The sequence below is a fragment of the Bradyrhizobium sp. Mp19 genome (assembly GCF_029952935.1).
In the GTDB taxonomy this organism is placed as follows: Bacteria; Pseudomonadota; Alphaproteobacteria; order Rhizobiales; family Xanthobacteraceae; genus Bradyrhizobium; species Bradyrhizobium elkanii.
Genome location: NZ_JASAUT010000062.1, coordinates 1 through 45,472, shown reverse-complemented (window position 1 = coordinate 45,472; position 45,472 = coordinate 1). Strand labels below are relative to the sequence as shown.

Sequence of the window (45,472 nt, the reverse complement as noted above, 5' to 3'; positions counted from 1 at the left end):
CATCCTTCCGATCGCGCCATCGCCTTACCAGGGCAAATGCCGCGCTCGCAACTCATAGGGTCACAAGCTCTGAGGTGGCCGCTTCTTCAGCGGCCCTCGAAGGATCGACGGCCACCGGCCGGGCCGTGCATCCTTCGAGGCTCGCTCCGATCGCACCTCCAGCGACAAAGGCGAAGCCTTTGCGCGGGGATGACGGTGATGGAGCGCGAACGTGGCTCGGTGTCAGCGCCGCGCCGCCTTCGGCAGCTTCACCACCTTTTCGCCGCTCGCCTCGTCGGCATAGGGGGCCAGAATATCCAGCAGATCGCGCCCGCGCTGCGGGCTTGGCGCGACCAGCGCGCGGGTCGCCACGGAATCCAGATGGCTGTGCATCAGGCCCATCACCTTGTCGACGTCGCCTTTCGCCAGCGCGGCGATGATCGCGCGGTGCTCGTTGATCGCGCATTCCGACGAATGCGGCCGGCTGTAGAGCGACAGCGTCAGGCAGCAGCGGTACGCGACCTCGCTGACATAGCGCACCAGGATCGGGCTGTTCGTCATGTGAGCGAGCAGGATGTGGAATTCGGTGGCGAGCCGGATCGACACCGCGTCGGTGCCGTCGCGGGCCCGATCCTCGGCGTCGACATGGGCGGTGAGCTCGGCGATCTGCGCCTTGGTCAGCTTGCCCGCGAGCTGCCGCACCACCAGCCGCTCGAGCTCGATGCGAATATCGAAGGCATCGCGCGCCTCCTGCCAGCTCGGCGTCGCCACCACGGCAATGCGGTTGCGACGCAGCTCGACCAGGCCTTCCGCCGCCAATTGCCCGAGCGCATGCCGTGCGATGGTGCGGCTGACGCCGAAGCGCTCGCCGAGCGAATCCTCGGGCAGCTTGGCGCCGGGCTCCAGCGCCTGCTCGATGATCGCGCGCCGCAGCGCGCGGCAGATCACGCTGACCTTGTCTGACGATTCAGCCGTCTTGCTGCTGTCGGCGCGCCCCGCCATTGCCGCGAATCCCTCTCGAAGGTGCTTCGAACGCCTCTTTATCATACCGTCAAAGCAATCTGGCGCTCGAATTGCATGCAGTTTGAGCCGCGGATTGCCAAAAAGGAATCCGGCCTTTGAGGTGCGGAACGCGCGATCCCCTTGATTTTCAACGCGGCTGCCGCTGGCATCCGGCTTGCATGCACTTTGCTCGTGATGCGCATGCAACCACACTCCGAATTCGCCGGCGAGCCGATGGCCGCCGGATCCGCGCCGACCGCGATCGAGCTGTCGGACGCCTCCGTGACCTTCGGCCGCGGCGCCCGCGCCGTGCCGGCACTGTCGACAACCACGCTGCGGATCGCCGACGGCGAGTTCGTCGCGCTGGTCGGCCCGTCCGGCTGCGGCAAGTCCACCATCCTGCGGCTGGTTTCCGGCCTGGCGCGGCCGACCACCGGCGTCGTCATCGTCGGCGGCCGCGAGGTCGCGGCGCGCGCGATGCGGGTCGGCATGGCGTTCCAGAACCCGACCATGCTGCCGTGGATGACGATCGAAAAGAACATCATGCTGCCGCTGAAGATCGTCGAGCCGTTCCGCTCGCAGTTCCGCAAGCTGCGCAAGACCGAATTCCGCGACAAGGCCAACACGCTGCTCGAGCAGGTCGGGCTGAAGGGCTTTGGCGGTCGCTATCCGTGGCAGCTCTCCGGCGGCATGCTCCAGCGCGCCAATCTGTGCCGCGCGCTGATCCACGAGCCGCGCATGCTGCTGCTCGACGAGCCGTTCGGCGCGCTCGACCAGTTCACCCGCGAGGAGCTGTGGGGAATCCTTCAGCAGCTCTGGATCACCCACAGGCCGACCGTGCTGCTGGTCACCCATGATCTGCGCGAGGCTGGCTTCCTCGCCAGCCGCATCTGCGTGATGAGCGCGCGGCCCGGCCGCATCCTCGACGACTCCAGGGTCGACTTCGCCCGTCCGCGTACCGTGGCGATGACCTTCGAGCCGGATTTCGTCGCGCTCAACCAGAAGCTCCGCGCCTTCATCGTCGATGCGCGCACCGCCGCGCGAGAGGGGGCCTGACCATGTCCGTGTCAGATATCAGGCAGAAGGCCTGGTCCGCCGCCCTGATCGTGCTGTTCTTCGTCGCCTGGGAGCTATTCTGCCTGATGACGGGGATGTCGGATCTCGTGTTGCCGCGGCCGTCGCAGATCTTCGTCACGCTGTTCGAGAAATTCCCGATCCTGTGGCCGCACATCGTGCAGACCCTGGTCACCACCATGATCGGCTTCGCGCTCGGCGTGGCGCTCGGCGTCGCGCTCGGTGCCGTGATCGGGGTGTCAAAAACCGCCTACGACACCTGTTATCCGCTGCTGGTCGGCTTCTCGTCGATCCCGAAGGTCGCCGTGGTGCCGATCTTCGTGCTGTGGTTCGGCTCCGGCACCGTGCCGGCGGTGTTGACCTCGCTGTCGATCTGCTTCTTCCCGATTGTCGTCAACATCGCCACCGGTCTTGCCACCACCGAGCCCGAGCTCGAGGACGTGCTGAAGGCGCTCGGCGCCAGCAAGTTCGACATCCTCTGGAATGTCGGCCTGCCCAGGACGATGCCGTTCTTCTTCGCCTCGCTGAAGGTCGCGGTCTCCTACGCCTTCGTCGGCGCGGTGCTGTCGGAAACCGTCGCCTCGAACCGCGGCATCGGCAACGTCATGATGACCGCGTCCTCCAATTTCAACGTGCCGCTGGTGTTCGCCGGGCTGTTCGTGCTCGCCGGTCTCGGCGTCGCGCTCTACGTCCTGTTCTCGCTGATTGAGGGCCAGGTCACCGGCTGGGCGACGCGCAAGGACAATGTCATCGCCACTTGAGACACTTCGTCGACCGTCAAGCAATGAAGCTTAAGGAGATCTCGATGCTGAGAAAAGTAAGCGCCGCGCTGTTGGGATTGGCCCTGATCGCCGGTCCCGCGCGCGCCGAGGACACCACCATCAAGTTCACGTTGGGCTGGAAGACGCAAGGCTCGGACGCCGCGTTCTTCTACGCCAAGGACAACGGCTACTTCAAGGAAGAAGGCCTCAACGTCGTGATCGACCAGGGCGAGGGCTCCGGCGCGACCGTGACGCGCATCATGTCGGGCGCCTATGACGCCGGCTTCGGCGACGTCAACGCGATCATCCAGAACGCCGCAACCAAGCCGCAGGATGCGCCCGTCATGGTCTACATGATGTGGAACCAGCCGCCATTCGCGATCGTCGCCAAGAACTCGAGCGGCATCAAGACGATCAAGGATTTCGAGGGCCACACGCTCGGCGGCGCGCAGGGCACGCCGACCACGCGGCTGTTGCCGGTGTTCGTGCACAAGAACGGGCTCGATGGCGAGAAGATCAAGGTCTCCAACATGGCGCCGAACCTGCAGGAGCCGATGCTGATCAAGGGCGACATCGACGCCGCGCTGGTGTTCAACATCACGAGCTATTTCAACCTGGTGCTGAACCGCCAGGACCCCGACAAGGACTTCAAATGGTTCTCGTTCGGCGATTACGGGCTCGACCTCTATTCCAACGGCGTGATGGTCTCGCGCAAACTGATCGCGTCGAATCCGAAGGCGGTGACCGGCCTCGTCCGCGCCATCAACAAGGGCGCGATCGCGGTCGCCAAGGATCAGAATGCTGCCATGAAGGCGGCGCTGAACTATGACAATCTGATCAATGTCGATGTCGAGAAGCGCCGGCTGCAATATTCCTTCGAGAAGCTGATCGTCTCGCCGGAGATGAAGGACATCGGCATCGGCGACGTCAGGGACGACCGCATGGCCCGCGCCATCGGCTTCATCGTCGAAGGCTACCAACTCGCTCGCACGCCGGCCCCGGCCGAAGTGTTTTCGCGCGAATTCCTGCCGCCGCGCGCCGAGCGGGAATTGGTGTATACGGCGAATTGATTGAGCGAGGCCGAGCCCCGGCCGCATCAGCAGTGTTCTCCCTCTCCCGCTTGCGGGGAGAGCTATCGCATTTCGTGGCGGTGCCCTCGCGGCCATCCTTCGAGACGCCCGCCTCCGGCGGGCTCCTCAGGATGAGGTCTTGTTTTTGCGGCACAATAGTAGACCCTCATGGTGAGGAGCGCCGCTTGCGGCGCGTCTCGAACCACGAGGCCAAGCACTTGCGCGGTCGCCAAGTAGCATATGCGATAGGCCTGCGCTTGCGGGGGAGGGCCGGGATGGGGGCTCTCTCCGCGAGTCATGTTGTGGAGAGAGCCCCCACCCGGATCGCATCTCCGATGCGATCCGACCTCCCCCGCGAGCGGGAGAGGTGAAGTTACGCAAGCGGAGATGACAGGCGATGATGACCAACGTCACGGCAACCCGTCTGTTCTGCGGTCCTGACCACGGCATCCGCAACGACGCCCTGCTCAGTCACGCCGACGGCGTCATCACCGACATCTCCGAAGCCGCGGGCCCGGCGACAGCCCCGCGCTCGCTCATCCTTCCCGCCTTCATCAACGCCCACGACCACGCGCGCCCGCGCGCGTCGAGCTTCGGCGCGGTCGGCATGCCGCTGGAGAGCTGGATCCTGCGCACGGTGGTCGGCACGCCGGTCGATCCCTATCTCTCCGCGGCTTCGGCGTTTGCCCGCGCAGCGCAGGCCGGCTGCGCGGCGATGATGGTGCACTATACAAGGCCGAGCGGGACCATGCCGCTGGTCGAGGAGGCCAAGGCAATCGCGCGCGCCGCCGGCGATGTCGGCATCCGCATCGCCTTTGCCATCGCGGTGCGCGACCAGAACCCGATCGTCTATGGCGACAGCGAACCGGTGCTGTCAGACCTTCCGGCCGGCGACCGCAAGATGATCGAGGATCTCTTCGTGCGCGCCCCGATGTCGCCAAAAGCGTATATCGAGCTGACCGACGCCATCGCGGCGGCGATCGGCGGGCCGAAGATTGATGTGCAGCTTGGGCCGGCCGGGGTGCAGTGGTGCTCGAAGCCGCTGCTGGAGGCCGTTGCGGAGAACTCTGCGCAGACCGGCCGCCGCATTCACATGCATCTGCTCGAGACGATCTACCAGCGCGCCTGGGCCGACCGGCATTTTCCCGGCGGCATCGTGCGCTATCTCCGTGACATCGGCTTCCTCTCGGAGCGGCTGACGCTCGCGCATTGCATCCACGCTCGGCCCGACGAGCTCGAGATGATCGCGGCGTCGGGCGCGCGCATTGTCACCAATTTCTCCTCGAACCTGCACCTGCGGTCCGGGTTGGCGCCAATCGCGGCTGCGCATAGCTGCGGCTGCGGGATTGCCGTCGGCGTCGATGGCCTGGCGCTCGATGAGGATGACGACGTGCTGCGCGAGATGCGGCTGGTGCAGATGACGCACGGCGGCCTCGGCTTCAAGCGTGCATGGACTGCTCAGGAATTCTTCACGCTCGCGATCCGCAACGGCCGCCGCGCCACCGGCGCGCCGGGGACAGGCGAGCTCGCGGTCGGTGCGCCGGCTGATTTCGTCGGCATCGATCTCGACCGCCTCGAGCCTGATCAGATTCTCGATGCGGATCCGCTCGACCTCTTGTTCGCACGCGGCAATGCGTCGCTGATCTCAGAGCTTGTGGTCGATGGTCGCACCGTCGCCAGGGCCGGCCGGTGCCTCGGTGTTGATCTTCCCGCCATTGAGCAGGAACTGCGCGACATCACCCGCGCGAGCGCGGCCACATACGCGCATGTCTTGCGCGCATGGCCGCGATTGTCGAACTCAGTGCAACACTGGTTCGAAGCGCAGCTCACCTGCAATTAGCCGCACAATCCTCGCTTCGCGCTGAGCAGCAGCTTCGGTCATACGCTCGCTAATTCCGTCTAGCGGAAGAAAATTCCACTTGCATCACACTCGTCGCACGGCTTCAAGTTCACCCAACAAGAAACTGAATCAGCCGCTGTCACCGGCTGGTCATTTTGTCGCGAGGAAGCGTGATGGGCGCGTTGTCGCATCTGCGGATTGTCGAGATCGGAAGTGCTGCGGCGACGAGCTATTGCGCGCGGCTGTTTGCCGATTTCGGCGCCGATGTGCAGAAGATCGAGCCACCGCACGGCGATCCGCTTCGCCGCGCCGCGCCGCTGACGCCAAAAGGCCAGAGCGCGTGGTTTGCGTTCCTCAACTTCAACAAGTCGAGTGTCGTGCTCGACACGGGCGATGCGGGCGCGGTATCGCGCCTGCGCGAGCTGATCATCGGCTGCGACATCCTGCTCGACGGGCGCGGCATCGCTGCGGCGGATTGTCCCGAGATCGACCTCAACGCGATCAAGCGGGATAATCCCGGCCTGATCCATCTCGACCTCGCCTGGTTCGGCGATCGCGGTCCCTACGCCAATTTCGCGGCGACGGACTCCACGATCCGCGCGCTGACCGGACTGGTGAAGCTGGTCGGTCCGGAGCAGGGGCCGCCGATGCATGCGCCGGATTTCCAGATCGGGATTCTGGGCGGGCTGTGGGGTTTCATCGCCGTCGCCTCGTCGGCGCTCGGGCGCATGCAGGACGGGCGCGGCCGCGCAAACCATCTCAGCCTGTTCGAGGCCTCTATCGCCGTCACCGAATACATCATGTTCGAGGCGTTCCAGCGCGGCGATATCATGCGGCGGATCGGCGTCAACCGGTTCTGGCCGACCTTTCCGGTCGGCATCTACGAGACCAAGCAAGGCTGGCTCGGCGTCACCACGGTGACCCCGGCGCAATGGCGCGCGTTCTGCGAGATGCTGGGGCTCAACGAGTTGCGCGACGATCCGACGCTGGTCATGGGTGTCGACCGGCTGCGCCATGTCGCCGAGATCGAAGGCAGGATCTTGCCGAAGCTGAAGCAGCGCACCGCGCAGGAATGGTTCGCCGAAGGGCTCAAGCGCAAGATTCCGATCGTGCCGGTGCCGGAGGTAGCGGATCTCATCGCCGATGAGGAGAAGCGTGCGCGTGGCGCCATCGTCCCGATCACCATCGGTGACGAGACCGGCTTTTCCGCCGGCACGATGCAGCGGCTGACCGCAACGCCGCCGCTGCGCGGCGGCCGGGTGCCCGATCTCGGCGAGCAGCAGGCGAGGCGCGAGGCTGCGCCGCGCGTGCCGGTGCCCAGGCCCGCTGCAACCGATCGCTTGCCGCTCGAGGGCATCCGCGTCGTCGACTTTTCGATGGGCTGGGCCGGGCCGATCTGCACCCGCACGCTCGCCGATCTCGGTGCCGATGTCATCAAGATCGAGGCGACCCAGTATCCGGACTGGTGGCGCGGCGTCGACCGCCGTTCGGCCTATGTGCTGGAGCAGATGTACGAGAAGTCGGTGCGCTACTGCATCATGAACCGCAACAAGCGCGGCATCACGCTCGATCTGACCCGGCCGAGGGGGCTTGAATTGGCGAAGCGCCTGCTCGCCGATGCCGACCTCGTGGTCGACAATTATTCGGTCGAGGTGCTGCCCAAGCTCGGCCTCGGCTACGACGTGCTGAGCAAGATCAATCCAAAGCTGGTGATGATGTCGATGTCGGCGTTCGGCGCCGGCAGCGTGCATCGCGACTGCCGCGCCTATGGCTCGACCCTGGAGCAGGGCTCCGGTCTGCCCAGCGTGGTCGGCGATCCCGATGGTCCGCCCGTCATGAGCCATACCGCGTTCGGCGACGCCGTCGGCGGGCTCAACGGCGCCGCCGCGGTGCTGACCGCGCTGATCCACGCCAAACTGACGGGGCAGGGGCAGTTCATCGATCTGGCGCAGATCGAATGCATGATGCCGTTCGCCGCGCCCTGGATCGTCGCGCATTCGACCAATGGCAAGCCGCCGACCAAATACGGCAACCGCCATCCCGATTTCGTGCCGCATGGCTGCTTTCGCTGCGCCGGAGATGACAACTGGATCGTCGTCGCGGTGTCCGACGACGCGATGTGGCCAAAGCTCGCGCGGCTGCTCGGCCGCAAGGACTGGGCGGCGGACGAGACGCTCAGGACCGCCGCGGGCCGCCGCGCCATCGAGGCCGAGATCGAGGCTGCGATCACGGCCTGGACCGCGGCGCGCGATGCCGATGCTGCGATGACCGCGCTGCAGGCCGAAGGTGTCGCCTCCGGCGTGGCGCGGCTGCCGATCGATCTCCTGGAGGATCCGCAGCTCCACGCCCGCGGCTTCATCCAGCAGGTCGACCGCGCGTTCATCGGACGACATCCGCAGCCGTCGATGCCGTTTCGCGAGAGCGATGCGCCATTTGCCATTCGTTCAGTGCCGCCGACGCTCGGCGAGCATAACCGCGCGATTCTTGGCGGCATGCTCGGGCTCTCCGACGCCGAGCTCGATGAGCTCAGCCGCGAGGGCATCATCGGCACCGAGATGCTGATGGAGGAGCAGCTGGTGAAAGAAAAGAAGCGGGCGGCGGGCTGATGGAGGCAGGCCAGCCGGCACAGCGCAGGGCGGAGGGCGCGCGCGATGGTGCGCGGCCGCTGCTGTCCGTGCGCGGGCTCGGCATCCGCTTCAAGACCGCGCAGGGCGTCTGGCAGGCCACGCGCCGCATCGACTTCGACATCGCGCCCGGCGAGCGCGTCGGCATCGTCGGCGAGAGCGGCTGCGGCAAGACCATCACCGGCCTGTCGATCCTGCGGCTGTTGCCGGGCAATTTTGCCGGCCTCGACGGCAAGATCCTGTTCGACGGCGTCGATCTCGCCTCCTGCAGCGCGCGGCAGATGCGCGCGATCCGGGGCAAGCGCATCGCGATGATCTTCCAGGAGCCGATGAGCGCGCTCGATCCGGTCTTTACCGTCGGCCACCAGATCGCCGAGACGCTGCGCGTCCATACCGACGTTTCCCATGAGGAGGCGCGCGCCAAGACGCTGGAGATGCTCCGCCGTGTCGGCATCGCCTCGCCCGAGCGGCGGATCGACGACTATCCGCACCAGCTCTCCGGCGGCATGCGGCAACGCGTGATGATCGCGGCGAGTTTGATCTGCGGGCCGCAGCTTCTGATCGCCGACGAGCCGACCACCGCGCTTGACGTCACCGTGCAGGCGCAAATCCTCGAGCTGCTGCGCGACATCAGCGAGACCTCGAAGACCGCGCTGATGCTGATCACCCACGATCTCGGCGTCGTCGCCGAGACCTGCACGCGGATGATCACGATGTATGCCGGCGAGGTGATCGAGGACGCCACCGTCGACGAGGCGCTGGTGCGGCCGCTGCATCCCTACACGTCGGGCCTGTTACGCTCGCTGCCGCATTTGAGCCCGCGCCACGGCCGGTTGCCGTCGATCCCGGGCCGGGTGCCGTCGATCGCGGAGATGCCGAACGGCTGCCGCTTCCGGGCCCGTTGCGCGCATGCGGTGAAGGGTTGCGAGGCCGAGCAGAAACTGCAGGACGCCGGCGGCGGCAGAAGAGTGCGCTGCTGGCGCTTTGCCGAGCTCAATCTGCCGGGCGCGCTGCATCCGCCCGGCGCGCCGGCTGCTGCGAAGGTCGCGACGCAATGACCACAGCCGATGCCGAACCCCGCCGCGACGCCATCGTCTCGGTGCGCGACCTTCAGGTCCGCTTCCAGACCTCGGACCGCCGCGCCACCGTGAAGGCGGTCGACGGTGTCAATTTCGACGTCCGCCGCGGCGAGACCTTCGGCATCATCGGGGAGTCCGGCTCGGGCAAGACCACGATCGGCCGCGCGCTGGTGTTCCTGCTCAATCCCAGCGCCGGCGCCATCCTGCATGACGGCATCGATCCGCTGGCGCTGCCACGCCGGGAGTTTCAAAACCATCGCCGCGACTACCAGATCATCTTCCAGGACCCAAACGCCGCGCTGAATCCGCGCATGACCATTCTGGCCTCGGTGCTGGAGCCGCTGGAGCTCGCCCGCGTCGGCAATAGCGCCGAGCGCGAGCGGCAGGCGCGGGAAGCGCTGGAGCGCGTCGGCCTGCCGCAGGAGTTCGGCGCGCGCTACCCGCATCAGCTGTCCGGCGGCCAGAAGCAGCGCGTCGTGATCGCCCGCGCGTTGACGCTCAAACCCAAACTGATCGTCTGCGACGAGGTGGTGGCCGCGCTCGACATGTCGATCCGCGGCGACGTGCTCAATCTATTTGCCGATCTGCAGCGCGACCTCGGGCTGACCTATGTCTTCATCACCCACGATCTCGCGGTGGTCTCGCATATCAGCGAGCGCGTCGCGGTGATGTATCTCGGCCAGTTCGTCGAGCTCGGGCCGACTGAGGAGGTCGCCGAGCGGCCTCTGCATCCCTACACGATCGCGCTGCTGTCGGCCGAGCCGCGGCCGTTGCCGTCCACGATGCGGCAGGAGAGCCGCATCGTCTTGCAGGGCGAGGTGCCGAGCCCGATCGATCCGCCCTCGGGCTGCCGGTTCCGCACCCGCTGCCCGCATGCGCAGCCGCTCTGCACCGACCGCGTGCCGGAGTGGCGCGAGCTGAAGCCCGATCACTGGGTGGCCTGCCATTTCGCCGACCGCCCGAATTTTTCGCCGAGTTAGCGCGCGATGAGATCAGTTCGAATAGCGACCCCGAAGGAACTGCATTCCCTCCCCCGCAAGTGGGAGAGGTGCAGCCAGTCTGCCGCTAAGCCGATTCAAATTGACGCCCTGGGATAATGGAGGACCTGCCATGACGATGACGACACGACGCGAGGTTATGGCGCTGATCTCGGGCGCACTCGCCAGCACCACGCTCGCTGGCCGCGCCTTCGCGGAAGGCGCGCCGAAGAAGGGCGGCACCTTGCGCATCTCGGCGCCTGCCAATCCGTCGAGCCTCGATCCCGCAACCGGCGGCGCCGGCTCCGACCACGCCTTCCTGTTCACGATGTACGATACGCTGACCGAATGGGAATTCGACACGCTGAAGCCGAGGCCCGGCCTTGCCGAAAGCTGGAAGTTCACCGATCCTACCACGCTGGTGCTCAACATTCGCGCCGGCGTCACCTTCCATGACGGCACGCCGCTCGATGCGGAAGCCGTCAAGTTCAATCTCGAGCGCAACCGCAGCGATGCGAAGTCCAACATCAAGGCCGATCTGCTCTCGGTCGCCGCGGTCGAGGTCACTGGCCCGCAGCAGGTGACGTTGAAGCTGAAGACGCCGGATACCGCGCTCCCCGGGATTCTCTCTGACCGCGCCGGCATGATGGTGTCGCCGACGGCGCTGAAGGCGGCCGAGGGCGGCGTCGTGACACGCAAGCCGGTCGGCGCCGGCGCCTATTCGTTCGTCAGCTGGGCCGATGGCGAGAAGATCGTGGTCAAGCGCAACGAGAAATACTGGAAGCCGGAGCGGCCGCTTCCCGACGCCATCGAGATCTCGATCATTCCCGAGCTCACCACCGGCGCCCGCTCGGTCACCGCCGGGCAGAACGATCTGATCTACCAGCTGCCGCCGCGGCAGAAGGTGATCATCGAGCGCGCCTCGAGCGTCAAGGTGGTGCATGGCCCGACGCTGTACGTGCTTCAGATCTTCCTCAACTGGGCGAAGCCGCCGTTCGACAATCTCAAGGTCCGCCAGGCGCTCAACTTCGCGATCGATCGCGAGTCCTTCGTCAAGGCCGCGCTCGCCGGCCTCGCCGAGCCGGCCTACATGAACCTGCCGAAAGCGCATTGGGCCTATGATGCCGAGGTCGCAAAACTCTATCCCTATGATCCCGACCGAGCGCGCAAGCTGCTCGCCGAGGCCGGCTTCAAAGAGGGCACCCAGATCGAGCTCGGGGGCTATCCGGACCAGGATTCGGTGCAGCGGCAGGAGATCCTGATCGAGCAATTGCGGAAGGCCGGCATCGGCGTGCGGTTCGTCAACGCCCCGATCGCGGAAGCTTCCGCGGCCTTCTTCGGTGCGGAGAAGAAGGGGGCGGGGCTGCTCTCGGCCTGGACCGGGCGGCCCGACCCGAGCCTGACTTACTCGCTGATGTTCACCAAGGACGCCTACTACAATGCCGGCCGCGCGCCGGTGCCGGGCGAGCTCGAGGCCGCGATCAAGGAATCGCGTGCGTCTGAGGATATCGAGGTCAGGCGCAAGGCGTTCTCCACTGTGCAGCGGCTGGTGATGGAAAATGCCTTCGTGGTGCCGCTGGCGTTCCAGTTCGAGCTGGTCGCGATGAACAAGAAGGTGCAGGGCTATCGGCCCAACCTGCTCGGCAAGCCGAAATACGACGACGTCTGGCTCGGGAGTTAGGCGATGGCGCGACGGTCACCAGTCAAGGTCATCGGCAGCCGCCTCGTGCAGGCGCTGCCCGTGATCCTGCTCGCGACCTTCATGGTGTTCGCGCTGCTCAAGCTGGTGCCCGGCGACATCGCCGTGACACTGGCGGGCGACAACGCGACCGACGCGCGGATCACCGAGATCAGGAAGATCTACGGCCTCGACCGCCCGTTCCTGGTGCAATACGGGGCCTGGCTCGGCCATGTCGCGCAGGGCGATCTCTCGCAATCGCTGTTGACCGGCGAGAAGGTCGCAGACTCGATCGGCCGCGCCTTCCCGAACACGCTGCTGATCGTCGTGATCGCGCTGGCGCTGGCGCTGGTCACGGGCATCCCGATGGGCGTGATGGCCGCGATCAAGCCGAACGGCTGGATCGACAAGCTGATCAGCATGCTGGCGTCGCTCGGTGTCGCGGTGCCCGGCTTCTGGCTCGCGATGATCCTGGTGGCGGAATTCTCGCTGAAGCTGAACTGGCTGCCGGCGACCGGCGCAAAATCCTTCAGCGCCTCGCCGGTCGATGCGATCAGGCATGCGCTGCTGCCCGGCATCGCGATCGCGGCCTACGGCATGGCCGAGGTCGCGCGCCAGCTGCGCGGCGCGCTGCTGGAGGTGCTGTCGTCGCAATATGTCCGCACCCTGCACGCCAAGGGCCTGTCGATGTCGCGCATCCTCTGGCAGCACGGCCTGAAGAATGTCGGCGTCAATCTGCTCACCATCATCAGCCTTTTGGTCAACCGCATGCTGGCGGCGACCGTGGTGATCGAGGCGGTGTTCGCCATTCCCGGCCTCGGCAGCCTGATCGTGCGCGGCGCGATCCAGCGCGATTTCCCGATCGTGCAAGGCGTTGTCTTCACCATGGTGGTGGTTGTGATCGCCGTGAATTTGATCACCGATTTGCTGTGCGCCGCGGTCGATCCGAGGATCGAGCAATGACTGAGGTGGCGCTTGCTCCCCTGAAGGCACCGGCGAGGCCGACGCGGCTGCGGCGATTTGCGCGCTGGCTTGCCGGCGATCTCCGCGCCGCGCTGTCGATCCTGGTGCTCGTGGTGCTCGTCGTCGTCGCAATCGGTGCGCCCTGGATCGCGCCCTATGCGCCGACCGCGCAGGACGTCAACAACATGCTGGCGCCGCCGGGGCCGGCCCATCTGCTCGGCACCGACGATCTCGGCCGCGACATCTTCTCGCGCTTGATCTACGGCGCGCCGGCCACCGTCTATGCCAGCCTGCTTGCGGTCGGCGTCGCGGTCCTGATTGGGCTGCCGGTCGGCCTCATCGCCGGCTATTTCGGCGGCTGGATCGACGACATCATCAGCCGCATCATCGACACCTTCCTGTCGTTCCCCGCCATCGTGCTGGCGATCGCGGTCACCGGCGCGCTCGGCATCGGGCTGACCAACGGCATGATCGCGGTCGGCATCACGATGTTCCCGGCGCTGGCGCGCATCGTCCGCGCCCGCACGTTGATCGTGCGGCAGGAGCTCTATGTCGATGCCTCCAGAGGCTTCGGCGCGCCGACCTGGCACGTGCTGTGGCGCCACGTGCTGCCGAACACGCTGCAACCGGTCATCGTGCAGGTGACGCTGCTGCTCGCCGCCGCGCTGCTGGCCGAAGCCAGCCTGTCGTTCCTCGGCCTCGGCATCCAGCCGCCGGACCCGAGCTGGGGCGCCATGCTGGCGCGCGCCTATCAATACATGGAAATCGCCCCGGAGCAGATGTATGCGCCGGGCCTTGCCATTCTCGTCGTCTCGCTGGCGTTCAACGCGCTCGGGGAATCCTTGCGTGTCGTGCTCGATCCGACCATGAAGGATCGTTGACTGTGAGACGTCGGCCGGTCGCGCACGATTTCTTCACCTCTCCCCGCAGGCGGGGCGAGGTAGCAAACTCACGGAATTGATCATGTCGTTCAAGAAATTGCTGATTGCCAACCGCGGTGAGATCGCGATCCGGATTGCCCGTGCCGCCGGCGAAAGCGGCCTTGCCACGGTCGCGATCTATCCCGCCGACGATGCCGCCTCGCTGCATGTCCGATCCGCCGACGCGAGCCACGAGATTCCAGGCCGCGGCGCGCGGGCCTATCTCGACATCGAGGCCGTCATCGCGGCGGCCAAGGCCACGGGTTGCGATGCGCTGCATCCGGGCTACGGCTTCCTCAGCGAGAACACGCAGCTCGCGCGGCGCTGTGCCGAGGAAAGGATCACCTTCGTCGGCCCGTCGCCGGAGGCGCTCGATCTGTTCGGCGACAAGGCCAAGGCAAAGGCGCTGGCGAAGAAATGCGGCGTCCCGATCATTGCCGGCACTTCGGGCGCGACCGGTCTCGACGAGGCAAAGGCGTTCTTCGCCTCGCTCGGCGCCGGCGCCGCCGTGATGATCAAGGCGATCGCCGGCGGCGGCGGGCGCGGCATGCGGGTGGTCGAGGATGCCGCCAAGCTCGACGAGGCCTATGCGCGCTGCCAGTCGGAGGCCAAGGCGGCGTTCGGCAGCGATGCCGTCTATGTCGAACGGCTGATCCGCAAGGCCCGCCATATCGAGGTGCAGATCATCGGTGACCGTCACGGCGTCATCAGCCATCTCTGGGAACGCGAATGCACCATCCAGCGCCGCAACCAGAAGCTCATCGAGGTGGCGCCGAGCCCGTCGCTGAGTGAGGGAATGCGCGCGCGCATCATCGAGGCGGCGAAGCAGCTCGCGACCGCCGCGCGCTACGACAATCTCGGCACCTTCGAATTCCTGGTCGATGACGAAGCCGGGGAGAGCGAGGGGGCGTTCGCTTTCATCGAGGCCAATCCGCGGCTCCAGGTCGAGCACACCGTTACCGAGGAGGTGCTTGGCGTCGACCTCGTGCGTTCGCAGCTCGCGGTCGCGGCCGGCGCCACGCTCGCTTCGCTTGGGCTGGCGCAGGCCACCGTGCCGCTGCCGCGCGGCTATGCGATGCAGCTTCGCGTCAACATGGAGGTGATGGACGAGAAGGGCATCACGAAACCGACCGGCGGCACGCTCAGTGTGTTCGACCTGCCGTCCGGCCCCGGCGTTCGCGTCGATACCTTCGGCTATTCCGGCTACCGGACCTCTGCCGCGTTCGACTCGCTGCTCGCAAAAGTCATCGTGCATTCGCCGAGCCCAAAATGGACCGACGTGGTGCACAAGGCATCGCGCACCTTGCGCGAATTCCGCATCGGCGGCGTCGCCACCAACATTCCGTTCCTCGGCGCTATCCTGGCGCATCAGAGCTTTGGGCGGAACAAGATCAGCACGAACTTCATCGATACCCATGTCGCGGCGCTGGTCGGCGCGACGCAGGATCTCCCCGCACCATTGATCGAAGTGAGCGAGGCGACTGCGATCAAGGCCGTCGTCACTGAGGCGCCGCCCGAGGGATCGCTCCCGGTGCCCGCGCCGCTGCAGGGCACGATCGTGGCGATCGAGGTCGCGGAGGGCGATCTGGTCCGTCCCGGCCAGCAGATCGCGGTGCTGGAATCGATGAAGATGGAGCATCTGGTCACGGCACCGCATGGCGGCCGGGTGACCAGGATCGCGGGCGGCATCGGCGTCACCCTGATGCATGGCGAGCCGATCCTGTTCTTTGAGCCTGCCGAGGTCGACGGCCATCACACGGCGGAAGAAGCCGCGATCGACCTCGATCACATCCGCCCTGATCTCGCCGAGCTGATCGCGCGCAAGGCGATCACGCTGGACGAGAATCGTCCGGCCTCCGTCGAGCGCCGCCGCAAGACCAATCAGCGCACCGCGCGCGAGAATATCGCGCAGCTGGTCGATGAGGGCTCGTTCGTCGAATATGGCTCGCTGGCGATCGCGGCGCAGCGCCGCCGCCGCAAGGTCGAGGACCTCATCAAGAACACGCCGGCCGACGGCCTGATATCAGGCGTCGCCACCGTCAACGCCAAGGATTTCGGCGCCGACGGCGCGCGCTGCATGGTGATCTCCTACGACTACACCGTGCTCGCCGGCACCCAGGGCCATATGAACCACAAGAAGATCGACCGCATGCTCGGCCTCGCCGAGCAGTGGCGGATGCCGCTGGTGTTCTACGCCGAGGGCGGCGGCGGCCGTCCCGGCGATACCGACCGGCTCGGCATGACCGGCCTCGACGGCCCGTCCTTCGTGCAGTTCGCAAAACTCTCCGGACTGGTGCCCGTGGTCGGCGTGGTCTCCGGCTATTGCTTCGCCGGCAACGCCGCGATGCTCGGCGTTTGCGACGTCATCATCGCCACCAGGAATGCGTCGATCGGCATGGGCGGTCCGGCGATGATCGAGGGCGGTGGGCTCGGCGTCTACCATCCGGCCGAGGTCGGCCCGGTCTCGTTCCAGTCGCCGAACGGCGTGATCGACATCCTGGTCGAGGACGAGGCCGAGGCGACCGCGGTGGCGCAGAAATATCTGTCCTACTTCCAGGGCGCGGTGCAGGACTGGAAGGCGCCGGACCAGCGGCTGCTGCGCCGTGCGATTCCGGAAAATCGCCTGCGGGTCTACGATATCCGCAGCGTGATCGACCTGATCGCCGACGAGGGCTCGGTGCTGGAGATCCGGCGCGATTTCGGCGTCGGCATGATCACGGCCTTCATCCGCATCGAGGGCAAGCCGTTCGGCCTGATCGCCAACAATCCAAAGCATCTCGGCGGCGCGATCGACGCGCCTGCCGGCGACAAGGCCGCGCGCTTCATGCAGCTGTGCGACGCCTTCGACATTCCGATCGTCTCGCTCTGCGACACGCCGGGCTTCATGGTTGGCCCCGAGGCCGAGAAGACCGCGATCGTGCGCCACGTCGCGCGGATGTTCGTCACCGGCGCGAGCATCACGGTGCCGCTGTTCGGCGTCGTGCTGCGCAAGGGCTATGGTCTCGGCGCGCAATCGATGATCGGCGGCGGCTTCCACGCCTCGTTCTTCACGGTGGCGTGGCCGACCGGCGAGTTCGGCGGCATGGGCCTCGAAGGCTATGTCCGGCTCGGCTTCCGCAAGGAGATGGAGGCGATCGCGGACCCGGTCGAGCGCGAAAAATATTTCCAGACCAAGGTCGCCGAGCTCTACGCCAACGGCAAGGCGGTCTCGATCGCCTCGGTGCTCGAGATCGACGAGGTGATCGATCCCGCCGACACCCGGCACTGGATCATGGCCGGCCTCCGCTCGGTGCCGAAGCCCGAGCCGCGGACCCACCGCAAGCGGCCTTGCATCGATGCGTGGTAGGGTGGCATAGGGTGAGTTAGATCGTGCATCAAACTCGGTGTCGTCCCGGCGAAGGCCGGGACCCATAACCACCGATGGTCATTGTTGCACGGTGCTGGGGCCATAGCCTCCTTCAACAACCCAACCCTGTGGTTATGGGTCCCGGCTTTCGCCGGGACGACGGCGGCGGGTGGGCGGGCGTCTCGCGTCATTGAGAGAGTTACCCCAACCGCAACTCCACATATCCCCCCGCCGCCACCTCGTCGCATCGCGCGCGATAGGCCGGCGCGCTGCCGCTGTAGCGGGCGACGATGCGGGTCTGCTTGCCCTCGACGTTGCGGTTGATGCCGGTCATCCAGGAATCGACCTCGTTGGAGAGCAGGCCGACGCCGAGCGCTTTGACATGCTCGGTCCAGTCGGCGGTGCCTTCAGGCGTGGCGTCGAGGAAGGTCAGGCCTTTCGCTTTCGCGAAGCGGATCAGGCCGGTGACCCAGTCCACGCTGTATTCGATGCTGCGCGGGATGTTGCCGAGCGCGGTGTGCGGGCCCATCAGCATCATCATGTTGGGGAAGCCGTCGACCATCAGCCCGAGATAGGTCTCCGGGCCGTGCGTCCACTTCTCCTTCAGCCGCGCACCGTGCGTGCCGCGGAAATCGATCTTGTCGAAGCTGCCGGTGATGGCATCGAAGCCGGTGGCGTAGATGATGATGTCGAAGGCGTAATCCTTGTCGGTCGTCCGGATGCCCTCGGGCGTGACCCGCTCGATCGGCGTCTCCTTGATATCGACGAGCTCGACATTGTCGCGGTTGTAGACCTCGTAGTAGAAGGTCTCGAGCGGCAGCCGCCGCGTGCCAAATCCGTGGTTCTTCGGGATCAGCATCTCCGCGACCGCCTGGTTCTTCACGCGCTGACGGATCTTGCGCGCCACGAAATCGCTGATCGTGGCATTCGCCGCGCGGTCGATCAGGATGTCCTTGAAGTTGCCCTGCCAGATGCCGAACCCGCGTTCGCCATAGAGCTTCTCGTAGAACGCCTCGCGCTCCTCCTCGCTCACTTCGAAGGCGCCGCGCGGATCGGGCGTATGCACGAAGCAGGCGAACGTCTCCTTGCAGCGCGCAAAGATCTCGGGATAACCGGCCTTGATCCTGGCTTGCGTCTCGGCGTCGATCTTGCCGTTGTGCAGCGGCGCCGCCCAGTTGGCGGTGCGCTGGAACACGGTGAGGTGCCCGACCTCGCCGGCGATGGTCTGGATGGTCTGGATGCCGGTCGCGCCGGTGCCGATCACGGCGACACGCTTGCCGATGAAATCCACCTTCTGCTTCGGCCAGCGCGCGGTGTGAAACGATTGGCCCCTGAAATCGTCGCGGCCCTCGATGCGCGGCAGGGTCGGCGTCGACAACGGACCGATCGCGGTGATCAGGAAGCGGCAGGAGTGCTGCGCGCCGTTCTCCAGCGTGATCCGCCAGCTTCGCGTGTCGTCCTGGTAGATCGCTGATGTGACGCGGCTCTCGAGCTGGATGTCGCGGCGCAGGTCGAACTTGTCGGCGACATAGTTGCAGTAGCGCAAGGTCTCGGGCTGGCCGGCGAAATGCTCCGACCATTCCCATTCCTCGAGCAGCTCCTTCGAGAACGAGTAGCCGTAGGAATAGCTCTCGGAATCGAAACGTGCGCCGGGATAGCGGTTCCAGTACCAGGTGCCGCCGACGCCAGTGCCGGCCTCGAACACGCGCGCGCTAAGGCCAAGCTCGCGCAGCCGGTAAAGCTGGTACATGCCGGACAGGCCGGCGCCGATGATGATGACGTCGTAGTCCAGCGCAGCCGTCTGGGCGGTGTTGTCCTGGCGCAATTCGGCCACCTGTCGTTGCTCCCTGATGGATTGATTGCCGGCAAGGCTAACCGGTCTTCCTGCTGCCGACAAACATCGAACAGCGGGGCAGCTATCGGGATTTGCCGGGTGCGTCGGGTTGCGCGCATTCCGCGCGGCGGACTGTCCGCCCCGCGGCTTTACTCGGCCGCGGGATTTCCTCTATCGTCGGCCCGACACTACGATCGCCCGCCAAGCGGCGACGGAACCAGCGGGAGTGAAGCGATGGGAGAGGCGCTGCGCAGGCCGACGTCTACAGACGTCAGCAATCCCCGGCTTTATCAGGACGACACCTGGCGGCCGCTGTTCGCGCAGCTCCGCCGCGACGATCCCGTGCATTATTGCGAGGCGTCGGCCTACGGCCCGTACTGGTCGGTGACGCGCTACGACGACATCTTCGCGGTCGAGCTGGATCACCAGAACTATTCGTCGGCCTCCGAGCTTGGCGGTATCCAGGTCGCGGACCAGCCGAAGGGGCAGGAGCGGCCGAGCTTCATCCGCATGGACCCGCCCGGCCACACCGCGCAGCGCCGCACCGTGGCGCCGATCGTGGCGCCGTCGAACCTCGCCAATTTCGACGCCCTGATCCGCAAGCGCACCTCAGCCGTGCTCGACGCGCTGCCGCGCAACGAGACCTTCGACTGGGCCGAACGGGTCTCGGTCGACCTCACCAACATGATGCTGGCGACGCTGTTCGATTTCCCCTCCGAAGACCGCGCCAAGTTGACCTGGTGGTCGGATGTCGCGATCGCCAACGTCGAATCCCCCGACGCGGTGGTGCATTCGGAGGCTGAACGCACCGCCGAACTGGTCAAGATGGGAGAATATTTCCGCAAGCTATGGGACGCGCGGATCGATGCGCCGCCGACCTTCGATTTGATCTCGATGCTGGCGCATTCGGACGCGACGCGGAATCTGGAGCCGCGCGAGTTCATCGGCACGATCGGGCTGTTGATCGTCGGCGGCAACGACACCACGCGCAATTCGATGTCGGCCGGGCTGATGGCGCTGTGCGAGAACCCGGAGCAGCTCGAGCTGGTCCGCGCGAGGCCGGAGCTGATCCCGAACCTGGTCTCCGAGACCATCCGCTACCACACGCCGGTGCTGCACATGCGCCGCACCGCACGCAACGATGTCGAGCTTGCCGGCCGCCGGATCAGCAAGGGCGACAAGGTCGTGATGTGGTACATCTCCGGCAACCGCGACGAGGACAAGATCGAGCGTGCCGACGAATTCATCATCGACCGCGCCAAGCCGCGTCAGCATCTCGCCTTCGGCGCCGGCGTCCACCGCTGCGTCGGCGACCGCCTGGCCGAGCAGCAGCTGCGCATCCTCTGGGAGGAGGTTCTGGCGCGCGATCTGCGTTTTGAGATGATGGGCCCGCCGCAAAGGCTCTATTCCAATTTCATCCGCGGTATACGAAGCTTGCCGGTGAGAATCGTCAATTGAAGATGTGATTTGTCATTCCGGGGCGATGCGAAGCATCGAACCCGGAATCTCGAGATTCCGGGTCTGGTCCTTCGGACCATCCCGGAATGACGGGATCATCAAGAACAAGGAATCGGAATGAACGATCCCGTTGACGTCCTGATCATCGGCGCCGGCGCGTCCGGCGCTGCGGTGGCTTGGAGCCTCGCCGATACCAAGATGCATATCCTCTGCCTCGATCAGGGCGGCTGGATGAATCCGGCCGAATATCCGAGCACCGGGCGCGACTGGGAGGCGAAGTTCTACGGCGAGTGGTCGTCCAGCCCGAACGTCCGCCGCCGGCCCGAGGACTACCCGATCAACGACGACAATTCGCCGATCAAGGTCGTCAACTTCAACGCCGTCGGCGGCTCGACGGTGATGTACACCGCGCACTGGCCGCGGCTGCATCCGTCCGACTTCAAGGTGAAGACGCTCGACGGCGTCGCCGACGACTGGCCGATCGACTACGACGCGCTCACCCCGTTTTTCGAGGAGAACGATCGGATGATGGGCGTCTCGGGCCTGTCGGGCGATCCGCTGTCGCCGCTGAGCCACCCGCCGATGCCGCAGCAGCCGCTCGGACTATCGGGCCCGCTGATCGGCAAAGCCATGAACAAGCTTGGCTGGCACTGGTGGCCATCGGACACGACGGTGGCGACGATGGATTACGAGGGCAGGGCGCGCTGCATCAATCTCGGCCACTGCACGCCGGCCTGCGCGCAGGGTGCCAAGGCCTCGACCGACATCACCTACTGGCCGCACGCGGTCCGCGCCGGGGTCGAGCTCAAGACCCATTGCCGGGTGCGCGAGATCCTGACCAACGAACACGGCATGGCCTCCGGCGTCGTCTATTACGACAAGGACGGCGTCGAGCAGTTTCAGCCGGCCGAAGTCGTCATCATCGCCTGCAACGGCGTCGGCACGCCGCGGCTGCTGCTCAATTCGGCGTCAGGCAAATTCCCGAATGGCCTCGCCAACTCGTCGGGGCTGGTCGGCAAGAACCTGATGTTCCACCCCTACGCGCAGATCTACGGCTTCGTGAAGGAGCCGACCGACAGCAACCGCGCGCCGCCGACCTGCCTGTGGAGCAAGGAGTTCTACGACACCGATCTGTCGCGCGGCTTCGTCCGCGGCTACGGCATCCAGTTCGGCCGCGGCGCCGGGCCGGTGTTCGAGGCGGTCGCGAGCGAGCAGAAGGGCATCCTGCCCTGGGGCAGGGATCATCATCGCGTGTTCCGCAAGCTCAACGGCCATCGTCTCGCGGTATCGGCGATCTGCGAGGATTTGCCGGAGGAGCACAACCGCGTCACGCTCGATCCCGTGCTGAAGGACAGCCACGGCATCCCTGCGCCGAAGATCGACTACACGATCAGCGCGAACAGCCGGAAGATGATGGACCACGGGCTGGCGCGTGGCCGGGAGATTCTCGAGGCCGCCGGCGCCACCGACATCTGCATCAACGATCCGATCCCGTGGGGCGGCTGGCATCTGCTCGGCACCGCGCGGATGGGCGCCGATCCGGCGCGCTCCGTGGTCAACGAATGGGGCCGCTCGCACGACGTGAAGAACCTCTTCATCGTCGACGGCAGCATCTTCGTCACCTCGGGCGGGGTGAACCCGACCTCCACCATCCAGGCCCTTGCGCTCTACATCGCCGACCAGATGAAGCAGCGCCTCGCCAATCTGTTCGATTGAGACCGCCAGAGACCGACATGTCTGATAGCAAAGAACTGACTGCAGCCCAGCGCGCCGATCTGCGCACCGTCGCCGCGATGATCGTTCCCGAAAGCGACGAGTACAAGGTGCCGGGGGCGGACGATGCCGCGATCCAGGCCGACATGCTGGCGACGCTCGGCCGCGACACCGCGCTGGTCGCGCGGGCGCTGGATCATCTGGCTGATCTTGCCGGCAAGCCGCTCGCCGAGCTCGACGATGCCGGGCGCGATGCGGTGGCGCAGGAGTTTCGCGCTCGCGGCGGCGCTGCCGCGGCTACGCTCGTCCGTGTGGTGCTGCAATGCTACTACCGCGACGACCGCGTGCTGCGCTCGCTCGGGCTCGAGCTGCGCGCGCCGTTCCCCAAGGGCCATGTGCTGCCGGAGGGCGACTGGTCGCTGCTCGATCCGGTCAGGGAGCGCGGCGGCACGTTGCGGCGGGCGCCCTAGCCATTCGGGCAGGTGCAGGGCGGGCCGGGTCGTAACCACTTGCGGCGCGGGGAGCCGGTCACCATCTGAGGAGACCAAAGGACTCTCGCCATGCTGGATATTACCTCAGATACCGCCGGTGACACGCCGTCACCGCGAACGGCCGATGCTGCCCAGGATAACGACCGGGCTTTGCTGGATGCCTATTCCAATGCCGTGATCGACGTCACCGACCGCGTCGGCCCCGCCGTGGTCCGGGTCGAAACCGGGCCGAAGGTGCGCAATGCGCGCGAGCGCGGCGGCCTCGGCTCGGGTATCGTGATCTCGCCCGACGGCTTCGTGCTGACCAACAGCCATGTGGTCGGATCGTCGAAGGAGATTCGCCTGCGCGACACCGAGGGCTTCGTCACCGACGCCCATGTGCTCGGTGTCGATCCCGACACCGACCTCGCCTTGCTGCGGGCCGATGGCGCGCGCGATCTGCCTTACGCGTCGCTCGGCAACTCCAAGACGCTGCGGCGCGGCCAGCTCGTGGTCGCGATCGGCAATCCGCTCGGCTTCGAATCGACGGTCACCGCCGGCGTGGTCTCGGCGCTCGGACGCTCGATCCGCTCGGTCAGCGGGCGGACCATCGAGGACGTGATCCAGACCGACGCCGCGCTCAATCCCGGCAATTCCGGCGGGCCGCTGGTGTCGTCGAAGGGCGAGGTGATCGGCATCAACACCGCGATCATCAACGGCGCGCAGGGCATCTGCTTTGCGGTCGCCAGCAACACCGCGCAGTTCGTGCTGTCGGAGATCATCCGCCACGGCTATGTCCGCCGCGCCTATATCGGCGTCGCCGGGCAGACCGCGCCGGTGCCACGGCGGCACGCGGTGCTGGCCGGAGTCGAGAACAAGATGGGTGCGCTGTTGATGCAGATCGAGCCGGACAGCCCGGCCGCGCGCGCGTCGCTGTTGCCGGGCGACGTCGTGATCGGGCTCGACGGCATCGAGATCAACGGTGTCGACGATCTGATCCGCGCGCTCGACCACAGCCGGATCGACCGGACCCTGTCGATGGACGTGCTCCGCCTCGGCCGCCTGCGCGCGATCGAGATCCATCCGATCGAGCGCAAGCCGGCGAAGCAGTGAGGGTTACCCTGTCCACGTACGAACTGCACCCTCTCCCCTTGTGGGATAGGGTCGCTTCGCGCAGCGAAGCGGGGGTGAGGGGTTTCTCTCCACGATCTCATATGTCGACGGAACCCCTCATCCGGCGCTTCGCGCCACCTTCTCCCACAAGGGGAGAAGGGTAGCCGTGTCGTCTCTAATCTGAGTGGAATGCCTTTTGAAAAGACCCGCCTCCTAAGCGGCGTCCGCTTGTGGGTGAGCGCGGATTGCCAAGCGGTGGATGACTTGCCGTAACGCCATCCTCGACGGATCGGGTCCAGCCCAACCGGGGGGCCCTCGAGCGGCGTGCGCTTGACGTACGGCCGCTATCCCCGTTCGGCGCATTCCCTTATGGTCGGCCACATGGATATAGCCGGCTTCGACCTCAACTTGATGAAGGCCTTTGATGCGCTGTACGCGGAGCGCCACGTGACGCGCGCCGGATCGCGGATCGGCCTCAGCCAGTCGGCGATGAGCGGAGCGCTCACGCGCTTGCGAGAGCTTCTTGGGGACGAGCTCTTCGTGCGAACGCCTTCAGGCATGCAGCCAACGCCCCGCGCCCATGACCTTGCTGGTCCCGTCTCGGATGCGCTCCGGCTTCTCCGGAGCGCGCTACAGGCCGATAGCTTCGACCCCGCGACGGCCGACAATACCGTCACGCTCGCGATGAGCGACTATGCGGCGTTCGTCTTGTTGCCGCCGCTCATGGCCCGCCTCAGCATCGACGCCCCGCACATCAACGTGCGGGTCTGCGGGATGTTCGGACGAGAAGAAGCTATCACGCTGCTCGACAGCGGCGAGGCGAATCTCGCGATCGGTTTCCCCGTCGAGACGTCGGCGCGCATCATCAGCAGCCCGCTCTTTTTTGAGAGTTTCGCCTGCGTCGTGCGGGAGGGACACCCGGCGTTCGCGGATGGTCCAAGCCTCAAGGCTTTCGCAGCGGCGCCGCATCTTCTGGTCTCTCCGGAAGGCGACCGCTCCGGGATCGTCGATCTGAGGCTTGCCGATCTCGGCCTCGAACGGCGCGTCGTGCTGAGCCTGCCACAATTCCTGGCCGCCCCTTTCGTGATCGCCGGGACCGACCTCGTCGCGACGCTGGCCTCCCGGGTCGCACGAAGGTTCGCTGGTACCGGAGCAGGCATAGCGATTTATGATCCGCCGCTCGAACTGCCCACCTGGCCACTCCACCTGATGTGGCACCGGCGGGCGGATACGCATGGGGCTATTGCCTGGCTGCGCGGCATTATCACCAAAATCGCCGCCTCGGCTTGACGCCATCGGCGCCATCGATAGCGCCACATCAGAACTCGCGATTTCCATCCGCATCGCCGTTCCGCTTTGTTGGATTCACCGAAATTGAAGGGTGATCGACATGCGAGTTTTGGTAACAGGCGCGACTGGCTTGATCGGCGGTGCGGTAGCGCACCGATTGAAAGAGGGAGGCCATGAAGTCGTGGGACTCGCCCGGTCGGAAGCGAGCGCGACCAAGCTGCTCGACCGAGGTTTCGTGGCGAAGATAGGTGAGCTTGCCGACCCGGTGAGCTTGGCCTCGGCGGTGCGGGGCGTGGACGCCGTCGTCCATGCCGCTTCGCCCAACGATCAGAACGCTGCGTCTCTCGATGAGATTGCGACGCGCGCGATCCTCGAAGCGCAGCGCGGAACGGGTAAGCGCTTCATCTATACCAGTGGCAGCTTGGTCTACGGCTCCACGGGTGACACGTCAGTCACCGAGCGCACTCCACTGAACCCGGTCGAGATGGTCCGCTGGCGCCAGGCCCTGGAACGCGAGATCCTCGCGGCCGAAGCCGGGGGCGTCCATCCGGTCGCTATCCGGCCTGCCTGGGTATATGGCAACTGGGGTGGCGCCGCGATGATGATGGTCGCAGCGGCCAAGGAACATGGTGCGGCGCTTCATGTCGGTGACGGTCAAAATCGCTGGTCGACCGTGCATGCCGAGGATCTGGCCGATCTCTATGCGCTCGCGCTCGAGCGGGCACCGGCGGGATCCGTCTTCAATGGCGCGCACGGTTCGGCGCCGCGGCTCATCGAGATCGCACGCGCAGCGAGCGAGTTGGGCGGTGCCGGGGGCCGAGTAGCGGCATGGCCGCTCGAAGAGGCGCGCAAGGTCCTCTCGGGTTTCGCCGATGCGATCGCCTCCGATCAGATCATCTCGGGCGAGAAGGCCAAGCGCGAACTCGGCTGGAATCCTTCGCGGCGATCGATCATCGACGAGTTGCGCGCTTATGCGTTGGCGGTCGCTTAGGTCATGCACACGATATTCATCAGGCTGCTTGCCGCTGCTTTCGCCAGTGCAGGTCTGTTCAATGCGATCGCGACGTCGACGACGCGGAGCAACTTTGTTCGATGGGGGTATCCCGCGTGGTGGTGCCGGGTCACCGGCGGATTGGAGATATCGGCCGCGATCCTGGTCGCCATACCGGCAACCCGTGCAGCAGGCTTGATCCTCTGCGCCGTCATTCTCGCGGCGGCAGCTTTGACCATTCTGCGACATCGGGAGTTTTCCCACCTCGTACCGATCGGTTGCTTCGCTGCCTTGCTCCTGATGGCGAGTCGGATTTCCTGAAAGATTGGCGGCTCCGGGCACTTGAGGAGGCTGCCGATCGGCTTGAAATGCCCAAGGGGCACTGGGAGCGTTGCGCAATTTCGGAATAATAGAAGATATCGCTGAGTTGCCCGACGTGTCAAGTCGCTTGTCCGAGGGCCAGCGGCTGCCCTGCTACTTTGCATGGGGTTGTTTTCGATATTTTGGCGGTGGTCATCCGGCGCGGACTTGTGTCCGCGCGACCTTCTCCGACGAGGAAAGGGAGAGGAGCCCGCGGCTCCGCTACCGCAGCGCTGCGAGCAGCTCGTCGGGCTGCTCGACCATCATCATGTGGCCGGCGCCGGGCAGCACCACGGTGCGGGCATTCGGTGTCGCGGCGGCGAGCGCCTTGCCGGCCTTGGCGGGGGTCATCATGTCGCGCTCGCCGAGGATGAAGGTCGCGGGCACCTTGACCGCGGCGGCTGCGGTCAGGGCGTTCTGATAGGCGTTGCAGGCGTTGAGGTCGTTGTACAGCACGCCGGGCTTCGCCTCCTGCAGCACCCGTTGCGCGCCCTGGTGCATCCACAGGCCGGGCGCGAGGCTGCCGCCGAGTTCGGCCTTGAAGCCGAGGCCCCAGATCGAGACCATGTCGATCGCCGCGACATCATTGGCTTCGGCGGCCTTCAAGAGATCGGGGCCGACCGTCATGGTCGCCGCGGTGCCGATCAGCGCGAGGCCGGAGACCTTGTCGGGATGCCGCGCCGAGGTCTCGATCGCGATCAGCGAGCCCATCGAATGGCCGATCAATCGGGCCTTTGATGCGCCGGCCGCCGTGATCAGCGCCGCGGCCCAGTCGGCCATCTCGGAGATGGTCGGGAGCGGCTTGCCGGCGGAGCGGCCATGGCCCGGCAGGTCCGGCGCCAGCACGGAGAATCCGTGATGGGCGAACCAGCGGCTGTGCAGCGACCAGGTCGAAGAGTCGAAGCCGGCGCCGTGGATCATCACCACCGCCGGCAGCGACGGGTCGAACGGCCTGCCGCCGGTCGCGATGAAGGTGTCTGATCCGTTCACGGAAAGCTGCATGGTCAGGTCCTTTGCGAGGCGCGCAGCGCCTGGCCGAGATCGTCGATGATATCCTGCGCGGTTTCGATGCCGACCGAGAGCCGCACCAGTTCCTCGCCGATGCCGGCGGCCTTGAGCTGCCCGGCATCCATCTGCTGGTGCGTGGTGCTGGCGGGATGGATCACCAGCGTCTTGGCATCGCCGACATTGGCGAGATGGCTGATCAGCTTCAACGACTCGATGAACTTCTTGCCGGCGGCGCGGCCGCCCTTGATGCCGAAGCTGACGATCGAGCCGGCGCCGCGCGGCAGCAGCTTCTTGGCCAGCGCGTAATCCGGATGCGTCTCCAGCGAGGGATGCAGCACCCAGTCGACCGCCTTGTTCGCGGCAAGCGCCTCCAGCACCGCATGGGTGTTGCTGACGTGGCGGTCCATGCGAACGCCGAGCGTCTCGATGCCCTGCAAGAGCTGGAACGCGTTGGTCGGCGACAGGCAGGCACCGAAATCGCGCAGGCCCTCGGTGCGGGCGCGCATGATGAAGGCGGCCTTGCCGAACTGCTCGTCGAAGACGATGCCGTGATAGCCGGCATAGGGCTCGGTGAGCTGCGGGAATTTGCCGGAGGCGCGCCAGTCGAACCGCCCGCCGTCGACGATGACGCCGCCGATCGCGATGCCGTGGCCGCCCATCCACTTGGTCGCCGAGTTCATCGTGATGTCGGCGCCGAGCTCGATCGGCTGGCTGAGATAGGGCGTCGCGAAGGTGTTGTCGATCAGCAGTGGAATCTTCGCGTCATGGGCGATCTGCGCGACTGCAGGGATATCGAGCACTTCGAGACCGGGATTGCCGATGGTCTCGCCGATCACGAGGCGCGTGTTCGGCTTGATCGCGGCACGGAATTCGTCGAGCGCACGCGGCTTCACGAAGGTCGTGGTGATGCCGAACCGCGGCAGCGTATGCGCCAGCAAATTGATGGTGCCGCCATAGAGCGAGGCGGAGGCGACGATGTGGTCGCCGGCATTGAGAAGCGTCGCGATCGCCAGATGCATCGCGGCCATGCCGCTGGCGGTGCAGATCGCGCCGACGCCGCATTCAAGCGCGGCGATGCGTTCTTCCAGCACTGATGTCGTCGGGTTCGAGATGCGGGTGTAGATGTGGCCGGCGCGTTCGAGGTTGAACAGCGCCGCGGCGTGGTCGGCGTCCTGGAACACGTAGGACGTGGTCTGATAGATCGGAACCGCGCGCGCGCCGGTCGCGGGATCGGGGCGCTGGCCGGCGTGCAGGCTCAGGGTTTCGAAGGCAGGCGGCTTGGGTGCGGGCATGCGAAACTCGTCAGGTCAGTCGATGGAGGGATATCTGTGCCGGTTTACACGTGAACTGCGGTGCGAACACGGCCGACATTGCCGAACACGCGCAGATAGCGCTCGACCTCGGACGGGATGCCGGTCGCCTTCTCCGGATTGTCGGAGAGTTTGACGGCCGGGCGTCCGTCGACCGACGTCACCTTGCAGACGATCGAGATCGGGTCGAGCTCGGCGGTGCCATCCGGCGCGCAGCCGACGAAATCGTTGGTGAGGTTGGTGCCCCAGCCGAAGCTGACGCGCACGCGTCCCTTGAAATGGTGGAACGTCTCCTCGATCGAGCCGACATCCATCGCGTCGGAGAACACCAGCAGCTTCTCCTTGGGATCGCGGCCCTTCTGCTTCCACCACTTGATGATCTCTTCGCCGGCTGTGATCGGCGGCGCGCTGTCGGGTCGAAAGCCGGTCCAGTCGGCGACCCAGTCCGGCGCGTCGCGCAGGAACGGCTTGGTGCCGAAGGCGTCGGGCAGCGCGATCAGCAGGTTGCCGCCATAGGTGTGGCGCCATTGGTCGAGGATGCGATAGGGGGCCCAGCGCAGCGCCTCGTCGTCATTGGCGAGCGCGGCGGCGACCATCGGCAGCTCATGCGCGTTGGTGCCGATCGCCTCAAGGTCGTTGTCCATCGCGAGCAGCACGTTCGACGTGCCGGTGAAGGAGGGGCCGAGGCCTTCCTTCACCGCCTCGACGCACCAGCGCTGCCAGAGGAAGCCGTGGCGGCGGCGTGTGCCGAAATCGGACAGCCGCAAGCCATCCAGCTTGCGCAGCCGTTCGACCTTGGCCCACAGCTTGGCTTTGGCGCGGGCGTAGAGCACGTCGAGCGCGAAGCGGCCGTAGGTCTTGGTCGCCGCGCGCGAGCGCAGCTCGTTGAGGATCGCGAGCGCCGGAATCTCCCACATCGTGGTGTGGGTCCACGGCCCGTGGAAATGCAGCTCGTACTGGCCGTCGACCTTGTGCAGCTCGTATTCGGGCAGCCGGAAGTTCGAGAGCCAGTTGATGAAGTCGGGCGAGAACATCTGGGTCTTGCCGTAGAACGTGTTGCCGGCCAGCCAGATCAGCTCCTTCTTGGTGAAGCGGATGGTGCGGGCGTGGTCGAGCTGGGCGCGCAGCTCGGCCTCGTCGATGACCTCGGCGAGCCGGATATGGGTCGAGCGGTTGATGACCGAAAAGGTCGTGCGGGTGTCCGGATAGCATTCCCGGATCATCTGCTGCATCAACAGCTTGTAGAAATCGGTGTCCAGCAGGCTGCGCACGATCGGGTCGAGCCGCCAGCCGTGGTTGTAGGTCCGGGTCGCGATATCTGTCACGGTCATGCGGGAACCTTAGCCTGCCGGGCGCCGCCCGCCCAGTGGGTATCGGGCGGAACATGGCAGGTCAGCGCGCTATGGTCTGCCGTATACGGCCGACGGTGGCGGTGACATCGGTCCAGACCGGCTTGTCAGGGGCAAATTGCCGCCGGAGGAAGGTGACGAGCTCGGCGACCTGGCCGTCGCTCATGCTGTCCTTGAAGGCCGGCATGTAGCCCAGATCGGTCACGGCCGGCTTGGCGATGCCGTGCAGGATCACCTGGATCAGATTGTCGGGCGCGTCGCTGTGCAGATTGCTGTTCAGCGCCAGCGACGGCCGGCTGCCGAACAGCGGCAGTCCGCCGACCTCATGGCAGACCGCGCAGGCGCCTTGATAGATCCGCGCGCCGGTCGAGGCTGCCGTGGTCACAACGGTGCCGGCTTCGAGCTTGGCTGCCATGGCGTCGTGGGCCGATCGGTCGGCGGTCTCGTTGAACGAGGCGAGGTAAACCGCCATCGCGCGGATGTCCTGGTCGGGCAACGCGGCGAGTTCCTGCACGACCGGCGCCATCGGCCCTGCGGCGACGCCGTGCAGGCGGGACTCGCCGGTGCGCAAATAGGCGTAGAGCTCGTCCTCGCTCCAGGGGATCGGCGCCTTCGACAGCGACGTCAGCGCCGGCGCCTCCCAGCCCTCGGCGAAGCCGCCGGCGAGATAGGCCGCTTGCCGCTCGGCGCCGAGCGCGTTGCGCGGCGAGTGGCAGGCGCTGCAATGGCCGAGTCCTTCGATCAGATAGGCGCCGCGATTCCATATCGCTGACTTCGATGGATCGGGCTGGAATGCCTGCGCCTGATGGAACAGCGCATTCCATCCGGCGAGCAGCGGCCGCAGGTTGAACGGAAAGGCGAGCGCGTTGGCCGGCGTTTCGGCGCGCACCGGCGCCTGCGCCATCAGATAGGCATAGAGCGCCTGCAGGTCGGCATCACTGGTCCTGGCGAAGTGCGTGTACGGGAACGCCGGATAGAGATGGCGTCCGTCGCGATGGATGCCCTCGCGCATCGCGCGCTCGAAGGCGGGATAGGACCAGGCGCCGATGCCGGTGTCGACGTCGGGCGTGATGTTGGTCGTGAAGATGGTGCCGAACGGCGTCTCGAGCGGCCGGCCGCCGGTGTTCGGAACGCCATGCTCCGAGGTGTGGCAGACGGCGCAGGCGCCGAGCGCCGCGAGCTCCTTGCCGCGGGCGATCGTCGCGGCGGAATACACCGAGGCATCGGGCCGGGCGATCGGCGCGATCGCGCGCCACGGCAGCACGGCTGCGCCGATCCCGATCGCCGCTGCGCAGAGTGCGGCAATGCCGGCGAGCACGCCGCCGCGCCTTGCAAAGGGATTCTGCCATCTGTTGCGGTTAGCGGTTTGCGCAGGCGGCGGGAGCGGGGCGGGCGCTGTGGGTTGCTCGCCGCGCAGTCCCTTCAAAATGCGCTCCGGCGTGAACGGCAATTCGCGGAAGCGGACGCCGGTCGCGTCATAGATCGCGTTGGCGATCGCGGCGGCGCTCGGCACCGAAGCGGACTCGCCGACGCCGAGGGGCGGCTGGTCCTGCCGCGGCAGCATCAGCACATCGATCTTCGGCAGCTCAGGAAACTTGATGATGGGGTAGGCACCCCATTCCCGCGCCGTCACCGCGCCGCGCTCGAAGGAGACCTCCTCCATCAGCGCGCGGCTGGTCGACTGGATCACATTGCCTTCGATCTGGTGCCGCACGCCCTCCGGATTGATCATCAATCCGGAATCCTGGCCGGCGACGACGCGCGTCACACTGACATCGCCGGTCGCCTTGTTGACCGCGACGTCGGCGATCCAGGCCGACCATGCCGCGCCGTAGCCGGGAAACTTGCTGTGCACGTAGAGCGCATAGGCAAAGCCGCGACCGCGCACAATATCGCCGTCCGCCTCGGGCTCTTTCCACACCGGGCGCGGCGTCCAGCCGGCGCGCTCGGCGACCGCATTGACGAGATCGATCGCGCGCTCGTCCTTCAGATAGCGCAACCGGTATTCGATCGGATCGACCTCGGCCTCGGCCGCAAGCTCGTCGATGTAAGATTCATGCGCAAAGGTATTCGGCAGCGCCGACACGCCGCGAAACCAGGACGCGCGCACGATCGGCGGCATGTCGTTGGCGACCACGCGCATGTTCTCGTAGTCGTAGGGCGGGATCGCAGTACGGTCGCCCATCTCGAACACCGCGGCTTCAGGCGCGATCCGCCCGGTGAGCAGCAGCGCCAATGTCGGCGCGCCGTTTGAGGGATAGCGTGTCGCGAAATCGTAACCGGCGACGCTGCCGTCGGCGTTGAGACCGCCATTGACGTCCATCAGCTGCGCGGTGCCCTTCGGCTCCCAGGCATGTTCCTGCTCGCGGGTCAGCTGCACGCGCACCGGGCGACCGACCGCGCGCGACAGCAGCAGCGCATCGGCGGAGACGTCGTCGGCGCAGTTACGGCCGTAGCAGCCGGCCGCCTCCATCCGGATCACGTCGATCTCGGACTCGGGCCGCTGGATCAGCAGCGCGAGGTCGCCGCGCAGGATGTGCGGGTTCTGCGTGCCGGACCAGACCCGGATCGCGTCCTCGCTGTAATCGGCAACCGCGCATGACGGGCCGATCGAGCCGTGCATCTGGTAGGGCCAGAGATAGGTCCGCTGCATCGGCTTGGCAGCCGCCTTGATCGCGGCGTCGACGTCGCCCTTGTCGATCAGCTGGCGCGGCGTCGAGGGATTGGCGCGCAGTGCCTTCTCCACGTCGGCAAGATCGGTCAGCGCTGGTCCGGGCTTCCAGCTCACCGTGAGCTGCGCGGCAGCCTTGATTGCATTCTCCTCGCGCTCGGCGACGACGCCGACGAAATCGCCGATCCGCACCACCGCGACGAGGCCTGGAATATCGCGCACCGAGGCTTTATCGACCGCAATCAGGCTGGTGCCGACGAACGGGCCGGCGTCGACGCCGGCGTAAGGCGGACGGACCACCCGACCGTGCAGCATGCCGGGCACGCGCACATCGTGGACATAGACAAGCTCGCCGGTGGCCTTCGCCGGCAGATCGACCCGCGGCACGGACTTGCCGACCACGGAATAGGCGCTCACGGCCTTAACCGGAACGTCATCGGCAAGATCGAGCCGGATGGTCTCGTCCGCGATCAGCTCGCCATAGGTGATGCTGCGGTTGTCGTGACCGCGGATCAGGCCGTCCTCGATCGTGAGCTCGTCGACAGCTAGCTCCAATCGCTCGGCGGCCCGTGTGAGCAAAAAATGCCGCGCTTGCGCGGCGGCCTTGCGCAGGGGAACGGCGGTGATCTGGATGGTCTCGCTCGCGATGGTCGGGCCCTGGTTCGGCACCACGGCGGTGTCGCCAAGGATCACGACGACGCGGGCAAGGGAGACGTCGAGCTCTTCGGCAACGATCTGTCCGAGCGCGGTGCGGATGCCGGTGCCGAGATCGACATGGCCGTTATAGGCATTGACCGCGCCGTCGGCGGTGATGGTGATGAAGGTCTCCAACGCGCCTTCCGCGCCCAGCACTGCGGGGCGGACGACCGACAGCGAGCCGTGCTGGCGTTGCGCGGGAGCCCGTGCGTCGACCATCAATCGCGCGCCTCGAGCGCGTGGCCGGCCGCGCGCATCGCTGCGCGGATAATCTCGATATGCGCGCCGCAACGGCAGAGATTGTAGCGCAGCGCCTCCAGCACCTCATGCTCGGACGGATTGGGATTGCGCGTCAGCAAGGCCTTGGTGGTGATGATCATGCCGTTGAGGCAATAGCCGCACTGCGCGCCCTGTTCGCGAATGAAGGCATCCTGCACCGGATCGGGATGCTCGCGGCTGCCGAGGCCTTCGAGCGTGACGATGTTGCGTCCGGCGCAGCCCTCGATCGGAATCACGCAGGCGCGGGCGGCGACGCCGTCGATCAACACCGCGCAGACGCCACACTCGCCGAGGCCGCAGCCATATTTCGGTCCGTTCAATTCGAGGTCGTTGCGCAGCACGTAAAGCAATGCGGTGTCGGGAGCGGCGTCGACATCATGATTCCTGCCGTTCACGGTCAGGCGCATTGCCCCGGTTCTCCCTTGATGTTTGCGCTGCAACGTCAGCGTCGGATCGCCGACGAGGATAACGTTTGTATACAAACGTGCAAGCGGCGGCATGCCGCGCTGCAGCGCGTGCCCGCTTTATGAACAGGGTGCGCACGCGAAGGGCAGGGTTTGATTGCAAAGGCCGCTTGACAGGTCACGGGCTCGCGCGCAGGATCATTCGTATACGAACGATATAGGCAGGGAGGCGGAAGCGCAGTATGATCGACCGCCGCCACAAGTCCAGGCTTGGTCACGATGGCTGACACAATGACCGTCGCCGCCGGCGACAAGATCCGCTGCGATGCCTGTCCGGTGATGTGTTACATCAAGCCGGGCGCGGCCGGCGCCTGCGACCGCTATGCCAATCATGACGGCACGCTGGTGCGCGTCGATCCGCATGTCGTGCTGGAGCGCACCGTGTCGCATGGCGGCAAGCTGGTTCCGTTCCAGGTGAGCGGCGATTGGGACGGCAAGATCGTCCGCCAGCCCGAACTGTTCGTCACGGCGATCGGCGCCGGAACCACCTATCCGGACTACAAGCCGGCGCCCTTCATCGTGTCGTCGGAGGTCGACGGCGTCGACATGGTCACCGTGGTGACCGAAGGCATTTTCTCGTATTGCGGCGTCAAGGTGAAGATCGACACCGACCGCTATCTCGGGCCGGAGACCGCGATCGTGCGCGCGGACGGCGAGGCGGTCGGCCATGTCACGACCAGCGAATATGGCTCGCAGATGCTCTCGCTCGGCGGGGTGCATCATCTGACCGGCGGCTCCAAGAAGGAGGGCCGCGTCACCTGCGACACGCTGATGGATCTCTCCAACTGCAAGGCGGTCGAGCTGACCATCGACGGCGGCGCCACCGTCGTGGTGCAGGCCGGCAGGCCGCCGATCGTCAACGGTGTGGCAGAAGAGCGCATGCGGGTCGGATGCGGCTCGGCGACCATCGGCATGTTCGCCAAGCAATGGCACGGCAAGGTCGATGAGGTCGTGGTGGTCGACGACCACATCACCGGCGTGCTCAGCGAACACCAGGCCGGCAAGCTGCTCGATATCGCCGACACCGGCATCAAGATGAAGGGGCGGCGCTCGACGCCCGGCCGCTATTTCCAGGTCGCCGATCCCGGCACCGGATGGGGCGGCACCAATATCTCCGATCCGCTATCGATCCTCGGTCCCTTCAATGCGAAGGAGGCACGGCCCGGGCTCACCATGCTGATGGTCTCGACCACCGGCGAACATGCTTCTTATTACGTGCTCGACGAGGCGTTGAAGCCGGTCGAGACCGAGATGCCGGCGGACCTCAAGTTCTCGGTCGAGCGCATCCAGGAGAATTGCGAGCCGGCGCTGTGCACCGTGCTGTTCATGGGCGGCGCGGGCGGATCGCTGCGCGCCGGCGTCACCGACAATCCGGTGCGGCTGACGCGCTCGGTGAAGGACGCGCTGACGCGGGTGACCAGTGGCGGCGCACCGGTCTATGTCTGGCCCGGCGGCGGTATCACCTTCATGGTCGACGTCACGCAAATGCCGGCCGGCGCCTTCGGCTATGTGCCGACCCCGGCGTTGGTGGCGCCGATCGAGTTCACGATGAAGCTGTCGGATTACGCGGCGCTCGGTGGCCATATGGACTATGTCCGGCCGCTGTCCTCGTTGCGGGACAGCGCCGAGGTCCGCCCGATGCCGTATCTGCCAGGGCGGCGCGCATGAGCCGGCTGCCGCAAATCGCGCTTCTTCCTGACGGCAAGCGGCTGCATTTGCAGGACGGCCCGATCGATCTGGTCATCGAGGCCAAGGGCGGGGATGCCGATATCAGCGCCGCCTATCAGGCCGCCGCCGAGCGCTTCAGGGGTCTGCTCGACGAACTCTGCGCGGAACTTGCCGAACTCCGTAGTGCGGCGCGTCCCGATCATTGTGCGCTGAAAGGCGTGGTTGCGCGGCGTATGCATGCGGCGGTCGCGCCGTTTGCCGCCGATGGCTTCATCACGCCGATGGCCGCGGTGGCAGGTTCGGTCGCCGAGGAAATCCTCGGCGCGATGCTTGAGGCCGCGCCGCTCGACCGCGCCTATGTCAACAATGGCGGCGACATTGCCCTGCATCTCGGCGACGGCGAACAATTCACGGTCGGCCTGATGGATCGGCCCGACCGTCACGGCGTGATGCGCACCATGACGGTCGATGCCGACACGCCGGTCCGCGGCATCGCGACCAGCGGCCGCCACGGCCGCAGTTTCTCGCTCGGCATTGCCGATGCCGTCACCGTGCTGGCGCGGACGGCGTCGCAGGCCGATGCCGCGGCGACGGTGATCGCCAATGCGGTCGATCTGCCGGATCATCCCGCGATCCTGCGCTGTCCGGCGAGCGAATTGCAGCCCGACAGCGACCTCGGCGCGCGGCTGGTGACCCGCGATGTCGGGCGGCTCTCGGAACACGAGATCGATCAGGCGCTCGAGGCGGGGGCAGCGCGGGCGCGCGACCTCCTGATGTCGGGATTGATCGAGGGCGCGGCATTGCGTCTACTGGGCGAAACGCGAATTGTCGGTGCAACTGGGGCGCCGGCGTCGCACGCGTTTCAACGAAGAACGACAGAACACATGCTGCGGGCATGACCGGGAGCGAGGCAAGATGAGCGCCGTCATTCGCAAGATCGTCACCGTGGTCGAGGAGACCCATCTGGAGATGGGCAAGACCATCGCGCCGCCGACAAGGCGGGCTGCCGCGATCGCCGTGATCGAAAACCCCTTTGCCGGCCGCTATGTCGAGGATCTGTCGCCGCTGATCGCGATCGGCGAGGAACTCGGCGAACTGCTCTCGAAACGGGCCGTCGCCGCGCTCGGCATCGACGGCGCCAAGGCGCACAGCTATGGCAAGGCCGCCGCGGTCGGCGAGAATGGCGAGCTCGAGCATGCGGCGGCGATCCTGCATCCGAAGATGGGCGCGCCGGTGCGCAAGGTGCTGTCGAAGGGCGCGGCGCTGATCCCGTCGTCGAAGAAGCGCTCGGGCCCCGGCACCACGCTGGATATTCCGCTCGGGCACAAGGACGCGGCTTTCGTGCGCAGCCATTTCGACGGCATGGAGGTGCAGATCAACGACGCGCCGCGGGCCAACGAGATCATGGTCGCGGTCGCGGTAACCGACAGCGGGCGGCCGCTGCCGCGCGTCGGCGGGCTGACGGTCGGCGAGATCAAGGGCGAAGACGGATTGCGATAATCTCTTTGAAGAAAAACTGGAGGACGGGATGCGTGGTTATTTCGTAGGGGCGGGATTGGCGATCGCGGTCGCGACCATGGCAACGAGTGCCATGACAACGCAGGCCTTGGCGCAGAGCGAAATCAAGATCGGCGAGATCAACAGTTACTCGCTGCTGCCGGCGTTCACCGAGCCCTATCGCAAGGGCTGGCAGCTCGCGGTGGAAGAGATCAACGCGGCCGGCGGCATCGGCGGCAAGAAGCTCGTGGTCATTTCCAAGGACGACGGCGGCAGGCCGGCGGATGCGCAGACCGCGGCCAACGAACTGGTGTCGAGCGAGAACGTCGCGATGCTCACCGGCACGTTCCTCTCCAACATCGGCCTTGCGGTTTCTGACTTCGCCAACCAGAAGAAGGTGTTTTTCCTTGCGGCCGAACCTTTGACCGACGCGATCACGTGGTCGAAAGGCAACCGCTACACGTTCCGCCTGCGTCCGTCGAACTACATGCAGGCGGCAATGCTGGTGGAAGAAGCCGCAAAACTGCCCGCAAAACGCTGGGCGACGATCGCGCCGAACTATGAATACGGCCAGTCGGCGGTGGCGGTGTTCAAGAAGCTGATGTCGGCAAAGCGGCCCGATATCCAGTGGGTCGACGAGCAGTGGCCGCCGCAGGGCAAGATCGACGCCGGTCCGGTGGTGCAGGCGGTTGCCGCGGCGAACCCGGAAGCGATCCTCAACGTCACCTTCGGCGCCGACCTCGTCAAGCTCGTGCGCGAAGGCAACACCCGCGGCCTGTTCAAGGGCCGGACCGTGGTGAGCTTCCTGACCGGCGAGCCGGAATATCTCGATCCGCTCAAGGACGAGACGCCGGAGGGCTGGATCGTCACCGGCTATCCCTGGTACGCGATCAAGACGCCGGAGCATGACGCGTTCCTGAAGGCCTACCAGGCCAAGTACAACGACTATCCGCGGCTCGGCTCGATCGTCGGCTACCAGACCATCGAGGCGGCGGCGGCGATCCTCGCCAAGGCCGGCTCGAGCGATCCGGAGAAGCTGATCGCGGCGGCGGAGGGCATCTCGATGCCGTCGCCGTTCGGCGAGATCACCTTCCGCAAGATCGATCACCAGTCGACGCTGGGCGCCTTCACCGGCAAGACCGCACTGAAGGACGGCAAGGGCATCATGGTCGACACCGCCTATCGCAAGGGGGCGGACTATCTGCCCAGCGATGCCGAGATCGAGAAGCTGCGGCCGAAGGATTGAGGTTGCGAATATAGCGGGGCCTCGTGGTTCGAGACGCGCGGCGTTGCCGCGCTCCTCACCATGAGGGTCTCGCTCCTCATCCTGAGGAGGCGCGGAGCGCCGTCTCGAAGGATGAGGCCCTGATGCAAGTTCACGTTGAAGCGGACCGCCCATGGCCTTCTATGTCGTCCAGTTCCTGACCGGTCTTGCCAGCGCGGCGTCGCTGTTCCTGGTCGCTTCGGGTCTGTCGATCATCTTCGGCGTGACGCGGATCGTGAATTTCGCGCATGGCGCGTTCTACATGCTCGGCGCCTATGTCGCCTTCACGCTGACCGAGCGCTTTTCCGGCGCGCTCGGCTTCTGGGGCAGCATCGTCGTTGCCGCGCTGGCGGTTGCTGCGATCGGTGTGCTGGTCGAGATGGTGCTGCTGCGCCGGATCTATCATTCGCCGGAGCTGTTCCAGTTGCTCGCCACCTTCGGCCTGACGCTGATGGTCGAGGATCTCGTAGTGCTGATCTGGGGCCCGGACGATCTGGTCGGCCGCCGCGCGCCCGGCTTCAAGGGCGCGATCGATTTCTTCGGCCAGAATATACCGAGCTATGATCTGTTCCTGATCGTGCTCGGGCCGGTCGTGCTCGGCGTGCTCTGGCTGTTGTTCCAGCGCACCCGCTGGGGCGTGCTGGTGCGCGCCGCGACGCAGGACCGCGACATGGTCGCGGCGCTCGGCGTCAATCAGAAATGGCTGTTCACCAGCGTGTTCGCGCTCGGCGTCTTCCTCGCCGCGCTCGGCGGCGCGCTGCAGATTCCGCGCGATGCGGTCAATCACGCGATGGATCTGCGCGTCATCGTCGAGGTCTTCGTCGTGGTCGTGATCGGCGGCCTCGGCAGCATCATCGGCGCGTTCGTCGCGGCGGTGCTGGTGTCGGAGCTCAACGCCTTCGGCATCCTGATCTTCCCGAAGATCTCCATCATCCTGGTCTTCCTGGTGATGGCGGTGGTGCTGATCGTCCGGCCGTGGGGGCTGTTCGGCAAGCCGGAGGCGCCGGCACGGCGCACGCCGGGTCTCACCGTCAATCCGTGGCGTCCGCTGACGATGAACGAGCGGTTCGCCGCGATCGCCGTGCTCGTGCTCGCCGCCGCGCTGCCGTTCGTCGCCGGGAATTACGTGCTCACGGTCGGCTCGGAGATCGCGATCTTCGTGATCTTTGCGGTCAGCCTGCACTTCCTGATGTCGGTCGGCGGGCTCGCCTCGTTCGGCCACGCGGCCTATTTCGGGCTCGGCGCCTATGGCGTGGCGCTACTCGCCAAGATGGCCGGCTTGCCGATGATCGCCTGCCTGCTGCTCGGGCCGCTGCTCGGGCTCGCCGGCGCCGCCGTATTCGGCTTCTTCGCGGTGCAGCTCTCCGGGGTCTATTTCGCGATGCTGACCTTGGCCTTTGCCCAGATCGTCTGGTCGATCGCGTTCCAGTGGGTGTCGGTCACCGGCGGCGACAACGGCATCCTCGGCGTCTGGCCGGAAAAATGGGCGGCGAGCCCGTCGCATTTCTACTGGCTGTCGCTCGGCATCGCCGCGCTCGCGGTCGTGATCCTCCGCATCATCGTGTTCTCGCCGTTCGGCTTTGCGCTGCGCGCGACGCGCGATTCGCCGCTGCGCAGCGAAGCCATCGGCATCGACGGCAAGCGCATCCAGTGGACCGCCTTCGTGATCGCGGGCACGGTCGCCGGCCTGGCCGGCGCGCTGTTCGCCTATCTCAAGGGCAGCGTGTTCCCCGACAATATGGGCATCTCGCTGTCGGTCGATGCGCTGGTCATGGTGCTGCTCGGCGGCGTCGAGACGGTGTCGGGCGCGGTGGTCGGGGCCATCGTCTACAAGGCGCTCAACATCTGGCTGGTCAGCCAGACCGATTGGTCGAAACTCGTGCTCGGCGGCTTCGTCGTGCTGATCGTGGTCGCGTTCCCGAAAGGCATCGTCGGCACGCTGGAAGCCTTCATGCATCGCCGGCGCAAGTCCTCGTCGTCGGTATCGCCCTTGCTGACCTCCCGCATCGAGAGCGCCGAATGAGCATGGTTCCCACATTGCTGTCGGTCGAGGGGCTGACCAAATCCTACGGCGGCGTGCATGCCGTGCGCGGCGTCTCCTTCGAGCTGCGCGCCGGCGAGATTTTGGCGCTGATCGGGCCGAACGGCGCGGGCAAGAGCACCTGCTTCGACATGCTCAACGGCCAGAACATTCCGGACAGCGGCCGCATCCGCGTGCTGGGCGCGGAGACCACCGGCAAGAAGCCGCGCGTGATCTGGCGCATGGGCGTCGGCCGCACCTTTCAGATCGCGGCGACATTCCCCACCATGACGGTACGCGAAAACGTGCAGGTCGCGCTGGTCTCGCATGGCGGGCAACTGCTCAACCTGTGGGCCTCGACCGCGCGTCACGCCCGCGACGAGGCCGGACGGCTGCTCGATCTGGTCGGCATGGGCGCCTACGCGGAGCGGCCGTGCGGCGAGCTCGCCTATGGTGACGTCAAGCGGCTCGAGCTTGCGATCGCGCTCGCCAACCAGCCGAAGCTGCTCTTGATGGACGAGCCGACCGCCGGCATGGCGCCGCGCGAGCGCGTCGAGCTGATGCGGCTGACGGCGCGGATCGCGCGCGAGCAGTCGATCGGCGTGCTGTTCACCGAGCACGACATGGACGTGGTGTTCGAGCATGCCGACCGCATCCTGGTGCTGAACCGCGGCAGCCTGATCGCCGAAGGCTCGCCCGAGGAAGTCCGCGGCAACGCCCAGGTGCGCGCGATCTATCTCGGCGAAGGCCTCGTCTATGACGCCCGGCACCGCGAGGGAACATCGGCATGAAGCTGACGGTAAAGGATCTCAACAGCTTCTACGGCCCGGCGCATATCCTGTTCGACATCGCGCTCGAGGTCGGCGAGGGCGAGGTGGTTGCCTTGCTCGGGCGCAACGGCGCCGGCAAGTCGACCACGTTCCGCTCCATCGTCGGCCTGGTCGAGAACCGCTCCGGCCGCGTCATGTTCGAGGGCAGGGACGTCTCCGATTTGCCGACGCATGCGATCGTGCGCGGCGGGCTCGGCTACGTCCCGGAGGAGCGGCGCATCTTCACGGATTTGACGGTCGAGGAGAATCTCGAGGTCGGCCGCCAGCCGAAGCGGGCAGGCGCGCCGCAATGGGATCGCGAAAAACTGTTCAAGCTGTTCCCGAACCTCGGCGAGATGCGCGGCCGGCCCGGCGGGCGCATGAGCGGCGGCGAGCAGCAGATGCTGACGATCGCGCGCACGCTGATGGGCAATCCGTCGCTGGTGCTGCTCGATGAGCCCTCGGAGGGGCTGTCGCCGAAAATCGTCGAGCAGATGGTCGATGCGATCCTGGCGATGAAGAAAGAGGGCGTCAGCATCGTCGTCTCCGAGCAGAATCTGCATTTCGCCCGGCTGATCTCGGATCGCGCCTACATCATCGAGCGCGGCCGGATCTGTTTCGGCGGCACCATGGCGGAACTCGATGCGCGTCCGGATGTCCGCGACGCGCATCTGTCGCTGTAACGGGCGGGGTGGACGATGGCGAGGAGTGCGGCACCGAAGCGAAACGGGAGGGCGACCAAGCCGGGATACGTGCTGGACGAGCAGATCGGCTTCATCCTGCGCCAGGTGTCGCAGCGCCACGCCGTGATCTTCGCCCGCGAGATCGGCATCAATCTGACGCCGACGCAGTGGGCGGCGCTGTCGAAGCTGTCTGAGGTCGGCGCCTGCTCGCAGAACCAGCTTGGGCGGCTGACCTCGATGGATGTTGCGACCATCAAGGGCGTGATCGATCGCCTAACCGCGCGCGGCCTGACCGAGACCGCGCCCGATCCCGACGACGGCCGCCGGCTGCTCGTGAGCCTGACGCGCGCCGGCCAGCAGATGGCCGACAAGGCCGCGCCGAATGCGTTTGCGATCTCCAGGGAAACGCTGGCACCGCTGGACGCCAAGGAGCGCGAGACGCTGATCGCGCTGCTCGGCAAGCTTCGCTGACACAATCTATCACCGTCACCCTGAGGAGCCGCGCGGAGCGTGGCGTCTCGAAGGGTCGACGGCCCGGCTGTCTGCCGCGGGCCGTTCACCCTTCGAGGCACGCTTGCGCGTGCACCTCCAGCGACAACGGCAAAGCCGTTGCGCGGGGATGACGGGTCATCTATCGTGCCTCACGTCGTCACGACCTCCGCAACCATGCCGATTGGGCGGCGTGCCGCATTCGGACTACGTTGCAAGAGCAAGCACCAGCGCAACGACACCCACCAGCACCAGGCTGAGCGCCCAAACCGTGTCCAGGTTGAACCAGCTCCGGGCCACGAATTTGAGGCCGAGGTAGCGGTAGACCAGCCACGCCAGGCATCCGCCGGCGGCGATCATCGCGCCGGCATGGACGATCGAGACCAGCACGGCCATCGTGAGGCTGGTGTCGATCAGGCTGTTGGCGGCCGCATGGCCTTGGTCGGCTTCAGCCTCGCGGCATAGCCCGAGATAGATCGGCACCAGCATCAGCGCCGCGCCATGGGCGATCGCCACGGCAAAGGACCACAAAGCGAGTTGCGTCGGCGGTATCCGCACCAGGGCCCGCGGATGGCGCCGGTCGATCAGCCGATAGACACCGAACAGGATGACGAGCAGGCTGGCGCCGATCCGGATCGTGCGCTGCCATTCGACGACGGTGATCAGCAGCGCGAACGGAAGGATCACCAGCAGCATCGCCAGCAGATGACCGATCGCGAGCGGGCCAAGCGCGGTCACCAGCGCGCGCGAACTCCTCTGCATCAATCCCGCAGAAACGGCGAGCGGCCAGCCCATGCCCGGGTTGATCCCGTGGTAGAGGCCACTCGCGATGACCGCCAGCCACAGCCAGGCCGGAGTCCAGTCGGCCGGGCTCACGTCAGGGCCTTTTCCGTTCCGATCGAATCGGAACGGTCTCTGGGTTTTTGTTTTGACGCGTTTTCTTCACGCGAGCCGGTACCCACTTCGCTCGAAAACGCTCTAGACCGACGGATAGCAGAAGGAGTCGGTGGAGCAATCACCGCCATCGAGCCGGATCTGGTGCGCCCGGTAGCCGTCGGGGAAGCTGACCCAGTAGTCCTTCGCCAGTTCGAGGCCTCCGCCCGGGCTTGCATTCGCCATCACCTCGGCGCCGGGAATGCCTTGCGGGTAGAACTGGTTGTCCCAGGTCGAATAGAGCGAATTGGTCCAGTACACCCGCTTGCCGTCGCGGCTGATCTCGACCATCTGCGGTCCGCCGGCAAAAGCCTGTCCGTTCGGGTGAGGCGCGCGACGAACGATGCCGCCGATGCGGACCGATCCGGCGAGCTTCGGCTTGCGCGGATCGCTGACATCGTATTGGCGCATCTCGCCGGTGCCCCAGCAGGCGACGTAGAGAAACTTGTCATCCATCGACAAGTCGATATCGGTCACCAGCGGAGGTACGGCCCCGAAACCCTGCAACAGCGGCGGCAGCTGGTCTTTCGATGCAGGCTCGGGTGGGATCGTCACCGTCTTCTCGATGTGAAACTTGCCGCCCTCGCGCCACCAGGTCCAGATCGAACCCTCGAGGTTCGTGGTGTCGACCACGACGCCAACGAAGCCGTGTTCGCGAACCGGATCGTGTGCCGGACGCACCTCCAGCGCCATTTGATGGTTGGCGCCGAGGTCGATGGTCTGGACGTTGCGTCGGGCGCGCAGGTCCCAGAAATGCAGGCGGTGGCCGTATTTGTTCGACAGCAGGTCTTCCGGCACGATGCCGTTCTCGAACTGCGGCGGCAGGGCCCACTCGCTGCTCACCATGTAGTCGCGCGGCAGGTTCCACCAGAAGTCATAATGCTTGGTCTGCGGACCACGATCGATCTCCCAGCGGCCGAGCACCTCGAATGTCTGGCAGTCCATGATGAAGATGCCGGGCGGCCCATCGGTGCCGTCCTTGCCGCTTCCGCCGAGCGTGCTGACATAGATGCCTTCCGGCCCGCAGTGGATGGTGTGCGGTCGCGAGTAGCCGGTCTTCTTGAAGATTTCCTCGGGCTCGATGATCTTGTGGATCTTCGCTTGCGTCGGGTCCGGCTTGGTGTCGACGATATAGATCCGGGAGGATCGCATGCCGGGGATGATGAGATAGCGACGCTCGAGGAAGGCGTGTCCGGCCAGCGGGGACAGCGCCGACGAGCAGGCGTTCCACCCGAAATGGTGGAACTCGTCGCCCTTGTTGGGCATCGTCACCGTATGGACGATCTTGCTGTAGGTCGGAGAGCCGGGCTTGACGTCGATCACCGCGAGTGCGTCCGGCTTTGAAAAATCCGGACTGAGCAGCACGGTGTAGGCGAAGCTCTCGGCCGGCGCTTCCATCGCGAGCTTCGGCGACGCGTGGAACGTAGGATCTGGCCTCATCGTCATCGGCTGCCTCCTGATTGCCTGGTGTAGATCAACACGGCATGGCGGCACGCAGCAGCAAGAACTATTCCGGATCGAAAAATGCCTCTTGCGAGTGCCGCCGGCCAAGGTTCGCTTGCCGTCAGGATACACCGCAATGGTGACAGGTGAAAACAAGGTTCGGTTACGCAGGCGGCGCGGCAAAGCCGCGCGGTGCCGTGCCCGTGATCCAACTGCTTCTTCAAGAGGTTGAGCACGCGCCGCTTTGTTGTTCCCTATGGATCACTCTCACCGTCACCCTGAGAGGCTGTGAATCTATGTGATTTGAGGCGTTTCCGTTTGCGGAACGGTGAGTCGAATGATTCTCT

General features: G+C 66.0%; 36 protein-coding genes. 26 read left to right on the top strand and 10 right to left on the bottom strand.

Features of this window, described 5'->3' with window-relative positions; genetic code table 11:
• Nucleotides 1–222: 222 nt before the first annotated feature.
• Both QJT82_RS38160 and QJT82_RS38155 read right to left on the bottom strand, forming a co-directional pair.
• Nucleotides 223–981: a GntR family transcriptional regulator gene (locus tag QJT82_RS38160; RefSeq protein WP_028343660.1), complete on the bottom strand. Its 759-nt coding sequence runs from the start codon at nucleotides 979–981 to the stop codon at nucleotides 223–225.
• A 41-nt stretch (nucleotides 982–1,022) separates the two neighbouring features.
• Nucleotides 1,023–1,184, bottom strand: a complete 162-nt coding sequence (locus QJT82_RS38155; protein ID WP_155258718.1) for a hypothetical protein — start codon at nucleotides 1,182–1,184, stop codon at nucleotides 1,023–1,025.
• On the opposite strand from QJT82_RS38155, the gene QJT82_RS38150 reads away from it, so the two are divergent.
• The 11 genes from QJT82_RS38150 to QJT82_RS38100 all read left to right on the top strand — a co-directional run bounded on the left by QJT82_RS38150 (nucleotide 1,183) and on the right by QJT82_RS38100 (nucleotide 17,313).
• Nucleotides 1,183–2,037, top strand: coding sequence for an ABC transporter ATP-binding protein (locus tag QJT82_RS38150; RefSeq protein WP_051448092.1), 855 nt, complete (start codon nucleotides 1,183–1,185; stop codon nucleotides 2,035–2,037). The genes QJT82_RS38155 and QJT82_RS38150 overlap by 2 nt on opposite strands.
• A gap of 2 nt (nucleotides 2,038–2,039) precedes the next feature.
• Entirely contained in the window at nucleotides 2,040–2,816 is a 777-nt protein-coding gene (locus tag QJT82_RS38145; RefSeq protein WP_028343662.1) for an ABC transporter permease, read from the top strand.
• Between the two features lie 44 nt (nucleotides 2,817–2,860).
• Nucleotides 2,861–3,886, top strand: a complete 1,026-nt coding sequence (locus QJT82_RS38140; protein WP_028343663.1) for an ABC transporter substrate-binding protein — start codon at nucleotides 2,861–2,863, stop codon at nucleotides 3,884–3,886.
• A gap of 397 nt (nucleotides 3,887–4,283) precedes the next feature.
• Nucleotides 4,284–5,726 carry an amidohydrolase family protein gene (locus tag QJT82_RS38135; protein WP_028343664.1) on the top strand — a complete coding sequence of 481 codons (1,443 nt, stop codon included), beginning with the start codon at nucleotides 4,284–4,286 and terminating at the stop codon, nucleotides 5,724–5,726.
• Between the two features lie 173 nt (nucleotides 5,727–5,899).
• A complete protein-coding gene (locus tag QJT82_RS38130) occupies nucleotides 5,900–8,332 on the top strand; it encodes a CoA transferase (RefSeq protein WP_028343665.1) in 2,433 nt (810 codons plus the stop codon).
• Entirely contained in the window at nucleotides 8,332–9,408 is a 1,077-nt protein-coding gene (locus QJT82_RS38125; RefSeq protein WP_028343666.1) for an ABC transporter ATP-binding protein, read from the top strand. The genes QJT82_RS38130 and QJT82_RS38125 overlap by 1 nt, the downstream gene beginning before the upstream one ends.
• Complete coding sequence (locus tag QJT82_RS38120) at nucleotides 9,405–10,409, top strand: oligopeptide/dipeptide ABC transporter ATP-binding protein (RefSeq protein ID WP_028343667.1); 1,005 nt, start codon at nucleotides 9,405–9,407, stop codon at nucleotides 10,407–10,409. Before QJT82_RS38125 ends, QJT82_RS38120 begins: the two co-directional genes overlap by 4 nt.
• A 130-nt stretch (nucleotides 10,410–10,539) precedes the next feature.
• Nucleotides 10,540–12,087: an ABC transporter substrate-binding protein gene (locus QJT82_RS38115; protein WP_028343668.1), complete on the top strand. Its 1,548-nt coding sequence runs from the start codon at nucleotides 10,540–10,542 to the stop codon at nucleotides 12,085–12,087.
• A gap of 3 nt (nucleotides 12,088–12,090) precedes the next feature.
• A complete protein-coding gene (locus QJT82_RS38110) occupies nucleotides 12,091–13,047 on the top strand; it encodes an ABC transporter permease (protein WP_028343669.1) in 957 nt (318 codons plus the stop codon).
• Entirely contained in the window at nucleotides 13,044–13,928 is an 885-nt protein-coding gene (locus QJT82_RS38105; protein ID WP_028343670.1) for an ABC transporter permease, read from the top strand. The genes QJT82_RS38110 and QJT82_RS38105 overlap by 4 nt, the downstream gene beginning before the upstream one ends.
• A gap of 82 nt (nucleotides 13,929–14,010) precedes the next feature.
• The gene (locus QJT82_RS38100; protein WP_028343671.1) at nucleotides 14,011–17,313 is read left to right on the top strand and encodes a carboxyl transferase domain-containing protein; all 3,303 of its coding nucleotides are present in this window, start codon (nucleotides 14,011–14,013) and stop codon (nucleotides 17,311–17,313) included.
• 199 nt (nucleotides 17,314–17,512) lie between these two features.
• Here QJT82_RS38100 and QJT82_RS38095 read toward each other — a convergent pair whose 3' ends face one another.
• Complete coding sequence (locus QJT82_RS38095; RefSeq protein WP_051448089.1) at nucleotides 17,513–19,147, bottom strand: NAD(P)/FAD-dependent oxidoreductase; 1,635 nt, start codon at nucleotides 19,145–19,147, stop codon at nucleotides 17,513–17,515.
• Nucleotides 19,148–19,381: 234 nt separating this feature from the next.
• On the opposite strand from QJT82_RS38095, the gene QJT82_RS38090 reads away from it, so the two are divergent.
• The 7 genes from QJT82_RS38090 (at nucleotide 19,382) to QJT82_RS38060 (ending at nucleotide 26,503) form a co-directional block, all read left to right on the top strand.
• Entirely contained in the window at nucleotides 19,382–20,605 is a 1,224-nt protein-coding gene (locus tag QJT82_RS38090) for a cytochrome P450 (protein WP_028343673.1), read from the top strand.
• A gap of 117 nt (nucleotides 20,606–20,722) precedes the next feature.
• The gene (locus QJT82_RS38085) at nucleotides 20,723–22,321 is read left to right on the top strand and encodes a GMC family oxidoreductase (protein WP_028343674.1); all 1,599 of its coding nucleotides are present in this window, start codon (nucleotides 20,723–20,725) and stop codon (nucleotides 22,319–22,321) included.
• 17 nt (nucleotides 22,322–22,338) lie between these two features.
• On the top strand, nucleotides 22,339–22,788 hold the full coding sequence (locus QJT82_RS38080) for a hypothetical protein (RefSeq protein WP_028343675.1): 450 nt from the start codon (nucleotides 22,339–22,341) through the stop codon (nucleotides 22,786–22,788).
• 90 nt (nucleotides 22,789–22,878) lie between these two features.
• The gene (locus QJT82_RS38075; protein ID WP_028343676.1) at nucleotides 22,879–23,901 is read left to right on the top strand and encodes a trypsin-like peptidase domain-containing protein; all 1,023 of its coding nucleotides are present in this window, start codon (nucleotides 22,879–22,881) and stop codon (nucleotides 23,899–23,901) included.
• Nucleotides 23,902–24,282: 381 nt separating this feature from the next.
• A complete protein-coding gene (locus QJT82_RS38070; RefSeq protein WP_028343677.1) occupies nucleotides 24,283–25,191 on the top strand; it encodes a LysR family transcriptional regulator in 909 nt (302 codons plus the stop codon).
• 100 nt (nucleotides 25,192–25,291) lie between these two features.
• A complete protein-coding gene (locus QJT82_RS38065; RefSeq protein ID WP_028343678.1) occupies nucleotides 25,292–26,182 on the top strand; it encodes an NAD-dependent epimerase/dehydratase family protein in 891 nt (296 codons plus the stop codon).
• Nucleotides 26,183–26,185: 3 nt separating this feature from the next.
• Nucleotides 26,186–26,503: a DoxX family protein gene (locus tag QJT82_RS38060; protein WP_080686920.1), complete on the top strand. Its 318-nt coding sequence runs from the start codon at nucleotides 26,186–26,188 to the stop codon at nucleotides 26,501–26,503.
• Between the two features lie 261 nt (nucleotides 26,504–26,764).
• Here QJT82_RS38060 and QJT82_RS38055 read toward each other — a convergent pair whose 3' ends face one another.
• The 5 genes from QJT82_RS38055 to QJT82_RS38035 form a co-directional block, all read right to left on the bottom strand.
• Nucleotides 26,765–27,544 (bottom strand): alpha/beta hydrolase, encoded by a 780-nt coding sequence (locus QJT82_RS38055; RefSeq protein ID WP_028343680.1) that lies wholly within the window; start codon nucleotides 27,542–27,544, stop codon nucleotides 26,765–26,767.
• Nucleotides 27,545–27,546: 2 nt separating this feature from the next.
• The gene (locus QJT82_RS38050) at nucleotides 27,547–28,842 is read right to left on the bottom strand and encodes an O-acetylhomoserine aminocarboxypropyltransferase (RefSeq protein ID WP_028343681.1); all 1,296 of its coding nucleotides are present in this window, start codon (nucleotides 28,840–28,842) and stop codon (nucleotides 27,547–27,549) included.
• A gap of 44 nt (nucleotides 28,843–28,886) precedes the next feature.
• Nucleotides 28,887–30,191: a nicotinate phosphoribosyltransferase gene (pncB, locus tag QJT82_RS38045; protein WP_028343682.1), complete on the bottom strand. Its 1,305-nt coding sequence runs from the start codon at nucleotides 30,189–30,191 to the stop codon at nucleotides 28,887–28,889.
• 61 nt (nucleotides 30,192–30,252) lie between these two features.
• Entirely contained in the window at nucleotides 30,253–33,795 is a 3,543-nt protein-coding gene (locus QJT82_RS38040) for a molybdopterin-dependent oxidoreductase (RefSeq protein WP_264641710.1), read from the bottom strand.
• Complete coding sequence (locus tag QJT82_RS38035; RefSeq protein ID WP_028343684.1) at nucleotides 33,795–34,262, bottom strand: (2Fe-2S)-binding protein; 468 nt, start codon at nucleotides 34,260–34,262, stop codon at nucleotides 33,795–33,797. The genes QJT82_RS38040 and QJT82_RS38035 overlap by 1 nt, the downstream gene beginning before the upstream one ends.
• Before the next feature lie 276 nt (nucleotides 34,263–34,538).
• Here QJT82_RS38035 and QJT82_RS38030 point away from each other — a divergent pair, with 276 nt between their 5' ends.
• The 8 genes from QJT82_RS38030 (at nucleotide 34,539) to QJT82_RS37995 (ending at nucleotide 42,731) form a co-directional block, all read left to right on the top strand.
• On the top strand, nucleotides 34,539–35,987 hold the full coding sequence (locus tag QJT82_RS38030; protein WP_028343685.1) for a hypothetical protein: 1,449 nt from the start codon (nucleotides 34,539–34,541) through the stop codon (nucleotides 35,985–35,987).
• Nucleotides 35,984–36,886 (top strand): UPF0280 family protein, encoded by a 903-nt coding sequence (locus QJT82_RS38025; protein ID WP_051448091.1) that lies wholly within the window; start codon nucleotides 35,984–35,986, stop codon nucleotides 36,884–36,886. Before QJT82_RS38030 ends, QJT82_RS38025 begins: the two co-directional genes overlap by 4 nt.
• 16 nt (nucleotides 36,887–36,902) lie before the next feature.
• A complete protein-coding gene (locus tag QJT82_RS38020; RefSeq protein WP_016842455.1) occupies nucleotides 36,903–37,487 on the top strand; it encodes an amino acid synthesis family protein in 585 nt (194 codons plus the stop codon).
• Between the two features lie 28 nt (nucleotides 37,488–37,515).
• On the top strand, nucleotides 37,516–38,730 hold the full coding sequence (locus QJT82_RS38015; protein WP_028343686.1) for an ABC transporter substrate-binding protein: 1,215 nt from the start codon (nucleotides 37,516–37,518) through the stop codon (nucleotides 38,728–38,730).
• Nucleotides 38,731–38,881: 151 nt separating this feature from the next.
• A complete protein-coding gene (locus QJT82_RS38010; protein WP_028343687.1) occupies nucleotides 38,882–40,771 on the top strand; it encodes an ABC transporter permease in 1,890 nt (629 codons plus the stop codon).
• Entirely contained in the window at nucleotides 40,768–41,559 is a 792-nt protein-coding gene (locus QJT82_RS38005) for an ABC transporter ATP-binding protein (RefSeq protein ID WP_028343688.1), read from the top strand. The genes QJT82_RS38010 and QJT82_RS38005 overlap by 4 nt, the downstream gene beginning before the upstream one ends.
• On the top strand, nucleotides 41,556–42,260 hold the full coding sequence (locus QJT82_RS38000; RefSeq protein WP_028343689.1) for an ABC transporter ATP-binding protein: 705 nt from the start codon (nucleotides 41,556–41,558) through the stop codon (nucleotides 42,258–42,260). The genes QJT82_RS38005 and QJT82_RS38000 overlap by 4 nt, the downstream gene beginning before the upstream one ends.
• Nucleotides 42,261–42,275: 15 nt before the next feature.
• Complete coding sequence (locus QJT82_RS37995) at nucleotides 42,276–42,731, top strand: MarR family winged helix-turn-helix transcriptional regulator (RefSeq protein WP_028343690.1); 456 nt, start codon at nucleotides 42,276–42,278, stop codon at nucleotides 42,729–42,731.
• Nucleotides 42,732–42,956: 225 nt separating this feature from the next.
• Here QJT82_RS37995 and QJT82_RS37990 read toward each other — a convergent pair whose 3' ends face one another.
• Together QJT82_RS37990 and QJT82_RS37985 are read right to left on the bottom strand one after the other, a co-directional pair.
• A complete protein-coding gene (locus tag QJT82_RS37990) occupies nucleotides 42,957–43,625 on the bottom strand; it encodes a hypothetical protein (protein ID WP_028343691.1) in 669 nt (222 codons plus the stop codon).
• A 102-nt stretch (nucleotides 43,626–43,727) separates the two neighbouring features.
• Nucleotides 43,728–45,128 (bottom strand): selenium-binding protein SBP56-related protein, encoded by a 1,401-nt coding sequence (locus QJT82_RS37985; RefSeq protein ID WP_028343692.1) that lies wholly within the window; start codon nucleotides 45,126–45,128, stop codon nucleotides 43,728–43,730.
• Nucleotides 45,129–45,472: the final 344 nt, after the last annotated feature.

Coding starts and splice junctions, on each gene's coding strand:
- QJT82_RS38015 (WP_028343686.1), top strand. CDS start 37,516: ATGCGTGGTTATTTCGTAGGGGCGGGATTGGCGATCGCGGTCGCGACC.
- QJT82_RS38075 (WP_028343676.1), top strand. CDS start 22,879: ATGCTGGATATTACCTCAGATACCGCCGGTGACACGCCGTCACCGCGA.
- QJT82_RS38000 (WP_028343689.1), top strand. CDS start 41,556: ATGAAGCTGACGGTAAAGGATCTCAACAGCTTCTACGGCCCGGCGCAT.
- QJT82_RS38135 (WP_028343664.1), top strand. CDS start 4,284: ATGATGACCAACGTCACGGCAACCCGTCTGTTCTGCGGTCCTGACCAC.
- QJT82_RS38125 (WP_028343666.1), top strand. CDS start 8,332: ATGGAGGCAGGCCAGCCGGCACAGCGCAGGGCGGAGGGCGCGCGCGAT.
- QJT82_RS38115 (WP_028343668.1), top strand. CDS start 10,540: ATGACGATGACGACACGACGCGAGGTTATGGCGCTGATCTCGGGCGCA.
- QJT82_RS38065 (WP_028343678.1), top strand. CDS start 25,292: ATGCGAGTTTTGGTAACAGGCGCGACTGGCTTGATCGGCGGTGCGGTA.
- pncB (WP_028343682.1), bottom strand. CDS start 30,191: ATGACCGTGACAGATATCGCGACCCGGACCTACAACCACGGCTGGCGG.
- QJT82_RS38060 (WP_080686920.1), top strand. CDS start 26,186: ATGCACACGATATTCATCAGGCTGCTTGCCGCTGCTTTCGCCAGTGCA.
- QJT82_RS37985 (WP_028343692.1), bottom strand. CDS start 45,128: ATGACGATGAGGCCAGATCCTACGTTCCACGCGTCGCCGAAGCTCGCG.
- QJT82_RS38025 (WP_051448091.1), top strand. CDS start 35,984: ATGAGCCGGCTGCCGCAAATCGCGCTTCTTCCTGACGGCAAGCGGCTG.
- QJT82_RS38155 (WP_155258718.1), bottom strand. CDS start 1,184: ATGCGCATCACGAGCAAAGTGCATGCAAGCCGGATGCCAGCGGCAGCC.
- QJT82_RS38050 (WP_028343681.1), bottom strand. CDS start 28,842: ATGCCCGCACCCAAGCCGCCTGCCTTCGAAACCCTGAGCCTGCACGCC.
- QJT82_RS38055 (WP_028343680.1), bottom strand. CDS start 27,544: ATGCAGCTTTCCGTGAACGGATCAGACACCTTCATCGCGACCGGCGGC.
- QJT82_RS38085 (WP_028343674.1), top strand. CDS start 20,723: ATGAACGATCCCGTTGACGTCCTGATCATCGGCGCCGGCGCGTCCGGC.
- QJT82_RS38130 (WP_028343665.1), top strand. CDS start 5,900: ATGGGCGCGTTGTCGCATCTGCGGATTGTCGAGATCGGAAGTGCTGCG.
- QJT82_RS38140 (WP_028343663.1), top strand. CDS start 2,861: ATGCTGAGAAAAGTAAGCGCCGCGCTGTTGGGATTGGCCCTGATCGCC.
- QJT82_RS38120 (WP_028343667.1), top strand. CDS start 9,405: ATGACCACAGCCGATGCCGAACCCCGCCGCGACGCCATCGTCTCGGTG.
- QJT82_RS38030 (WP_028343685.1), top strand. CDS start 34,539: ATGGCTGACACAATGACCGTCGCCGCCGGCGACAAGATCCGCTGCGAT.
- QJT82_RS38100 (WP_028343671.1), top strand. CDS start 14,011: ATGTCGTTCAAGAAATTGCTGATTGCCAACCGCGGTGAGATCGCGATC.
- QJT82_RS38150 (WP_051448092.1), top strand. CDS start 1,183: ATGCAACCACACTCCGAATTCGCCGGCGAGCCGATGGCCGCCGGATCC.
- QJT82_RS38020 (WP_016842455.1), top strand. CDS start 36,903: ATGAGCGCCGTCATTCGCAAGATCGTCACCGTGGTCGAGGAGACCCAT.
- QJT82_RS38010 (WP_028343687.1), top strand. CDS start 38,882: ATGGCCTTCTATGTCGTCCAGTTCCTGACCGGTCTTGCCAGCGCGGCG.
- QJT82_RS38070 (WP_028343677.1), top strand. CDS start 24,283: ATGGATATAGCCGGCTTCGACCTCAACTTGATGAAGGCCTTTGATGCG.
- QJT82_RS38090 (WP_028343673.1), top strand. CDS start 19,382: ATGGGAGAGGCGCTGCGCAGGCCGACGTCTACAGACGTCAGCAATCCC.
- QJT82_RS38080 (WP_028343675.1), top strand. CDS start 22,339: ATGTCTGATAGCAAAGAACTGACTGCAGCCCAGCGCGCCGATCTGCGC.
- QJT82_RS37995 (WP_028343690.1), top strand. CDS start 42,276: ATGGCGAGGAGTGCGGCACCGAAGCGAAACGGGAGGGCGACCAAGCCG.
- QJT82_RS38105 (WP_028343670.1), top strand. CDS start 13,044: ATGACTGAGGTGGCGCTTGCTCCCCTGAAGGCACCGGCGAGGCCGACG.
- QJT82_RS38040 (WP_264641710.1), bottom strand. CDS start 33,795: ATGGTCGACGCACGGGCTCCCGCGCAACGCCAGCACGGCTCGCTGTCG.
- QJT82_RS38110 (WP_028343669.1), top strand. CDS start 12,091: ATGGCGCGACGGTCACCAGTCAAGGTCATCGGCAGCCGCCTCGTGCAG.
- QJT82_RS38005 (WP_028343688.1), top strand. CDS start 40,768: ATGAGCATGGTTCCCACATTGCTGTCGGTCGAGGGGCTGACCAAATCC.
- QJT82_RS38035 (WP_028343684.1), bottom strand. CDS start 34,262: ATGCGCCTGACCGTGAACGGCAGGAATCATGATGTCGACGCCGCTCCC.
- QJT82_RS38145 (WP_028343662.1), top strand. CDS start 2,040: ATGTCCGTGTCAGATATCAGGCAGAAGGCCTGGTCCGCCGCCCTGATC.
- QJT82_RS38160 (WP_028343660.1), bottom strand. CDS start 981: ATGGCGGGGCGCGCCGACAGCAGCAAGACGGCTGAATCGTCAGACAAG.